Source organism: Pseudomonas sp. GM30, assembly GCF_000282275.2.
Taxonomy (GTDB): Bacteria; Pseudomonadota; Gammaproteobacteria; order Pseudomonadales; family Pseudomonadaceae; genus Aquipseudomonas.
Genome location: NZ_AKJP02000027.1, coordinates 343,748 through 400,734 on the forward strand (window position 1 = coordinate 343,748; position 56,987 = coordinate 400,734).

The window sequence follows — 56,987 nt, forward strand, 5'->3', positions numbered from 1 at the left end:
TCGGAGCCGGCTCCCTGAATGTGTTTGATCTGGCTTTCGATCTGCACCAACGTCGGTGGCAGGTTCAGGTGTTCCGGGAGGATTTCGTCGCCGGTGCTGACCAGCAGCGCGAAGTGAATGACGTTTTCCAGCTCACGGGTGTTGCCCGGCCAGCTGTGGCGCTCCAGCAGGTGTTGCGCCGCTTCGCTGATCAACGGCACCGGCAGGTCGAGGCGCTGGCTGTAGATGCCGAGAAAATATTCGGCCAGCGACAGGATGTCGCCGATCCGCTCGCGCAGCGCCGGCAGTTCCAGCTGCCCTTCGCTGAGGTAGTGATAGAGCCGTTGGTGAAACTTCCCCGCGTCCACCGCTTGCGCCAGGTCGATGCTGGTCGCCGCCACCAGCCGCACATCCACCGGGCTTGGCTGATGCGCGCCGACGCGGGTGACTTCGTGATTTTCCAGGGCGGCGAGCAGTTTGATCTGGATCGGCAACGGCAGATCGCCGATTTCGTCGAGATACAAAGTGCCGCCATTGGCCGAACCGAACCAGCCGGCACGACTGCTGGCCGAACCGGTGTAACTGCCGGCGGCATAACCGAACAGCTCGGCATCGGCGTAAGTAGGACTGATCGCACCGCAATTGACCGAGACGAACAGGCCGCTGCGATCACTGGCCCGATGGATATGGCGCGCGAGCAGCTCTTTACCGGTGCCGGTCTCGCCGCGGATCAACACCGAGATCGAACGCGGTGCCAGGTGCTCCAGTTCCTCGCGCAACTGGCGGGAACGGGGATCGACGAACACCAGCGCCTTGGCGCGAATGCTCAGGGGACTTTTTTCCGCATCGGGAAAGGTCAGCAACGGCTGACCGAACGTTTCGAAACTCATGGCAGACTCCCGCCCAGAACCGCCGGCAGACGGGGGCGTTCAAAAAAGAAAAAGGTTCAAGCGCGACGCCGGGCGTGGTGTTCCATACGGTTTTGCAGGCGATACAGATAAGCGAAGCCCTGCTCCCAGCGCTGATGCCCGGACTTGACGTTGATGTGCCCGGCCCCGGCAAGAATTCCCGCCTCGGCGCCCCAGTTGCGCGCCAGCTCCAGCGCGCGCGGGGCGCTGACGGCGGCGTCGTTGTCGGAGGCCACGACCTGGCTGGGGAACGGCAGCAGATCGGTCGGGATCGGCGCGAAATTGCGCAGCGCCGGCGCGCAGGCCGGACGCTCGACGTCGGCCGGTGCGACCAGCAACGCCCCGCGCACTTGCCGCAGGTATTGCACGGGCGCGGTGGCAGCCCAATGCGCAACGGTGACGCAACCCAGGCTGTGAGCGATCAGGATCACTGGCGTGCTGTCGACAGCAATCGCCTCGGCCAGCGCCGCGACCCAGTCTTCACGGCGCGGCGTCAGCCAGTCGGCCTGCTCCACCCGGGCGCTGTTGGGCAGGCTGTTTTGCCAGTGGGTTTGCCAATGATCTTCTGGCGATCCTTGCCAGCCCGGCACAATCAGATAGCGGATTGATTCGTTGCGCATGGGGGAGCTCTCCTGCGTCGTGTCTGTTCCTGATCGAGTATAGGGACGGGATTTATATTCGTTAAGGAATAAGAAGCTATTTATTAAGACCCAAAAGAAATATGTCTGGCTTTGTGTAGGAGCTGCCGAAGGCTGCGATCTTTTGCTCTTGTTCTTAAAATCAAAATCAAAAGATCGCAGCCTTCGGCAGCTCCTACAGGGGGTAGTTTTTGCGGGATAAAAAAAAGGGCCGCACCCTGCCAAGGAGACGGCCCTGGAAAAACGTAAATCCTGTTACCGCGCAGTGATCACCGACAACTTGGTAATCCCCGCCCGCTCGATCGAAGCCATGGCCCGCGCCACCTCGCCGTAGTTCACCCCGTCGTCGGCCTGCAATTGCACGCGCACTTCCGGGTCCTTGGCCTTGGCCGACTTGAGGTTGAATTCCAGCAAGTCCGGCTGGATTTCATCCTTGTTGATAAACAGTTTGCCGGCGCCGTCGATGCTCACCACCAGCGGATCTTTCTGCTCGACCGGTGCTACCGCTTCGGTCTTCGGCAGGTTGATCGGGATCGCGTTGGTCAGCAGCGGCGCGGTGACGATGAACACCACCAGCAGCACCAGCATCACGTCCACCAGCGGCGTCACGTTGATCTCGCTCAGCACCTCGTCGCTGTCTTGCGTGGAGAAGGCCATATCAGGACGCCTCCTTCACTTTTGTTGCGCTGCCCGGCGCCGCTACCTTGTTCGCGGTCGGGTGGATCAGCACGCGGAACGAGCTCTTCTGCGCCAGGCTGTAGAAGTCGTGGGCGAAGTCATCGAGATCCGCCGCCGTCAGTTTCAGACGACGCAGAAAGTAGTTGTAAACCAGCACCGCCGGCACCGCGACGGCGATCCCCACACCGGTGGCAACCAGTGCCGCACCGATGGGACCGGCGACGGTTTCCAGGCTCGCCGAGCCTGCCGCGCTGATGCCTTTGAGCGCTTCCATGATTCCCCACACCGTGCCGAACAGGCCAATGAACGGCGAGGTGCTGCCAATACTCGCAACCACTGCCAGACCGGTTTCCAGCGAACGGCGTTCGCGAACGATCTGCTGACGCAAGGCCCGTTCCAGGCGATCCTGATGGTTGATCGCCTGGCTCAGGTCATTGGCCTGCGGCGCCTCACCCACCTGGATCGCCGCGTAACCGGCCTGTGCTACCCGGGCGGCAGCACCGGGCTGGGTTTCACTCAATTCCGCGGCGGAGTCGAGACTCGATGCCGCCCAGAAACGTTTATGAAACTTGCGATCCTGCGCCTTCAGACGACCGAACTGCACAGCCTTGAGCAGCGCCAGTCCCCAGGTGGCAACGGAAAAAACCACCAGCAGCCAGATCACCGCACTTTCGATGGATTCCAGTGGAGAGGCCAGTAACGTCATGATGTGTTCCCTCGTGTAAACATCTAGCGCGAATAGGTTTCGGTTTAATGAATCTTGAAATCGATGGGCACGCTGACCCAGCCGTCCTGGGCGACATCACCCTGCTTGGCCGGCACGAAGCTCCACTGCTTGACGGCATTGAGTGCCGCATCGTCGAGTTGCTGCCGACCACTGCTTTTCTGAATCTGAATTTCACCGGGCTTGCCATTGGCCAATACGTGCACCCTTAGCATCACCGTGCCTTCCCAGCCGCGACGCTGGGCCAGCGATGGATATTCCGGCGCCGGATTCTTCAAATACGCGGCGTTGGCCGAGGCCGGCGTTACCGGAGCCGGAGCCGGTGGTGCAGGTGGCGCCGGCGCTGCGACTGGGGCTGCCGGTTGCGCCGGCGCAGGTGGTTGTTCAACGGCTTTGGGTGCCGGTTTCGGCACCGGTTTGGCCACCGGTTTCGGCTTGGGCTTGGGAATCGGTTTGGGTGGCGGCGGCTTCACCGCCAACTCGTCTTCAACCGGCGGCGGTGGCTCAACGACCGGTGCCGGTGGCGGCGGTTCGACCACTGGTGGCGCGGGTGGCGCCGGCCGCGAAAACTCGATGGTCATCGGTGGAATTTCCGGCGGCACGATCGGCAATGCCGGCGTCGGATGCTGGTTGATCCAGTAGATCACCGCGCCATGCACCAGCAGCGCCAGCACGCCGAGCAGAATGGTTTCACGGCGGCTCAGAATGCCCTTGGGCACACGCTGCAACCGCAGCTGCCCCAGCGGCACACGATGGGGCCGGCCGAGATCGACCAATTCGCCACTCGGTGCCTGGCGCCACAGCACCTCCTGTGCACTGGCGGCGGTCTGGACATTGCCCATTGATTCACTCCCTGCGGTCTCTTTGCGAAGTACCCGACGGGTCGCCGCAAACATCCCCCGGGCGACCGGTCGTTGGGTGAATCATTGGAGTAATGGCTTATCTCCGAAAGTAACTTTTATCGATGTGCTTAGAATTTTTATGAATATAAATTTTTGCTGATCGCTCCGAAGCCACGCCCTGCAAGGGCTGGCGCCGAGGTCAAAATTTACAATGCTTTTCAAGCATGAAAAATATTCGGCGAAGGCATGCGAAAAGCCTTCAATCCGGGCTTTTTCAGGGTTTTTGTCGGATGAATTCAAGGCCTGTCAGCGCGACATCGCCGCTCAGATCGGCAGCGCTGCCCAGTGCCCGCAAGCGTGTGTAGGCTTGATCGGGTGAGAACATCACCCAGGCTTGCGCCGTGCCATCTGCCGTCAGCGTATTGAAAGAGATGGCGACCGGGCCTGTTGAAAAACCATGCCTGAAGTGAAAATTGCCAAATGCGATCGGATAATCGGTGCCGGACTCGGACAACGTGCCGGTGAAACTGCCGGTGCGGTCATCGCCCTCGACGAGGGTCAAGGTTGTATCTGAAGGTTCATGACGATAAACGCCGTTGATCGTGGACATGTGCAGCATCCTTGCTTGATGTTTTGAGAGAAAAATCCGGCGCTGGCTGCGCCTCATGCATGGCGAACGAAGTCGCCCGGCAGGCTGCTGACCACGCCGTCATAAGTAACGCGCACGCAGTGCCCCTGCAGTTCATGAGTGCCGCGACTTGGCGAGAACAGGGTCAGGGCGAAATAACCGTGATCCTGGTTATTGGCAATCAGCGTGACCACGGTTGGCGGCTGGTAGCCGTTGAGGCTGGCGTAACGGCCACTGACGATGCCGTAGTTGATGCCTTGGTGATGCAACGTGCCGCCGAAGACCCCGGTGCGGTCATCGGAATCGACAATCGTCAGAGAGGGCCCATCGAGGGTGTTGGAATAAAGCGCGTTTTGCATGTAAGCGTCCTGCTCGAATGATTAAGTTCACTTCGAGCTTAGAATCAGATGCCAGCAAACGCTGTCATCCACAGGAAGCACAAACACCATGAAAATGACTTATTTCATGTAAGAAAAAAGCCGCCAGGCTTGAATAGCATGGCGGCTTTTTTCTGCAACATTTAATTACTGTTTAATAAACTCTCCAGCCACACCCACAACATCACCATCAAAGTTGGTACGCGAACCCACCGCACGAACTTTCGAATAGTTGTGATCCGGCGAGAACAGCGTCCAGGACTGATAGCCCGAGCCGTCATTCAGAGCCGCGAAAGTGATGATCGTAGGCTGCCCGGTGCTGTTCTGGAAATGGTAATGCCCGTAAGCGATGTCGTAGTTCACGCCGTTCTGGCTGAACTTGCCGCTGAAGGTGCCGTTGGAGTCATTGCCATCGGTAATCGTCAGTTTGGCGCCAGCGTTAGCGTTTACATAATTGCCATTAATGCTCGACATAACGAGATTTCCTTTATCGTTGGATAAGTGTCTTCCGCTGAGAGCAAGTTCCCTCCTGGAAACTCACGACACTCAGGATGGTTGGCCATTCACTTATTGTCCACGCGACTTTTCAACGAAATTGCAATAAGCAGTATTCAAACCGCACATAACTTATCGCCATTCATTCGAGCATTAATTCCTTTTCAACTAACGACTGGCACTGGTCTGCTGCACTGCCGATGTCGGGGCAATCACGGCGGTCTCGGAGCGCGGCGTACCCTTCGGCACCCAGTCGTAACTCACGGGCAACGCCCGATAGACCCAGTTACTGATCGCGTCGCTGCCCGGCGCTTTGCCCAGATACGGGCTGACGTATTCCCAGACGTTTTCACCGCTGGCCGTGACCTGGAAAAACCGTCCGTTCATGCCTTCGTCGATCAGCGTATTGCCGTTGGGCAAACGTCGCGCGCTGCTGATGAACGAGCTATAGAACGCCCACCCCGGCTGCTTCGAATTCGCCGCGCTGTATTGCCAGACGATCTCATTTTTCAGCGGATCGATTTCCAGCACCCGCGAACCGGAAATCAGCCCGAGGGTGACGTTCGGATACCCTGCCGAACCCTGGTTGTCGAACACCAGCAGGTTGCCTGCGCCGGGCAACCCAGCCGGGATGATGTGCGCGTCATGCTGGCCGACGAATTGATCCACCGGTCGCGGCAGTTTCTGCGCGGTTTTCGGGTTGATCAGCGGCAGGTTCGGGCCGAGGCGCCAGACCACCTTGCCGCTGTGTTTGTCGATGATCGCGATGAAGTTGGCGTTGCGTGAATCGAGCAGCAGGTTGTCCGGATTGAAGCGTTTGTCCCCGGCATCGAACCACTTGTTCGGCCCGACCACGCTGAGGTTGTTGATGTGCAGATAATCCGGGTTGTCGCTGGCGCGTACCAGTTTCAGTTGCTCCGGGGTGAAGCCGAATTCGTTCAGGTGTTCCGAGGCCAGCCACTGCCATTTCACCTGCCCGTCGGGGCTGACTTCATAGATCGCATCGTCGATCACCTCGGGTACCTTGAAGCCTTTGACCTGGTGCACCTTGTTCGCCAGCACCACGGTGTTGCCGTTGCTTAACCGGCGCTGATCATGATGCTGTTGCGCCGCACCGCCGGGCGCCTTGTCACCCCACTGCCAGACCACTTTGCCGTTCCAGTCCAGTTCGCCGACGCTCTGGTTGCCCAGACCGTTGCCGGCCGAACCGAGCTTGCCCGGTTCCTTGTCACTGAGTTGCAGCAGCACATGCCCGCGCTCACCACCGACCAGTTGCGGGTCGATGATCGCCGACGGGAAACCCGCCTGCGGCCAGGTCTTCACTGCATTGCCATTCATGTCGATCAGGTGCGTCTGCTTGTCGGCGCCACTGAAGATCACGTACTGGTTAAAGGCCTTGTTCGGGTCATAGCGGGTAACGCCGGTGGGGTACACGCTGGGCGCGGCGAACGCCGTGCTACTGAGTACCACGCTGGACAACAGCAGCGCTGAAGCGGTTTTGCCTGGCAACATGATGCAGCTCCTTGAATGACGGATCAGAAGTCGTAGCGACCGGTAACGCCGAGGGTGCGCGGCGTACCGAGCAGGCCTTCATAACCGCCGTTGCCGCCGGTCCACAGGGTCGTGTAGTAGGTCTTGTCGAAGGCGTTTTTCAGCCACAGCGAAACGTCCCACTGGCCCTGATTGAAATCGCCGCGCAGACCGGTGGACAGGTTGACCACCGCATAACTCGGGATCTGCCCGTAGTCGGAATCCTCAACCGTGCCCACCGCTTTCGAGCGGAACGCGTAGCTGGCGGTGACGTAAGGTTCGAAGCCGTTGGCCAGATTCCATTTGTATTCACCGTTGGCGTTGCCGATCCATTTCGACGCGCCGACCACCTGGTGCCCGCTGAGGTCGCAAGAGGCTGGCGCGCCCGGTGCCTGGCTGATTTCCGGCGGGCACGGCGCATCCTTGTACGAGAGATAGCTGACGTCGTTGTACGAGCCGTTGAAGTTCAGGGTCAGGCCACGCAACGGAATTACCGTGCTTTCAAATTCGACGCCGCGCGAGCGTACGGAGCCGGCGTTAGTCAGGTATTGCACGCGGTTGACGTCGTCGTAAGCGTTGGTCTGGTAGGCATTGACCTGAGTCCAGAAAACGTTGGCGTTGAGCTGCAGACGCCGATCCCACAGGGTGCTTTTGAAACCGAGTTCGGCGTTGTTCGCACGTTCGGTGCCAATCAGCAGCGAGTCAGCGCCAGCGGTTGGAGCAGACCCCACCGCGAGGTTCACCCCACCGGATTTTTCCCCGTGGGACAGCGTGGCATAGCCGAGCAGATCATCGGTGATGCGATAGCTGAGGTTGAGCAATCCGGACGGGCTGGAGCTGTACTGATTGAGATCGCCGGAGTCGTAGGCGCCAGTGCGTCCGCGTCGTGCGGTGGCCGCAGCACCGGTGACATTGGCGCCACCGACCGGCGCATCGCGGGTGACCCAGGCGTTCTTCTCTTCATAAGTGCCGCGCACGCCGGCGGTGAAATCCAGGCGCTCGGTAAGGTGCCAGGTGCCTTGGGCGAACAGGGCGAAACTGTCGGTCTTGATGTGGCCGTTGCCGACGCTGCCGACGTTGGCCAGCGCACCGCGTGGCGTGCCGTTCCAGATGTCGGCCTGCGGGCCGTAATAGGCGAAGGATTTGTTATCCAGATCCGAGCCGAAGTAGTACGCGCCCACCACGTAATCGAAGAACTCGCCCTTGGGCGAGGCCAGACGAAATTCCTGCGAGTACTGTTTGTCCTCTACCGAAACCCCGGCGTTGTAAGTCGCCGCAACGTTGAGACCATCGTCGTTGGCCGGGGTGAAATTCCAGAAGCGATAGGAGCTGATCGAGGTCAGGGTGAAATCACTTGGCAACGTCCAGTTGGCCTCCACCGACGTGCCGCCCTGATGCACGGTGACGTGCTGATCGTTGTCCAGATTGACCTTGCGGTGCGAGCCGTTGACCAGCGTCGCGCCGGCCGCATTGGCCCGCGATTGGTAGAGGTTGATGCCATTGATGGTCGGCCCGGTGTTGTACAGCACGCGGGTGCCGGCGCTGGAATCCTCTTCGTTGTAGTCGCCGATCCAGCGCAGGTTGAAGTCTTCGTTGGGCTTGAACAGCAACTGCGCACGGAAGCCATCGCGCGAGCCACCGTTCAGGTCATGGCCGTTGTATTCGTTCTTGATGTCGCCGTCGCTGCGGGTGCGATAGGCCGAGAAACGTCCGGCCAGTTGATCGTTGAGCGGCCCGGAAATCGTGCCCTTGGTCTGGAAGTAGCCGTCCTCGCCGAACGAGGTTTCGATGCTGCGCTCAGGGGTGAAGGTCGGCGCGCGGGTGCTGATGTTGATCACCCCGGCGGTGGTGTTTTTGCCGAACAACGTGCCCTGCGGCCCGCGCAGGACTTCGAGCTGCTCGATGTCCATCAGGTCGAACACCGCCATCCCCGGACGGCCCAGGTACACGTTATCGATGTACAGGCCGACACTGCCTTCCAGGCCGTCGCTGGCCGGGTTGTTGCCCAGGCCGCGAATCGACACGCTGGACTGGCGTGCGTGCATGTAGGCGACGTTGACGCTTGGCACCAGTTGCTGCAAATCCTGAATCCGGTAGACCCTCTGCGTCTCCAGCGTCTGGCCGCTGACCACGCTCATCGGCGTCGGCACATCTTGCGAACTTTCTTCGCGACGGCGGGTGGTGACGGTCACGGTCTCCAGCTGCGAGCTGTTGGCCGCAGGCTTGCCGGCGGGGACTGGCGCCGGGGTTTCGGCGTCGGCGGCGTAGCTGTGAGTCCAGCTGGCACTCCCCGCCAGCAACAGGGCCAGAGGCAGGCGTTTGAGCCGTCGTGGCGTTAAGGGTGACGCAAGGTTCAACGGACTCATGGCGCGGCTCCTGGTCAAAAAACACACAGACATCTTCAGCGCTGCATATTCTTTTAAGTTATTTATTTATGGATTTACAAATATTTACTGCATAAGAGATTGCCTTTATAAGGAGTCGACCTAATGCATATCCAATGCATTTCCCGGATATTTTTTATGTGAAAAATGCATATCGACTTGCGCCAACTTCGACACTTCATCGCCCTCGCCGAACAACGCAGTTTCGTCGCCGGCGCGCAGGCGGTGAACCTGTCGCAGTCGGCGTTCAGCCGCAGCATTCAGGCGCTGGAACACAGCGTTGGCTGCCAGTTGATCGATCGCGGACGCAAGGAACTGCCACCGACCAAGCAAGGCCAGGTGCTGCTCGAACATGCCCGGCGACTGGTCAGCGGCGCGCAGCAGATGGCCAACGAGATCAGCCAGTTCAATGGTCTGGAAGCGGGCGAGCTGCGCTTCGGTTGCGGCCCGGCGCCGGCAGCCGGATTGATCCCGCGCGCGATCGGCGCGTTCATCGGCCGTTACCCGAAAGCGCGGGTGCAATTTCAGGTCGATGACTGGCAGAGCCTGAGCAAACGCCTGCTCAGTGAGGAGTTCGAATTCTTCGTCGCCGACACCCGGCACTTCGAGGCCGATCCGGATTACCTGACCCATCGATTGCGTCCGCGCAAATGGCATTTCTGCTGCCGCGCCGGGCATCCCTTAACGGCATTTGAACGGGTCTCGGCCGAACAATTGATGAGTTATCCACTGGCGGTGAGCATTCGCCCGCCGAACCTGCGCAAGGTCATCGTCGACCTCAGCGGCCGCCCGGATTTCACGCCGAATGTGGAATGCGAAAACAGCTCAAGCCTGCTCAGCGTGGTGCTGCGTTCGGATGCGATCGGCATTGTCGGGGCGTATTCCGATGCGCTGCATCAGGCCAAGGGTGAGCTGGTGTGTTTGCGGATCGAAGGGTTGGCCGATGATCTGGAAGAGCTGTACACCCGCTACGGGATTGTCAGTCGGGCGGGGTATCGGTTGTCGCCGCTGGCCGAGGCGATGATTGAGCAGATCAAGGCGATTGATGCGGTGGGTGAGGAGGTTTGTTCACTCGAAAATTTAGCTGTCTGAGCTGCCGCTATCGCTGGCAAGCCAGCTCCCACAAAGTCCGGGTGTTCACATCATTTGTGCCCGGCGCAAATCCTGTGGGAGCTGGCTTGCCAGCGAAGGCGTCGCCAAAGGCACCGATGCATCCCCTGCATAAAACCCATTCCCCAAATGCACTTGCCGAACACCCCCGCCGAAAGCGACAACCCCCACCTGTCTTTCTGACCGGTGAACCCCATGTCCAACCCGCAAAACCCCGTGCGCAACGTGCTGTACATCATGTGCGATCAGCTGCGCCGCGATTACCTGTCCTGCTACGGCCATCCGCATCTGCACACGCCGAACATCGATCGCCTGGCCGCCGCCGGCGTGCGCTTCAGCCGCGCCTACACCCAGGGCACGATTTGCGGGCCGTCGCGGATGTCGGCCTACACCGGGCGCTACGTCAGCAGCCATCAGGTGGCGTGGAACGCCGTGCCGTTGCCGCTGGAAGAACTGACGATCGGTGATTACCTGCGCCCCCACGGCATCCGCACCGCGCTGGTCGGAAAGACCCACGCCACGGCAAATGTCGACGCCCTGCAGCGTCTGGCGATCAACCCGGACAGCGCGCAGGCCGAAGTGCTCAACGAGGTCGGTTTCGAACCGTACTTTCGCCACGACGGAATCTTCCCCGACGACCCGCTGTTCGACGACAAGCGCGAATCCGCGCCCTACACCCATTACCTGCGCGAGCAGGGCTTCGACGGGCGCAATCCCTGGCACGACTGGGCCAACGCCGCCGAAGGCGAGAGCGGTGAAATCCTCAGCGGCTGGCAGATGCGTCATGCGCATTTGCCAGCGCGAATTCCCGAGCAGTTCTCAGAGACTGTCTACACTACAAATCGAGCCATCGACTTCATCACCGAGCAAGGTGAGAAATCCTGGTGTTTACACCTCTCCTACATCAAACCGCACTGGCCCTATATCGTACCGGCGCCATACCACGCCTTGTACAGTACGAAATCGATTCTCGAAGCGGTCCGCGCGACGCCCTCCGAAGCCAGCAAACACCCCGTATACACGGCGTTTCGTCAACATGAGGAAAGCCTCAACTTCTCCCGTGATTCAGTACGATTGAATGTAATCCCCACCTACATGGGCCTGATCAAGCAGGTGGATGATCAACTCGGGCGGCTGTTCGATTTTCTGCAGAGCAACGGTCGCTGGGATGACACGCTGATCGTGTTCACCAGCGATCATGGCGACTTTCTTGGCGATCACTGGCTGGGCGAAAAGGAGTTTTTGCTGGAGCAAGCGGTAGGCGTGCCATTGATCGTGCGCGACCCGCGCGCCGCGGCGGACATCACCCGGGGTACGGTGGATGAGCGGTTGGCGGAAACCATTGATGCGTTACCGACGTTTCTCCAGGCACTGGGCTTGCCGGGCGCCGAGCATCGGCTGGAAGGACGCTCGCTGATCCCGCTTTTACACGGAGAAAATCCCGACTGGCGCCGCTACGCCATCAGCGAATACGACTACGCCTTCCAGGCCCCGGCACGCGAGCGACTTGGCCAGCCGATCGACCGTTGCCGCATGACCATGGTGCGCAGCGAGCGGTGGAAATACCTGGCGTACGACGGCTTCCGGCCGCAGTTGTTTGACCTGTTGAATGACCCGCAGGAGCTGCGCGATTTGGGTGAGGATCCGGCGTACGCGGCGGTGCGCGAGGAGCATGCGGGGTATCTGTTCGAGTGGGTGCGCGGATTGAAGCGGCGGACCACGATCAGTCATCAGGAGATTGATGTGCGTGGACAGCGGTTTCGCTATGGAGAGCCAGAGGTCGAGAAAGTCGTGCAGATCGGTGTGTGGTAGTTAAAAGCATCGCTGGCAAGCCAGCTCCCACAGGTTTTGCGTGTTCACATCCTTTGTGTCCGACACAAATCTCTGTGGGAGCTGGCTTGCCAGCGATGGGGCCTTATCAAACGCCGACGATATCCGCGCCTTTAATGGTCTGACTACGCTGCCCCGAAGCCCCAACCGGCACCTCCCCCTTGAGCGTCACCCGCCGCACGATGCGATCCTGAGTGCCGTAATCATCAATCGCGTAATGCTGAGTCGAACGGTTATCCCAGATCGCCACATCACCGGCCTTCCAGCGCCAGCGCACGGTGTTTTCCTGACGGATCACATGGCTCTGCAACAGGCCGAACAAGTGCGCCGAATCGGCTTGCGAATAACCCTTGATACGTTTGACGAAGTGCCCCAGCAACAAGCTCTTCTCGCCGCTGATCGGGTGCACGCGGACCACCGGATGCTCGGTCTCGTAGACGGTCGAGGTGAAGATCTTGCGATAGCGTTCAAGCTTCTCTGCCGAGACGTCCGGCTTGGCCCCGGCGTAGTCGTATTCGTTGCTGTGCACGGCGACCAGTTTGTCCGCCAGTTCGCGCAGCTCCGTAGGCAGTTCGTTGTAGGCGGTCGCGGTGTTGGCCCACAGGGTGTCGCCACCAAAGGCCGGGGCCACTACCGAGCGCAGGATCGAGGCTTTCGGGTAGGCGTCGACGAAGGTCACGTCGGTGTGCCAGGAGTTGGCGCGCTGGCCCTCGGCACCGTCCAGCTCCAGCAGATATCGGGTGCCCTCGCGCACCGGCACGGTGGGATGCGCCACCGGCTCGCCGAGCAGATGGGCGAAGGCTTCCTGGCGCTGATCGTCGAGCTGGGTCTGCTCGCGGAAGAACACCACCTTGTACTGGATCAGCGCCTGCTGAATGGCTTCGACCGTGGCGGCGTCCAGTTCACCGGACAGGTGCACGCCACGAATCTCGGCGCCGATACGGCCGGCCACCGGGTGAATTTCCAGCGCGTGGACAGCGGGTTTTACAGCGAGTGCGGCATTGCTCATGGGTAGACCCTCATCGACTGCTTGCGGTTGGGCGGCAGCGAAGCATCGCTCTATCTATATTCCATTTACATCTAATAGATATTCACATGCTTCGTTGACGGAATAAGAGCTTGCATTTAAAACCTCAAGCAACCCTCGTCGCAAATGCCTTCGAGCTATTTTTAGGATGCCGGAAAAGCATATGGATCTTCGCCAGTTGCGCTACTTCATCGCCCTCAACGAACACCGCAGTTTTGTCCGCGCGGCAGACGCGATGGGCATCACTCAACCGGCGTTCAGCCGCAGCATTCAAGGGCTGGAGCAAGAGTTCGGCTGCGTGCTGGTGGATCGCGGCAACAAGGATCTGCGCCCGACGCCAGAAGGCCAGGTGGTGCTGCAACACGCGCTGACCCTGGTGCAAGGCGCGGCGCTGCTCAGCGCGGAAGTGACGCAGATGACCAAGCTCGATGCCGGTGAACTGCACTTCGGCTGCGGCCCGGCACCGGCAGTGAAACTGGTGCCGGACGCGGTGGCGCAATTCATCAACGCGCACCCGAAAGTGCGCACCTGTTTTCAGGTGGATAACTGGGAAAAACTCAGCCGCGCACTGAGCCGCGAAGAGATCGAATTCTTCATCGCCGACATCCGCCATTTTGAGGCCGATCCGAACTTCCAGACCCAGGCCCTGACACCCAAGCGCGGGGTGTTTTTCTGCCGCCCCGGGCATCCGTTGCTGGCCAAGGAAAGTCTGTCGACCAACGACATGTTCGACTATCCGCTGGCGACCACGCTGATCCCGCCGGGGATCCGCAAACTGCTGGCGAACCTCAGCGGCCGGATCGATTTTTCGCCGACCATCGAGACCGAGCATTTCCCGGCGCTGGTGAAAGTGGTGCTGCAATCCAACGCGATTGGCGTGGGCACGGAGGAGGCATTCGTCGAGGACATTGCCCAGGGTTCGCTGGCGCTGCTGCACTGGCGCAACCTGCCGCAGAATCTGGAGAGCATGAATGCGCGCTGCGGGATCGTCAGCCGTACCGGGTTTCGCTTGTCGCCGGCAGCAAGAGCGATGATCGAGACGTTGGTGGCGGTGGATAAGCAGACAATCAGCGTCGCTGTTTGAAGATCAAAAGATCGCAGCCTTCGGCAGCTCCTACAGGGGAATGGGTTCTCCTGCAGGAACTGCCGAAGGCTGCGATCTTGTGCTGTTAAAGCTTGGCCGCCGCCAGTTCAGGCGCCACCCAATCGCTGACCTTGAACGGCTTGCGAATCAGCTTCTGCTGCGCCGCCAGATCCACTGAATCCTGCAATTTGCCGAGGAACACCGGGTCCAGCGTCGATGGGAACACTTCGCTGAGTTTCTGATCCTGCAGGTCCTGGGTCAGGATCACCGGTGGATAACTCGCCAGCCCCGACACCAATTGCACGTAAGCGTCTTTGTTGCTGTCCTGGGTCAGCCACTCCACGGCTTGCTGCTGCGCCTTGAGCAGTTTCGCCACCACTTCCGGATGCCCGTCGACAAACTTGCCGGTGCCGACCAGCACTGACTGCACACTGCCGGCGCCGCCCAGATCCTTGGTGTTGAGTGGCAACTCCGCCAGCCCTTTGGCTTGCAGCGCCGTCAGCCCTGAGCTGCCCCACGACGCGTCGATCTGCTTGGCCGCCAATGCCGCGACCGCGCCGCTGAAGTCGAGGTTGATCACTTTCAGATCCTTCTCGCTCAAGCCTTGACTGGCCAGCGCCGCATCAAACGACAGCTGCGTGGCGGTGCCACGGAAGATCGCCACGCGCTTGCCTTTCAGATCCTGCAGGGTCTTGATCCCCGACCCCGGCACCACGCCCAGATATTGCTTCACCCCACGCGCACTGGCGCTGAGTAGCCGCGTGTCGAGGCCATTGGACTTACCGATGATCGCCGCGAGGTCGCCCAGATACGCCAGATCGACCTGACCGTTGGCAAACGCCTCGTTGATCACCGGGCCGGCGCCTTTGAAGAAGCTCCACTGAATCTTGACGCCCTGATCGGCGAAGGCTTTTTCGAAGATCTGCTGGTCACGCAGCACGTCCACCACACCGCCGCCGCTGTGCTGGGTGCCGGCGCTCAGGTCGGGGACGGCGATCCTGATTTCCTTGAGTTCATCGGCCTGCGCGGTAAAGGCCAGCAGCCCCGCCAGCGCCGGGATGGCAAACAGGTTGAAGACTCGTTTGAAGGGAAGGTTCATGGGTGCGGCTCCTTGATCACGACGGGCGTTGAGGAACCGAAAGTAGGCCGAAGCACGACCTTCGCTTAAATACTATAAATGCACATTTTTATAGCTTTTCACGCTAAGCGAGAAGCCACGCGGCTTGCAGCGGCGTATGCATTAACAGCATCGAAAATATTCTTCGAATGCATTGGATGCGCGATGCGCTGGAAGCCTTAAATGGCGCTGCTTATCTCCAAATTCAATATTTTAGATATCGCTTATAACAATTTGTTTATAGCTAATACCGCTAGAGATCGCAGCCTTCGGCAGCTCCTACAGGGGCGAATTCACGGATGCGTCCCCCTGTAGGAGCTGCCGAAGGCTGCGATCTTTTGATCCTGCTCCCGATCCAACCCGACAACGGAGGTCACCCATGGCCCGTGATTCCCTGCTCAGCCTGCCGCTGCCCGCGCCGCCCCTGAAAAGTCGGCGGCAGTGGCCCAGCCTGAATCAACGCCTGTTGCCCTGGTTGCTGCCAGTCAGCCTGTTCGTGCTGTGGTGGCTGGCCGCGCGCAATCAGTGGATGAGCGAACAGATCCTGCCAGCGCCATCGCTGGTGTGGAACAGCGCCATCGAATTGGCCCATGGCGAGCTGTGGAGTCATTTGTGGATCAGCCTGCAACGCCTGCTCTGGGGCCTGCTCGCCGGGATTTCGGCGGGGGCGGTGCTCGGCGCGGCTCTGGGATTCAGTCGGCGTCTGGAACGTTTGATTTTCCCGACGTTCGCCGGTTTGGCACAGGTGCCGACACTGGCGTGGATTCCGCTGTTCATGGTGTTTTTCGGCATTGGCGAAGTGTTGAAACTGGTGGTGCTGATCAAGGCCATCGTGGTCCCGGTGACGCTGCACACCCTGGTCGGCGTTCGTGATGCGCAACCGAAACTGCGTGAAGCCGCCGCCGTGTTGCGCCTGCCGCCCTACCTGTTGATCCGACGTCTGGTGTTGCCCGCCGCACTGCCGGCGTTCATGGCCGGCGTGCGTCTGGCCCTGGCCGCTGGCTGGACTTCCTTGCTGGCGGTGGAGCTGCTGGCGTCCAGCGAAGGCATCGGCTACCTGATGGTCTGGGCGCGGCAATTGTTCATGCTCGACATCGTGTTCGTGTGCATCGCCGTCATCGGCCTGCTCGGCGTGGCGATGGATCGCGGTATCGGTTGGCTCGACCGCAAACTGGTGCACTGGCCGCACCCGGCGACTGCGGAAATCCGCCGTGGCCCGCGATATGAAGGCTGGCAGCGAGTGCAACCGTGGCTGGTGCCGCTGGGCGTGATCGGTTTGTGGCAGGTGGCGAGCGATCAGCAATGGATCGACGCCAATATCCTGGTCAGCCCGCTGGCAGTCTTGCAAACGGCAAAAAACGGTCTGCTCGATGGCACGCTGATCAGCGGCATGGCCCTGAGCCTCGGCCGCACCCTTGGCGGTCTGTTACTGGGTGGCGGCTTCGGTTTCACCCTTGGCTTGCTGCTGGGTCTGTCGAAGATCAGCGAACGGCTGCTCGGCCCGACCCTCGCCGCCATTCGCCAGATTGCGATTTTCGCCTGGGTGCCACTGCTCACCGCGTGGTTCGGTCTGGGTGAATTATCGAAGTGGGTATTCGTCGCCCTCGCCGCGTTCTTTCCGTTGTTCATCGCCACTCAGCGCAGCGTCGCCAACCTCTCGCCACAACTCAACGAAGCCGCGCAGGTGCTGCGCCTGAGCCTCGGTCAGCGCCTGCGCCGTCTGGTGCTGCCGGGTGCGGCGCCGGGGATTTTCGCCGGGCTCAGGCTGAGCCTGATCTACGCCTGGCTCGGCACCATCGGCGCCGAATATTTCATGCCGTCCAACGGCGGCATCGGCAGTCAGATGATCGGCGCCCAACAACTGCTGCGCATGGACCTGATCATGGCCGGGATGCTGCTGGTCGGCCTCACCGGCGCCCTGCTCAACCTCATCGGCCAACGCCTGGAAATTCGCGCCACTCGCTGGAGACACGCATGAACGCACCGATTGTCAGCTTCACCCACGTAGGCAAATCCTTCGACGTCGACGGTTTCGAACTGGAGGCGATTCGCGAATTCAACCTCGACATCGCCGAGGGCGAATTTGTCGCCATCGTCGGGTCTAGCGGTTGCGGCAAATCCACCTTGCTGCGTTTGCTGGTGGGTCTGGATACGCAGTTTCGCGGGCAGATCAGCGTCGATGGCAAAGCCGTCAGCGGCATCGGCGGCGAGCGTGGCATCGTGTTTCAGGAGCATCGTCTGTTTCCGTGGCTGACCGTGGCCGACAACATCGGTCTGGGCCTGGTCAACGAGCCGCTGAGCAATGCCGAAAAGCAGCAGCGCATCAACGATTTCATCGATCTGGTCGGCCTGCGCGATTTCACCCGCGCCTATCCGCATCAGCTCTCCGGTGGCATGGCCCAGCGCGTGGCGATTGCTCGCGGACTGGTCGCCAGTCCACGGATTCTGCTGCTCGACGAACCGTTCGGCGCGCTCGATGCACTGACCCGCCAGCAGATGCAGGACGAGCTGCTGGCGATCCGTGACCGGGCAAAAATCACCACGATCCTCGTCACCCATGACGTCGAAGAAGCGATCTTCCTCGCCGATCGCGTGGTGGTGATGGAGCCGCGTCCGGGACGGATCAAGCAAGTGGTCGACATCGCCTTGCCACACCCGCGTCAGCGCAGCAGTTTCGACTTCCATCAACTGCGCGAAGAGCTGCTGCACGAACTGACCAGTGACGACCATTATCAACCGAGCCTGCCGGTGCAGATCCGCGATCTGCCGCTGTCGTTCATTGCCTATTGAGAGGAGCTTTATCGATGCCGCAACGCCCCAACTTTCTGGTGATTCTGGCCGACGATCTCGGCTTCTCCGACCTCGGCGCCTTCGGTGGCGAAATTGCCACACCGAACCTGGATGCTCTGGCCAGCAACGGCCTGCGCCTGACCGATTTCCACACCGCACCGACCTGCTCGCCAACCCGTTCGATGCTGCTGACCGGCACCGATCACCACATCGCCGGCATCGGCACCATGGCCGAAGCGCTGACTCCGGAACTGATTGGCAAACCGGGTTACGAGGGTTATCTCAACGACCGCGTTGTGGCCCTGCCCGAGCTGCTGCGCGAGGCCGGTTACCAGACGTTGATGAGCGGCAAATGGCACCTCGGCCTGACGGCTGAACTGGCGCCGCAGGCCCGCGGTTTCGAGCGTTCGTTCTCGTTGCTGCCGGGTGCGGCCAACCACTATGGTTTCGAGCCGACTTACGATGAACACACCCCTGGCCTGCTGAAATCGACTCCGGCGCTGTACATCGAAGACGACACCTTTATCGATGAGCTGCCCAAGGATTTCTACTCGTCGGATGCCTTCGGCGACAAGCTGCTGCAGTATCTCAAGGAGCGCGATCAGAGCCGGCCATTCTTCGCTTATCTGCCGTTCTCCGCACCGCACTGGCCGTTGCAGGCACCGGCCGACATCGTCGAAAAATACCGTGGCCGTTACGACGCCGGTCCCGAAGTCTTGCGTCTCGAACGCCTGGAGAAACTCAAGACGCTGGGCCTGATCGAGCCGGATGTCGAGCCGCATCCACTGATTCAACTGAATGCGCAATGGACTGCGCTGCGCGCTGAGCAACGGCAGATTTCCGCGCGGGCGATGGAGGTCTACGCGGCGATGGTCGAGCGCATGGACTGGAACATCGGCCGGGTGGTCGATTACCTGCGCCAGCAGGGGCAGCTCGATAACACCTTCATCCTGTTCATGTCCGACAACGGCGCCGAGGGCGCGCTGCTGGAGGCGTTTCCCAAGTTCGGCCCGGAACTGCTGACCTACCTGAATCAGCATTACGACAACAGCCTCGACAACATCGGCCGCGCCAATTCCTACGTCTGGTACGGGCCGAGCTGGGCGCAGGTGGCGACCGCGCCGTCACGACTGTTCAAGGCGTTTACCACCGAAGGCGGGATCCGTGTGCCGGCGTTGCTGCACTACCCGCAACTGCCAATCAAAGGGCAGATCAGCCATGGCTTCGGCACGGTGATGGACATCACCCCGACCATTCTCGATCTGGCGGGTGTGCGCCATCCGGGCAAACAGTGGCACGGCAAACCGGTGGCGCCGCTGCGCGGTAAATCATGGCTGGGTTTTTTGTCTGGCGAGACGGCGCAGGTGCATGACGAGCACACCGTTACTGGCTGGGAATTGTTCGGGCGCCGGGCAATTCGTCAGGGGTCGTGGAAAGCAGTGTGGATCCCCGGGCCGGTGGGTCCGGCGACGTGGCAGCTTTATGACTTGAGCAGTGATCCGGGGGAAATTCATGATCTGGCGGCGAGTCAGCCGGACAAGCTCAGCGCGTTGATCGGGCATTGGCAGCAGTATGTGGAGGAGACCGGGGTGATTTTGAGTGCTTCGCCGTTTCAGCCGGACTGAGGTCGTCTGATAAACCGCTATCGCTGGCAAGCCAGCTCCCACAAGGTTCAATGTCGTTCACAAACCCTTCGAATGACACAAAACCTGTGGGAGCTGGCTTGCCAGCGAAGAGGCCCTCAAACCACCCATCAAGCCCGGGCAGTGCGCACCTCTTCCTGCACCAATTCATCCTTGCGAACAAACCGGTTCGCCCGCCCAAACGTGCCGAAATCATTGAACCGCACGCCCATCTCGCGCATCACCTTGTGCGCCACCGGCACGGTCAGCTGGCGAATGTAAAACGGTTCCTTCACCACAAAATGATGAATCCCGTGACTGCTGCCGAAGTTGAAGCAGAACGCCTGCAGCGGCCACAACCACCACGGATTGAGCACTTGGCATTGCTGCAGCACGTTGCCCGCCTCGATGTCGCCGTAGTAATGCATGTTCGAGCTGATGAAGTGCAGGCAAAAGGTGCGCAGCACGTTCGGGCCAATGATCACCACCGCCGCGATATCGATCACCTGCATCACCGACAGCGTGGTCGCCGACCATTCAATCGGCGAACCCATGAGGTAGGCGATGCCATTCGCCGCATGAAAACCGAGAAACACATACCACGCGCCCCAATGTACCAGCGCCAGCGGCGCATAGACCTTCAGCGTGCGCTTGATGATGCTGAACTTGTGCGCCCAGGTCTTGGCTCGCAGCATGCGGATGAACGCCGACATCACGTTGTCGCCGACCATCAGCAAGCGCGCGAAACCCCAAGGCTCGCCGTTGGTGATCGCGCGTTCTTCCATGTCGGTTTCGGTGCCGGAGACCTTGTGGTGATTGAGGTGCAGATGACGACGGATCCACGGATTGATCGTGCTCGGCCGCGCCAGCCACACCAGGCCCATCATCAGGTTATGCGGCACGCGTTGTTTGCGGAAATACATGCTGTGGATCAGGTCGTGTTCCAGCTCATGGGTCAAGGAGGCGAAAAACGCATTCAGCAGCAGGCACACCCACCATGCCATGTGGCCCGTGATGTACAGCGCCGCCGAGCCGATCATCCCGGCCAAAGCAAAGGCCAGAATGCCCGCACCGAGGGCGTCCTGGTGCTGCAGGATCGGGTAGCGTTCGCGCAGCTCGACGCCTTTGGCCAGCACCACTTCGCGAATATGCGCTGATCGCTGGGCAGCATTGTGTCGCTGGGGACTTGCAGAAGTACGGTCCATGCTTCCATCCTCTGTTTATTGATGTTCGCATCCTGCCTTGCGAAAGCTTTATTGATGGTAGCCGTGAACGCCAACCTGTTGACCGGAAGCGCCAATCAGCATGAAGGAACCGACCTCGCTCGCCAGCTGGACCCGTGCCTTGCGCAAGCAACTCGATGCGCTGGGGCTGGACAGTCTCGGCCTGTGCCAACAGGCCGGGCTCGATCCGCAGTTGATGGACGACCCGAACGCGCGTTATCCGTTGTCCGGCACCACGCGCCTGTGGCAACTGGCGGTGCAGTTCAGCGGCGATCCGGCGATCGGCCTGCGGGTCTCGCGCTTCGTCAGCCCGACCACGTTCCATGCGCTCGGTTACGCGCTGGTGGCCAGCGGCAGCCTGCGCGAGGTGTTCGAGCGCATCGTGCGTTATCACCCGGTGGTCAGCGATGCGCTGGAACTGGAGCTGAGCCGCAGCGATGACCGCTATCTGTTTCGTCTGAAAATTCCGTCAGGCAATCCGGCGCCGGCCTTCGAAGCCATTGACGCGTTTGCCGCGATCTACGTACGTACCTGCCGCAATCGCCTGGGTCGCGATTACGCGCCGCTGGCGGTGTACCTGCGCCGCCCGGAACCGTCCGATGCGCATCAATGGCACAAGGTGTTCCGCGCCCCGGTGCATTTCTCCTGCGCCGAAGATCGCCTGGAATTCGCCCTCGCCGACTTCGACAGCCACCTCGACGACGCCAACCCGGAACTGGCCGAACACAACGAAGCGGTGCTCAAACGCACGATGGCCCAACTCCAACCGCTGACCTGGGAGCGCAAGGTGCGCGACGCCATCGAAGAACAACTGCCCGAAGGCGAACCCAGCGCCGAACGCATCGCCCAGGCCTTGCACCTGAGCCTGCGCAGCCTGCAACGGCATCTGGCGGATGAGGGCTGTCGCTTCGACACGCTGCTCAACGAGAGCCGCGAAAACCTCGCGCTGCTGCACCTGCGCGATCCGCAGTGTTCGTTGAGTGAAGTCAGTTACCTGCTGGGATTTGCCGACACCAGCAGCTTCAGCCGCGCGTTCAAGCGCTGGACCGGAATGACGCCGGGGCAGTTTCGCGATCAGCTGCGCTGAACATCAGCCCTTGATCAAGCTGCGTTGCAGGCCGGAAGTCCACTGTTCGATCATCGCCTCGCCCATTTCGGCAAACTCGGGACGCTTGCGACTGTATTCGGCCATTTCCTTCATCGCCATCTGCATGCCGTGAGCCACTTGTTGCAGTAATTCGTTGCAACGCGCCTCGGTCAGGTTGCATGCCGTACGACCGAACCGCACCAGCATCTTGTACTTGGGCCAGGCTTTTGAACCGCCCAGCAGCAGCGCCATGCTGTCGCTCTTGATATAAACCGACGTTGTGATGATGTCGTACGCCGGCGCGAGCCTGACGGATGACTGCTCTGCACAATCTTCGTAAAGCACGCCGAAGTTCTTCAGATGCGCATCACCGTTTTTCAGCCCCGCGGACAACGCGACAATCTTGAAAAACGCTTCCAGGGCAGAGCCCAGCAACTGCGGCGAAACGAATGCCTTGATCTGCCGCGCGGCACCTTCATAGGAACCGTCGTATTTGGCCTTCGACGGCCACCCGTTCAGTACACAGAAATCTTCGAAACCGAGGTACCCCGAATCGCTCAGGTCAAAACGCTCGACCACCAGAAATTTACCGCGCTCGCTGAGCTCGAATGTTGGCACTTCGAGGCCGCAGTGCTGCGCCGCCCGCATACAGAAATATTCGTTGGTTGCCAGCTGCGGATACTCTTCGGCGCGAAAGGCTTTGACCAGATGAGTCGCGCCCCGATGAGTCAGGCGATCAATCGCCGCAGCGCTGTCACGCACCAGCACTTTGGGCTGCACGCCAGACACTCCGGAATACTGACCGTAGGTCTGTAACAGATCTTCGAACAGCCCCTGAGCACCATCGTGCACCAGCAGATCGCTGAGGGATGTTGCCGGAGGCTGATCAGTCGCCGGTGCGCTGGCAATTGCCAGACGGCCGAGCTGATGAGGCCCGACGATAGCCAACAAAGCAAAATCATCGAAGCCACGCACGGCTTTACTGAAGCGTCGCATCAACTCCTCACGCAGCGCGCCTTCGGGCAGGTTCATCTCGAAGACGGGGTGAATGCCATGTTCCCAGCCATAGCTGTCCAGGCGAGTGGGCATCGTCAGCGATACCGCGTTGTCGGCGCTGGCATCTTCGCGATAACTGAACACACTGTCGTCGCGAACCTGCCCGCGCCCCAGCGTCCCGACCATCTGTTCACCCACACGGATGTGCAACCTGTCCGGCGTTTCAGTCATGGAAATTCACTTTTTGCAGAGTGTCGAGGGTTGGGCGATTGGACTTGCGGGGAACGGCAACCAGCTCGTAACCGAAGCCGTTGAGTATCGCCTCAACCTTGCGCAGGCCGATTTCAGAGACCGTGTTGTTTTCGATCCCCGAGATGGTGGCGCGGCTCATGCCGTATTGTTGAGCCAGTGCCTGCTGAGAGAGTTTGCGCGCCTTGCGCAAGCTTCTGATCACTTCGCCGATCTGTTCCATTGCGCAAACCTGCACTGTTTACGATGCATTTATAGATAAGTAAATGAAATGCATCACATGCGATGCACTAGTCACCAAACTCTAGCTGAGTTTCAGAATACTTGCACGGCGCATCATTGGCTCAGGACAAAACCCAACTCAAACACTGTGCCACTCGCATTACTGCTCACCCTGACCTGCCCGCCATGCAACAGCAGGATCGACTGCACAATCGCCAGCCCCAGCCCACCGGAATCCCCAGGCTGCGTCCGTGAAGGGTCGACGCGATAGAAGCGGTCGAACAGTTTGCCCAAATGTTCAGGCGCGATCACCGGGCCGTGGTTGTGTACCTGTAACCAGCACACGCCCGGCTCATCGTGGCGGCGCAGGCTGATCAGCGTGCCTTCATCGGCGTGGCGCACCGCGTTGGCCAACAGATTACCGAGGGCGCGTTGCAGCAGTTGCTGGTCGGCCAGCAGTTCGCCGTGCAGCGCATTTTCCAGACGGACATTGCGGTCGTCCGCCAGCGCTTCGAAGTAATCGCACAATTCATTGCCGACCTCGTGCAATTCCAGCGTGCGCAAGTCGAGCGCGCGCTCCGCCTGTTCGGCGCGGGCAAGGAACATCAGGTTCTCGGCCATGCGTTTGAGGCGTTCGAACTCTTCCATATTCGAGGCCAGCAATTCCTGATACTCCGCCGTGCTGCGCGGGTGATTCAGCGCCTGGCCGTTGCTGGCGAGCAAGGTGTGCAGCGGGGTGCGGATCTCGTGCGCCAGATCGGCAGAAAACTGCGACAGCCGCTGCACGCTGTCGTCCAGCCGCGCGAGCATGCCGTTGAGCGCCTGCACCGGTTCGAGCAGTTCGGCGGGGGTGCCGCTGGCGGGCAGACGCTGGTCGAGGCTGCGCAGATCAATACCGCGCACCGCCGCGCTTAACTGGCGCAGCGGTTGCAGCCCCCGGCGCAGCAGAACCCGGCCCAGCGCGAACGCCAGCAACGCTCCAAGCCCGACGGCCAGATACAGGCGCAAGCGATAACTGGCGAGCATCTGATCACGTTCGATCAGCACCTTGCCGGCGATCACCGTCAGCGGTTCGCCGTTCGGCCCTTGGGCTTCACCGGCCAGCAGCGCCAGCTCGGCACCGTCCGGCGCTGGCCAGGTCAGTACATCGCGGCGCTGTGGCATTTGCTCGTGTGCGATTGCGTTCAATGGCGGCAGCTCACGCTGATGCGGATTGATCGCGATCACATTCGAGCCATCGGCGCGGCGCACCAGCAGCAGGCTGTCGAGATTGCCGAGCATGTTCTGGTACAGGCGTGGACGCGCCTGCAAGGCGTCGAGGCTGTCGCTGTCAGCAAGTAACGCGCGCACCTGCTCGAGTCGACCGAGCAGGGCCAGGTCATCGCGGTAAGCGATCTCCGATGCCAGCGACCGATAAAGGAACACGCCAATCGCACTGAGCACCAACGCGCAGACCACGGCGAACGCCAGCGCCAGACGCCAGGCGATCGACCTAGACCGCATTGTCGGGCGCCTCCAGTTGATAACCGACCCCGCGCACGGTGTGGATCAGTTTCGGCATGTACGGATCATCGACCTTGGCCCGCAGGCGGCGCACCGCGACTTCAACCATATTGGTATCGCTGTCGAAATTGAGGTTCCACACCTGCGAGGCGATCAGCGTGCGCGACAGCACTTCGCCCTGACGGCTGGCGAGCAATTGCAGCAGGGCAAATTCCTTGTTGGTCAGGGCAATGCGCTGACCGCCGCGACTGACCCGACGCCGCAGCACGTCGATTTCCAGGTCGGCGATGCTGTAGGACTCGGCCTCGCGCAGCGGCCCACGCCGCAGCAACGTGCGCACCCGCGCGAGCAGTTCGGCGAAGGCGAAGGGTTTGAGCAGATAGTCGTCGGCACCGAGTTCGAGGCCGCGCACGCGGTCTTCGATGGCATCCTTGGCGGTGAGGAACAGCACCGGCGTGGCGCCGCGCTGGCGAATCAGTTGCAGCAGTTGCCAGCCATTGAGGCCCGGCAGCATCACGTCGAGGATGATCAGGTCGTAGGCCTGCTGCTCGATGAAATAGCGCCCATCGAGGCCATTGAGTGCCACGTCCACGGCGAAACCCGATTCGCCCAGGCCCTTGGCCAGGAAATTCGCGGTTTTGGCTTCATCTTCTACGACCAGCAAACGCATGGCACACCTCGATTGATCAGGCACACAGGCTAGGCGCCTTCGGCCCGGTTGCCCATTACAAACTTGTAATCCGGCTGACGGGGTTCTGACGAAGAGCGGCGGCTAAGGTGATGTCCTTCGCTTTCGGAGCCTGTCCATGACCGTCAAATACCTTGCAGCCAGCCTCGCCCTCGGCCTCAGCGCCAGCGTCTTCGCCAGCGCCGAGCTTCCACGCCACGCTGACCTCGATCTGAAAACCGCACGCCTGCTGGCCGACACGGCGCTGAGCAATTGCACCGCCACGGTCTCGGTGCTCGACCGTGGCGGCAACTTGCTGGTGACCCTGCGCGGCGATGGCATCGGCCCGCACAACACCGCTGCCAGCCAGCGCAAGGCCTACACCGCGCTGTCGACGAAAACCCCGACCCGGCTGTTCGCCGAGCGCGCCCGCAGTAATCCGGAAACCGCCAACCTCAACACCCTCGATGAGCTGCTGTTGCTCGGCGGCGGCATCCCTTTGTTCGCCGCTGATGAACTGGTCGGCGCCATGGGTGTGGCCGGATCCGGCGGCGGCGAGCAGGACGAAAACTGTGCCATCAAAGCCGCCGAAAAGGCCGGCCTGACCTTCACCCGTTCCCAATAAGGAGACTGACCATGACCACCCTGCGCATGACCTTCGCCGCACTCGGCCTGAGTGCCATTTCCAGCCTGGCGCTGGCCGCCGGCAACCCGCTGAGCGTGCACGTGCTCAACCTGGAAAACGGCCTGCCGTCCGCCGGAATCAACGTGACCCTGGAAAAACACGTCGGCCAGAACTGGCAGCCACTGGCCCAAGGCACCACCAACGAACAGGGGCGCATCGCCGAACTGTTCCCGGCCAAACAGCCTTTCGAGGCAGGTGAATACCGGGTGGTGTTCAAGACCGGCGAGTATTTCGAGAAGAACAAGCGCGAGACGTTTTTCCCGGAGATTCCGGTGATTTTCCAGGTGAAGCAGACGGACCAGCACTACCACATCCCGCTGCTGCTCAGCCCTTATGGGTTCTCGACCTATCGCGGTTCGTAAGCCGCACATATGTCCCTTGTAGAAGTGAGCCCTGTGGTGAGGGGATTTATCCCCGATCGACTGCGTAGCAGTCGCCGGACTTCATCACAGGTTGGGGGCGGCTGCGCCCCCCATCGGGGATAAATCCCCTCACCACAGAGGCCCACTCCAGCAATGGATCGGTGTGAAATTTTAAAGTGTGGCGAGGGCGCGCAAACGCTCGGCATCGAGAATCTCGATCTCGCCATACCCAAGCCCGATAATCCCCTGACCTTGCAGATCCTTGAGGATCTGGTTGGTGGTCTGGCGTGACAGCGACAGCATCGACGCCAACTGCTCCTGCGGCAGTTGCAGCACACGGCGCGGCGGGTCGAGTTCGCCGTAGCCTTCGGCGATCATCAACAAACGATGGGCCAGACGCGCCGGGGCCGGTAGCAGACTGAGCTGTTCGAGGTTGATGAAGGTCAGGCGCAATTTCTGGCTCATCAGCAATGCCAGATGCCGCCAGTACACCGGCTGTTCATCGAGGATTTTCAGCAGCATGGCCTGCGGGATATTCAGCAGGGTGCACGGCCCGACCGCATAAGCATCGTGAGTGCGTGGCTGGCCGTCGAACAGGCAGATTTCGCCGAACCAGTGCGGCGCTTCGACCAGGCTCAGCAACGCCTCCTTGCCCTGCTCGCTCACCGCCCCGATCCGGATCGCCCCATCGAGCACCGCGTACAACCCGCACGGCGCATCGCCACGCTGAAACAACCGCTGCCCCGCCGTCAGACGCCGCTCCCGGGCCGCCGCCAACAGACTATCCTGAAAGGATGCTGGCAGATGACTGAACCATTGCCCGGTCAGCAGCTGTGAACGCTTATCCATGATCACTCCCAATTGTCGCCTGCCTGACAGAGCGAACGCCGAACCCGGGGCATGCTGCTCTCACCCTACAGGAGGAACAACAATGAAAAGCCTCGTCGATCATTTGAGTCAATACGCCGCCTACCACCGCGACCCGCGCAACATCGCCAGCCACTTTATCGGCATTCCGCTGATTGTGGTGGCGGTGGCGGTTTTGTTGTCGCGGCCAGAATGGACGCTGGGCGGCGTGTGGCTATCGCCGGCGGTGCTGCTGGCGCTGGCCTCGGCGTGGTTCTACCTGCGCCTGGAACTGAAGCTCGGCGTGCTGATGACGGTGCTGATGGGCCTGTCGGTCTGGGCCGGGCATGCGCTGGCGCAGCAGAGCACCATGGTCTGGCTCAGCAGCGGGCTGGCGATGTTCGTGATCGGCTGGGTGATCCAGTTTGTCGGGCACCACTACGAGGGGCGCAAACCGGCGTTTGTCGATGATGTCAGCGGGTTGATCGTCGGGCCGCTGTTTGTGGTGGCCGAAGTGGTGTTCCTGCTCGGCATGCGTCATGAGTTGAAAGCGCAGATCGAGGCGCGGGCGGGGGTGGTGCGGGTCAATCCGAATCGTGCGGCTGTGTAGATCGCATTCGCGAGCACGCTCGCTCCCACATTTGGAATGTATTTCCCTGTGGGAGCGAGCCTGCTCGCGAAGCTTTTTATCTTAAAGACTGGCAACTTTCTGCCAGACTTTCGGCTTGAAGAACAGGGTTTCACCCTTGGCCAGCCCGATCAGGCTGTCGTGATCCTTCACCACTTCGGCTTCGATCAGATCCGTCTGCCCTTCCACCTTCAACGTCACTCGCGTGGTCGCGCCCAACGGGCGGATATCGCGCACTTCAGCGGCGTGGTGATCTTCCAGCTCATGCTTGGACAACGACACTTCGTGCGGACGGAACAGCACGTGGTTGTCGTCGCTGAGCAGCAAGCGGTTCGAGTCGCCGAGGAAGTGATAAACGAAATCGCTGGCCGGGTTTTCGTAGACGTCGCCCGGCGAGCCGATCTGCTCGATCACGCCCTTGTTCATCACCACGATGCGGTCGGCGACTTCCATCGCTTCTTCCTGGTCGTGGGTCACGAACACCGAAGTCAGGTTGATGTCTTCGTGCAGCCGCGCGAGCCAGCGGCGCAGCTCTTTACGCACCTTGGCGTCGAGAGCGCCGAACGGCTCGTCGAGCAGCAGCACCTTCGGTTCCACCGCCAACGCGCGCGCGAGAGCGATACGCTGACGCTGACCGCCGGAGAGTTGCTCCGGGTAGCGATCCGACAACCAGTCCAGTTGCACCATGTTCAGCAGCTCGTGGACCTTGGTCGCGATCTGGCTTTCGCTCGGGCGCTGGTTTTTCGGTTTCATGCGCAGGCCGAACGCGACGTTGTCGAACACCGTCATATGGCGGAACAAGGCGTAGTGCTGGAACACGAAACCGACGTTGCGATCACGCACGTCGTGGCCGGACACGTCTTCGCCGTGGAACACGATATTGCCGTTATCCGGGGTTTCCAGACCGGCAATAATGCGCAGCAAGGTGGTCTTGCCGCAGCCGGACGGGCCGAGCAGCGCCACCAGTTCACCGCTGTGGATGTCCAGGCTGATGTTGTCCAGCGCCTTGAACGCATTGAAATTCTTGCTGACGTTACGCACTTCGATCGACATGAATTATTCCTCCGCGGCGCTGGCGCGCAGGCGGTTGATACGGTTTTCGCTCCACTGCTTGAGCAGCAGGATGAAGAGCGCCAGGATCAGCAACAGGCTCGCCACGGCGAACGCGGCCACGTGGTTGTATTCGTTGTAGAGGATCTCGACGTGCAGCGGCAAGGTGTTGGTCACCCCGCGAATGTGCCCGGAGACCACCGACACCGCACCGAACTCACCCATGGCCCGCGCAGTACACAGCACCACGCCATAGATCAGGCCCCATTTGATGTTGGGCACGGTGACATGCCAGAACATCTGCCAGCCGTTGGCGCCGAGCAGCCGCGCGGCTTCCTCTTCCTGCGTGCCTTGTTCCTGCATCAGCGGAATCAGTTCGCGGGCCACGAACGGCACGGTGACGAAGATCGTCGCCAGCACGATGCCCGGCAGGGCGAAGACGATCTGGATGTCGTGATCCTGCAGCCACGGGCCGAACAGGCCCTGAGCGCCGAACATCAGCACGTAGACCAGACCGGCGATCACCGGCGACACCGAGAACGGCAGGTCGATCAGCGTCACCAGCATGCTCTTGCCACGGAACGAATATTTGCTCACGCACCATGCGGCGCTGACGCCGAACACCAGGTTCAACGGCACCGAAATCAGCACGGCGATCACCGTAAGTTTTAGCGCCGACAAGGCGTCCGGTTCAAAGATCGCCGTGAAGAATGCACCGAGGCCATTTTTCAGCCCCTGCGACACCACGATGAACAACGGCAACACCAGAAACAGGAAAAAGATCAGCCAGCCGAGACCGATCAGGATTCTGCGCGAAGTAGCACTGCCACGCCGCGCAGCGTTGGCCGAGGACGCGGCCGCAATAGACGATTGGGACATGTTCGCGCCTCCTTATGGGGTTTCGATGCGCCGCTGCAACAGGTTGATCAGCAGCAACAGGACGAAGGAAACCACCAGCATCAGCACGCCGATGGAAGTGGCGCCGGTGTAATCGTACTGGTCGAGTTTGACCATGATCAGCAGCGGCAGGATCTCGGTTTTCATTGGCATGTTGCCGGCGATGAAAATCACCGAGCCGTACTCGCCGACGCCGCGGGCGAACGCCAGGGCAAAACCGGTCAGCCAAGCCGGCAACAGCGCTGGCAGGAGGATATGGCGGAACACCTGCAACGGTTTCGCGCCAAGGCAGGCGGCGGCTTCTTCGACTTCACGCGGGATGTCAGCCAGTACCGGCTGCACCGTGCGCACCACGAACGGCAGGGTGACGAAAGTCAGCGCCAGGGTGATGCCCAACGGGGTGTAGGCGATCTTGAAACCGAGGTCGGCGGCGAACTGGCCGACCAGGCCGGTCGGGGTGTACAGCGCGGTCAGGGCGATACCGGCCACCGCCGTCGGCAGGGCGAACGGAAGGTCGATCATCGCGTCGATGACCTTGCGCCCGGGGAAGGTGTAGCGCACCAGCACCCAGGCCAGCAGCGTGCCGATGATGCCGTTGATGATCGCGGCACACAGCGCGGTGCCGAAGCTCAGCTTCAGCGCGGCCAGCACTCGCGGTGCGGAAATGATCGTCCAGAACTGATCCCAGGTGAGTTGGGCGGCGTGGACGAACATCGCCGCCAGCGGGATAAGCACAATCAGGCTGAGGTACACCAAGGTGTAACCCAGCGTCAGCCCGAAGCCGGGTATGACGGGGGAGATACGACGCGACATAAAAGTCCTTGGTTAAAAGCATTCCGCTGAACGCATCAATGTGGAAGTGAGCCCTGTGGTGAGGGGATTTATCCCCTCACCACAAAAGCTCACTCCCACATCTCAAGTGCCTGAACTTCAGGCTCATTGTGGAGCAGATTACTGCGCCTGATAGATCTGGTCGAACACGCCACCGTCGTTGAAGAATTTCGGCTGCGCGGTTTTCCAGCCGCCGAAGTCCTTGTCGATGGTCACCAGTTCCAGTTTCGGGAACTGCTGGGCGTACTTCGCCGCCACGTCCTTGTCACGCGGGCGGTAGAAGTTCTTCGCGGCGATCTCCTGACCGGCCGGGCTGTACAGGTGCTTCAAGTAAGCTTCGGCGATCTGCTCGTTGCCCTTCTTCTCGGCGTTCTTGTCGACCACCGCCACCGGTGGTTCGGCAAGGATCGACAGCGAAGGCACGACGATGTCGAACTTGTCGGCGCCGCCGTCTTCTTTCAACGCCAGGAACGCTTCGTTTTCCCAGGCCAGCAACACATCACCCTGACCGTTGTTGACGAAGGTGATGGTCGAACCACGAGCGCCGGTGTCCAGTACCGGAACGTGCTTGAACAGGGTCTGCACGTACTCTTTGGCTTTTTCTTCGCTGCCGCCGTTGGCTTTCAGGCCGTAGGCCCACGCGGCGAGGAAGTTCCAGCGCGCACCGCCGGAGGTTTTCGGGTTCGGGGTGATCACCGAAACGTCGTTCTTCACCAGATCGCCCCAGTCCTTGATGCCTTTCGGGTTGCCCTTGCGCACCAGGAACACGATGGTCGAGGTGTACGGGGTGCTGGCGTCCGGCAGACGCTTCTGCCAGTCGGCCGGCAGGGTCTTGCCGAGCTTGGCGATTTCGTCGATGTCGCCGGCCAGCGCCAGGGTCACGACGTCGGCGCGCAGACCGTCGATCACCGCGCGGCCCTGCTTGCCCGAACCGCCGTGGGATTGCTGGATTTTCACGGTGTCGCCGGCATGATCCTTCTGCCAGAACTTGATGAATTCGGCGTTGTAGTCCTGATACAGCTCGCGCGTCGGGTCGTACGACACGTTGAGCAGTTCGTAATCCTTGGCAACCGCGGAACCGGCAAACACAGCGCTGGCCAGCGCGGCCAAAGCGTAACGGCGAATCGACGACATGGTGAAAGCTCCTGGAATTCTTGGTGGTGGCTTTTTCTTATGTGTTGCTGGAATCGGGTTGCTCATTCAAAGATCGCCGCCTGCGCCAGCGCTTGCGCACAGCCCCCTGCAAAAGCTGGCGCAGGCGGCGATCTTTTTCAGCTCGGCTTGTTACCCGGCTGCTGCAAACGGAATTTCTCTTTGCGTTCGATCTGCACGACCTGGGCGTTGTGCACAGTGATCTCCACCGCGCCGAAACGCAGATCGCGCAGGGCGCTCTGGATTTCACGCAAGATGGTGGTTTCGTCCTGACCGTCAACGCTGCGAAGGGATGCGCTCATGGTGCTGCTCCTTTGAATGGGATATGCCTGGCAGTGGGCGGCACTGCGTTCGGCGTGGGAGCAATATAAGAGAGGCGCAGATATTCTTAAAAAGACTATTTAAGAATGTTTATATAACTGGAAAACATTATGTGGCGGGGCAAGGGTTTGCGCGGTGTTCCCGCGACGAAAGAACACCGCAACCCCTGTGGCGAGGGAGCTTGCTCCCGCTCGAGTGCGAAGCGCTCGCCGTTTTTTTGGCCTGCTACGCAGTCCAGCGGGAGCAAGCTCCCTCGCCACAGAATCGGATTCAACCGATAAACGGTGCGCGCGCCCAATCAATCTCCCCCGCCGGCACCGGCCGCCCAAACCAGTAGCCCTGCCCCAGATCGCACTCCTGCTCCAGCAGAAATGCCGCCTGCTCGGCCTGCTCGATCCCTTCGGCATGCACCTGCATGCCCATGCTGCGAGCCAGTGCGATGATTACCCGGACAATCGCCGCGTCGTCCTCGTCCCACGGCAGGCCGGCGACAAAACCCTGATCGATCTTGAGCTTCTGCACCGGCAGGCGCTTGAGTCGCAGCAGCGACGAATAGCCGGTGCCGAAATCGTCGATGGCCAGGCGAATACCCAGCTCGCGCAACCGGTGCATTTGTTCCAGCGCCACTTCCGGATCATCCATCACCGCGCTTTCGGTGACTTCCAGCTCCAGATACGCCGGATCCAGCCCGGTCTCGTGCAGCACCTGCGCCACCTGCTGATACAGCTCTCGCCGGGCAAACAAGCGCGACGACACGTTCACCGCGACAAACGACAGCACAATCCCGGCCTGCTGCCACTGACACATCTGCGAACACGCCTGACGCATCACCCACGCATCGATTTCGGCGATCAGCCCGGTGCGCTCGGCAATCGGGATGAACTCCGCCGGCGACACCAGCCCCCGCTGCGGATGTTGCCAGCGCACCAGCGCTTCGACGCCGATCAGGCGACTGCTGTGCAAATCGTGCACCGGTTGGTAATAGACCCGCAGTTCCTGTTGCTCCAGCGCGCGGCGCAGTTCGAAGGCGATCTCGACTCGTTGCTGCGCGTGGGCGGTCAGCTCTTCGGTGTACAACGCATAACCGTTGCGGCCGCTGCTCTTGGCCTTGAACAGCGCGGCGTCGGCATTGCGCAGAAGTTGGTCGGCACTCAACGCATCACTGGGGAACAGGCTGATACCGATACTCGCGTTGATGAACAGCTCATGCGCATCGATGCAGAATGGCTCCTTCAGCGCATCGAGAATGCGCTGAGCCAGCGCCGCCGCCTGCACCAGCTGTGGACAACTTTCCGCCAGCACCGCGAACTCGTCACCGCCAAGCCGCGCCAGAGTAATTCCGGGGCCGAACAGTTCCTGCAGGCGTGCCGCCACCGCTTTGAGCAAGCGGTCACCGACGTTGTGGCCGAGGCTGTCGTTGATCATCTTGAAGTGATCCAGATCGATCATCAGCAACGCGCAGCCGCGCTTGTGGATCTGCGCCGACGCCAGCGCCTGCTCGGCGCGGTCACTGAACAGCAGACGGTTGGGCAGATCGGTCAGTGGATCGTGGTGGGCCAGGTGCTTGAGTTCGTGTTCGGAATCCTTGATCGCGCTGATGTCGGAGAACACCGCCACGTAGTGGCTGAGGCGGCCCTGATCGTCGTGAATCACGCGGATGGTCTGCCACTGTGGATAAATCTCGCCGCTCTTGCGCCGGTTCCAGATCTCCCCGCTCCACTCGCCCTCGCTCTCCAGCGTGGCGAACATTGCCTGATAGAAGCCCGGCGGATGGTGGCCGGACTTGAACAGGCTTGGCTGATGCCCGAGGACTTCTTCGCGCTGATAGCCGGTGATCTCCATGAACGCGCGATTGACGTGCACGATCAACCCCTGACGGTCGGTGACCAGCACCCCTTCACGGGTGCAATCGAACACCGCGGCCGCCTGGCGCAGGCGTTCGCGGTCGGACTGACGCTCGCGTAACCGCGCACCGATGCCGAGAAATTCGCACAATCTGGCCCGTGCCAGGAAAATCAGGCCAGCACTGACGGTAGCCCAGACGTAACCGTTGATCAGTTGCCATCGCTGCAGATCGACAGACTCATCAAAGAAACTGTTCAATAAGTAACCAGTGCCCTGCAGCCAGACGACAGCAAGCACCAGGTAAAGCAGCGCTGCACGCAAGGCATCGCGGTAAGTGGCAGGCATTCGGCTGTCCATGTCCCTACAAAAAAGGTTGGAATTATAGGTCAAGAAACATCCAGCGACTCTTATCTGAAAGGGCGACTGGTTTTATCTGTGTGCTTGGTGATAATGCAACGGCTGTTTTTATCTTTATCGAGGGCCCTATAGCCTATGTGGTACGAAGGTTTTCTTGGCTTGTCGGCCTGGTCTCTGGTCGCGGTCACCCTGCTGATGACCCACGTGACAATTGTCGCCGTCACGGTCTATCTGCACCGTTATTCGGCCCACCGTTCGCTTGAACTGAACGCTGGCCTGAAACACTTTTTCCGCTTCTGGCTGTGGCTGACCACGGCGCAGAACACCCGCGAGTGGACTGCCATCCACCGCAAACACCACGCCAAATGCGAAACCGAAGATGATCCGCACAGCCCGGTGATCAAAGGTCTGTCCACCGTGCTGCGCAAAGGCGCCGAGCTGTATCGCGCCGAAGCCGAGAACCCGGAGACCCTGCGCATCTACGGCAAAAACTGCCCGGAAGACTGGATCGAGCGCAACCTCTACAGCCGCTATCCGCTGCTGGGCGTGGCGATCATGGGCGTCATCGACCTGCTGCTGTTCGGCACCATCGGCATCACCATCTGGGCGATCCAGATGATGTGGATCCCGGTCTGGGCTGCCGGCGTGGTCAACGGTCTGGGTCACGCCATCGGCTACCGCAACTTCGAATGCCGCGACGCCGCGACCAATCTGGTGCCGTGGGGCATCCTGATCGGCGGCGAAGAACTGCATAACAACCATCACACCTACCCCAACTCGGCCAAGCTGTCGGTGAAAAAGTGGGAGTTCGACCTCGGCTGGGCGTGGATCAAGGTCTTCAGCTTCCTCGGTCTAGCCAAGGTGCAGCGTGTGGCGCCGATCGCCCACCGCGTCGAAGGCAAGGGCAGTCTGGACATGGACACCGCCATGGCGATCCTCAACAACCGCTTCCAGATCATGGCCCAGTACCGCAAGTTGGTCATCGGCCCGCTGGTCAAGCAGGAGCTGGACAAGGTCGATCATTCGGTACGCCATCAATTCCATCGGGCCAAACGTCTGCTGTCGCGGGAAACCAGCCTGCTGGAAGACCGCCATCACTTGCGCATCCAGAACATGCTCGAGCACAGCCAGGCGCTGAAGGTAATTTACGAAAAACGCCTGGCCCTGCAGCAGATCTGGGTCAAGACCAGCGCCAATGGTCATGACATGCTCGCCGCCATCAAGGAATGGGTGCACGAGGCCGAGGCCAGCGGTATCCAGTCGCTGCGTGAATTCGCCGACCAGCTGAAAACCTACTCGCTGCGCCCCGCCGCAGCCTGACCGCCATGAACGAATCCCCTGTGGCGAGGGGATTCATCCCCGATCGGTAGCGCAGCTACCGCAAATTTGTCGACGCGTTCTCATTGCTGAAACGCGTCATATCTACCGCCCGGCGGGAGCAAGCTCCCTCGCCACAAAAGCGCGGAACTTAGCACCGAAAGCCCTATCTCAAAGACACTTCGCCACCCCGGCGGGCTGTACTGTGGCAGTTGTCGAAATCGCGGCACGCCCTTTGAGATAAGTGCCGATGGTCAACAACAATCAAAAAGACTCATCCCCTGCGCAGTGGCCCGAGGCCGCGCAAACCCTGATGGCGCTGATGCACGCCCAAGGCGAAGTCGCCCGGCTGAGCGAGCGCGAACAGCTGTTCAGCTCACTGCTGGTGAGCGTCAACGCGGTGCTTTGGGCGTTCAACTGGGAAACCCGTCAGGTGCTGTACGTCAGCCCTGCGTATGAGCGGATTTTCGGTCGCTCCGCAGGCCTGCTGCTGGCCGACTACAACCAGTGGCGCGACAGCATCTACCCCGACGACCTGGATTACGCCGAACGCAGCCTTGCCGAAGTCCTGCACACAGGCGCAGTGGAAGACCGCGAATACCGGATCATCGCCGCTGACGGACAGGTTCGCTGGCTCAGCGACAAATGCTTCATCAACCGTCAGGACGAGCCCGGGCAACCGGTGATCATTGTCGGCATCGCCGAAGACATCACCGACAAGAAGCACATGGAAACCGAGCTGCATCGCCTGGCGACCACTGACGTGCTGACCCAGAGCAGCAACCGCCGACATTTCTTCGAATGCGCCAACCGCGAGTTCGAAGAGGCGCGCCTGCAAGGTGCACCTCTAGCCTTTCTGCTGTTGGACATCGATGACTTCAAGCAGATCAACGATAGCTACGGCCACCCGGAAGGTGACAACGTGCTGCAGCGCATCGCCGAATGCGGGCGCGGCTCCTTGCGCCGTGGCGATCTGTTCGGACGCATTGGTGGCGAGGAATTCGCCGCCGTGTTCCCGGGTTGCGCGCCGGACATGGCGATGCAAGTGGCCGAGCGGCTCCAGCAGGAGATTCAGCGGTTGAGCTTCAACGTGGACGGCCAGACGTTCGGCATCACCGTCAGCCAGGGATTGACCAGCCTTCACGATGACGACGAAAACCTCGACAGCCTGTTCGCCCGGGCGGACGCGGCGATGTACGAGGCCAAGCGTCAGGGCAAGAACCGGATTATCTCAAGCTGAAACCCACCATCCGATTCACCTCCCCAGTAGGAGCTGCGGCACGCTGCGATCTTTTGATTTTGTTTTAAAAGACAAGATCAAAAGATCGCAGCGTGCCGCAGCTCCTGCAGGGGGATGCTCGTGAGTCCGGTTACTTGCGCATCCGCATCAATTCCGGCAGCCCGATCTTCAACAACCGCGCCGTGCGACTCTTCGCCAGCTCTTCGACGCCCTCATGCTCGGTCAGACGGGCCATTTGCGCCGCCATGTTCATCACCAGCGCCTCACGGGAGTAAACCCCGCCTCCGAGCTGGTAGACCGACGCAATCAACTCACGCAGCTCCAGCGGCAAGCGCCAGCGTGTACGCAACGCCGAACCGTAAGCCGCGCCGAACTCCGCCAGCGCGTCGCCGACTTCCTCCAGCTCATCCAGCTCGCCGCCGGCCTGCTTCCACTCCTGCAAACAACGCAGCAACGCCAGGTCACCGAGACGATGCAACATACCGGCGCAGTAGCAGCGCTCCTGATCCAGATCGAGCAGGCGCGCCAGCGTGCGGGCATATTCGGCCGTGTGCAGCGACAACCCCCAATAGCGCTCGGCGTAGTCCGCCAGGCATGGATCGCTGAGTTTGGCGCTGCGCTTGAGCGCCAGGCCGAGAATCAGGTTCATGCTCTGCCCGGTGCCGAGGCGATGCAGCGCCTGACCCAGGGTCTGCACCGCCGCGCCATGATGCTGCGCCGCGCTGTTGGCGGCGGCGATCAGCACGGCGGTGATCTGCGGATCGGTGCGGATTTCTTCTTCCAGCAGTTTCAGGTCGAGGCCATTGGGGTTGAGACTGCGTTTGACCGCCACTTGCACATCGGTCATCAACGGCGCGCCATCCGCCTGCTCGCGACGCCGCTCAAGGAACACCGACAAGGTCATGCCCGGCGCCAGCGTCGGCACTTCACAGAAAACCTCTTCGCCTGCATCCAGCAGCAACCCCTGCAAGCGCTCGGTCAGGTTTTCCATGTTCAGCGGTTTGGTCAGGTAGGCCGTGGGCGCCAACGGAATGGCTTCACGCACGCTGGCGCTGTCGTTGCGGCTGCTCATCAGGATGAACGGCAGCGGCGGATTGCGTTTGCGCTGCCGCACGCTGCGCAGCACGCTCAAGCCGTCGATACCCGGCAACTCCCAATCGACAATGGCCAGGTCATAGGGCACTTCGCTGAGTAAAGACAGGGCTTGCTGGCCGTCGGCACACAGGTCCAGCCGCGCATCGCAGCGCACATTGAGCAACACTTGTTTAAGCAGGTCCCGGGACCATGGATCAGCCTCGGCAATCAGCACTCGGGGTACGGCGGGTAAATCAACGGCAGTCATGCGCGCTCTCCCTTGCAATGCCTGAACCTTAGCCAATGCTGGCCTTTCGATACAGCGCAAAAGCGCCGGATGTGTTTCAAGGGGCGTAAAAAAACCCGCCGAAGCGGGTTTTTTGTCGAACCGATCACACGGAGTCGGGGCTTACAGCTCCGAGAAGCACTCTTCGATGATCGCCAGGCCTTTGTCCAGTTGCTCGTCCGGCGAGGTCAGCGGTACGAGGACGCGCAGCACGTTGCCGTAAGTGCCGCAGGACAGCAGGATCAGGCCCTTGTCGCGCGCCTTGGCTACCACAGCCGCGACAGCGGTCGGGTTCGGCTTGTGGCTGTCGCCGTTTTCGAACAGCTCGACCGCGATCATCGCGCCCAGCGCACGCACTTCACCGATCACCGGGTACTTGGCCTGGATGGCCTTCAGACCGGTTACCAGACGCTCGCCGACAGCCTTGCAGCGGTCCAGCAACTTCTCTTCTTCGAACACTTCCATCACGGCCAGAGCCGCAGCGCAAGCGATCGGGCTACCGGCGTAGGTGCCGCCCAGGCCGCCTGGAGCGATGGCGTCCATGTATTCGGCCTTGCCGCAGACACCGGCCAGCGGGAAGCCGCCAGCGATGGATTTGGCGAAGGTGGTCAGGTCGGCAGCAACGCCCATCTGTTCCATGGCGAAGAAGGTGCCGGTACGGCCAGCGCCGGTCTGCACTTCGTCAGCGATCAGCAGGATGCCGTGCTGGTCGCACAGGGCACGCAGACGCTTCATGAATTCTTTCGGCGCGACGTAGAAACCACCTTCGCCCTGCACAGGCTCGATGATGATCGCGGCGATGTCTTTCGGCTCGGCGTCGTTCTTGAAGATGCGCTCGATGGACGCGATCGAATCGTCGATGCTCACGCCGTGCAGCTCGTTCGGGTACAGCGCGCGGAAAATGCCGCCTGGCATCAGGCCCATGCCGGCCGAGTAAGGCACGACCTTACCGGTCAGGCCCAGGGTCATCATGGTGCGACCGTGGTAAGCGCCGGTGAAGGCGATCACGCCGGCACGGCCAGTGGCGGCGCGGGCGATTTTCACGGCGTTTTCCACGGCTTCGGAACCGGTGGTCACCAGCAGGGTTTTCTTGGCGAAATCACCTGGCACCTTGGCGTTGATCTTTTCGCACAGCTCAACGTACGGCTCGTAGGCCAATACCTGGAAGCAGGTGTGGGTCAGCTTGTTCAGCTGTTCGGTCACGGCGGCGATGATTTTCGGGTGCACGTGGCCGGTGTTCAGCACGGCGATACCGCCGGCGAAGTCGATGAACTCACGACCTTCAACGTCAGTCACGGTAGCGTTCTTCGCCGATTCGGCGAAGATCGGGTGAATCTGGCCAACACCACGTGGAACAGCAGCGGTACGGCGGGCCATCAGATCAGCGTTAGTCTTGCTCATTACAGTCCTCATTCACCGCTCATCGGGCGGCGTGGTTCAAGGATTAAGCGGGAGAAATCGGCGGTGGCAGCATGCGATGATCGACTGCCACGGCGTTCCTGGCCGCAGAGAAAATTCCGGTTTTGAAACGACGCAAAGGGACAGCGCTCTCGTGCCCTTTGCGTTTGCAGCGATCCCTTTCCCGGCTTAGATGCCCAGGCAGAGGTATTTGATTTCCAGGTAATCCTCGATGCCGTACTTGGAGCCTTCACGGCCCAGGCCCGACGCCTTGATGCCGCCGAATGGCGCGACTTCGTTGGAGATCAACCCGGTGTTGACGCCGACCATGCCGTATTCCAGGGCTTCAGCCACACGGAACACACGGCCCAGATCGCGAGCGTAGAAGTAGGAGGCCAGACCGAACTCGGTGTCGTTGGACATCGCGATCACTTCGGCTTCGTCTTTGAAGCGGAACAGCGGCGCCAGCGGGCCGAAGGTTTCCTCCTTGGCGACGGCAGCGTCTTTCGGCACGTTGGTCAGGATGGTCGGCTCGAAGAAGTTGCCTTCCATCGGCTTGCCTCCGGCCAGTACGGTGGCGCCTTTGGCCACGGCGTCAGCGATGTGCTCTTGCACCTTGGCCACGGCTTTCTCGTCGATCAGCGGGCCAGTGGTGGTGCCTTCTTCCAGACCGTTGCCGATCTTCAGCTTGGCCACCGCCACTTTCAGCTTCTCGGCGAACGCGTCGTAAACCGAATCCTGAATGTACAGACGGTTGGCGCAGACGCAGGTCTGGCCGTTGTTGCGGTATTTGGAAATGATCGCGCCTTCCACGGCCTTATCCAGATCCGCGTCGTCGAACACGATGAACGGCGCGTTGCCGCCCAGTTCCAGCGAGACTTTCTTGATGTCCTTGGCGCATTCCGACATCAGCTGACGACCGATTTCGGTCGAACCGGTGAAGGACAGTTTGCGCACGATCGGGTTGCTGGTCAGCTCGCTGCCGATGTCGCCGGCGCTGCCGGAAACCACGCTGAACACACCTTTAGGGATGCCGGCGCGCTGGGCCAGTTCAGCCAGAGCGAAGGCGGAGAATGGAGTTTGCGAAGCCGGCTTGAGCACCATGGTGCAACCGGCGGCCAGCGCAGGGCCGGCTTTACGGGTGATCATCGCCGCCGGGAAGTTCCACGGGGTGATCGCGGCGGTCACGCCGATCGGCTGTTTGATCACGATCAGGCGCTTGTCCGGCTGGTGGCCCGGAATCACGTCACCGTAGATGCGCTTGGCTTCTTCGGCGAACCACTCGATGAACGAAGCGGCGTAAACGATTTCGCCCTTGGCTTCGGCCAGCGGCTTGCCCTGCTCGAGGGTCATCAGGCGTGCGAGGTCATCCTGGTTCTCGATCATCAGTTCGAACCAGCGACGCAGCTTGCCGGCACGCTCTTTGGCGGTCAGTGCACGCCAGGCCGGCAGCGCCTTGTCGGCGGCTTCGATGGCACGGCGGGTTTCCGCAGCGCCCATCTTCGGCACGGTACCGAGGATTTCGCCGGTGGCCGGGTTGTTGACCTTGATCGTCTGACCGTTGTCCGCATCGACCCAAGCGCCATCAATGAAGGCTTGCTGGCGGAACAACTGGGTGTCTTTAAGCTGCATGTCGGCTTTCCTTAACAGCACCGCGGCCTGCGCGGAGCAAAATTATGATTGTAGAAAGGCGCCTCGCAAGGCTGCCGTCAGGGAAATCATCGACCGGGTGAGGCGCAGTGATCGTGCGTTATTCTCAGCACCTGCGCTTCAACACCCGATCAAAGAGCGTTTGAAATCTCAAACGGATCGTAGGAGCAAAGGGGTTAAAGGACAATAGGTCGTTCGAAAAAAAGAACAAAAACCCTGTGTTTGCTGGTTTTTTCAGATCAACGCGCAAAAAGCCCCGGCCGCAGCCAAACCATAGAACAGCCAGGAAAAAGCGCCAAGCGAGGGTTTTGCAGGACGTTACAGCTTTAAGGAATGCAGCGTTTCACACCGACACGCGCACTGACAAAACCCGCCAAAACCCGGCATGGACGCCCCGAGCCGACCTAGGTATGATGTCGCCCGCTGCACCAGTAGCTCAGCTGGATAGAGTACTGCCCTCCGAAGGCAGGGGTCGTGGGTTCGAATCCCGCCTGGTGCGCCATGAATTGAAACGAGAAAGCCCCGGACTGTGATGGTCCGGGGCTTTTTTGTGGACGCGGTGTTTCATGCAACGACGCTCACTCCGTCGTCCAGTCAAACTCGTCGTAATCGTCGTCTTCCTCTTCTTCCCCAACCTCCTCGAAAACCTCGTCTTCTTCCACGACGTCTTCTTCCGACTGGTTCAGCAGAAACTCCTTGCGCGCCTCGGTAATCGCGCGCCGCATCTCCTCGCCCTTCTGCGGGCAGTTGAGGAGTTGGGCGATGCGGTCGATTTTTGCTGCCACTTTGTTCTCCAGCGCTTCAGCCATGGCCCGATAGTGCGCGTTTTTGCCGGGCAATGCCAAATGGCTGGGCGAACAAGCGGTCAGTTCTGGCGGATTTTTTCGAGTCGCCGGTCGAGGTCCACGTTGGGGTAGCGTTTGTGCAGATTGTTGTACAGCGCATCAGCGGCTTGCGACTGGCCGGAGTCGCGCAGGCGCAGGACTTCGTGCAGTTGCGTGTCGAGGCCGTTGGCCGGGGCGGTGGCGCGTTTGCCGAGTTTGGCCTCGTCGGCGCTGATCGCGTCGCTTTGCATCGGCTCGGCCATTTCCATCATCGGTGCCGGCGCGGACAGGGCGGCAGCGGGCGGAGCGGGCAATGATTGCGCTTCGAGAGCTTGCTTGCGCGCCAGTGGCGCGGCCGGTTTGGCGGCCGGGGCGAAGTCGAATTGCCGTTGTGGCTCCGGTGCACGTTGCACCAGCGACAAAATCAGCGCCACACCGACCAGACTGGCGAAGGCGACCTGCCAACGCGGTTTCTGACAGGCCTGCAGCCAGCGTTGCCACAGGCCTGGCTTGGGCACCGGGGTTTCGCGGTGGGCAGCTTTGAGGATGAGCGCATCAAGGTGCGCCGGCGGTTCAGCGTTGCGCTGTTCGCGCACATGGTTGATCACAGGATCTTCGGGTGTCTGGCGGGCGTCAGTCATGTCAGTACCTCCTCGGCCAGCAGCCGACGCAGTTTTTGCTGGGCGTAACGCAAGCGGCTCTTGACGGTTTCCAGCGGTGTTTCGGTGAGGCTGGCGATTTGCGCCAGGTCGAGGTCGCCATGGGCGCGCAGCAGGAACACTTCACGCTGATCAGCAGGCAAGGTTTGCAGAGCGCTTTCCAGGCGCTGGTTGTCGCGGCTGAGGTTCAGCAGTTGTTCGGGATCGTGGGTCTCGTCGCCAATCGCATGCAGCTGTTCGTCGTAGCTGTCGTGCAGCGGCTGATGCACGCCGTGTTTGCGCCAGTGATCGATCAGCCGATTGCGCGCAATCTGGAACAGCCATGTACGAAACGTCGCCCGTCCCTGTGGCTGACTGGTGCTGCGGATCAGGCTCAGCCAGGTGTCCTGAAACACCTCGTCAGCCAGTTCCGGTTTGCCGCTCAACCCGAGCAGGAACCGATACAAACCCTGGCGATGGCGGGCGTACAGAATCTCGAACGCCGCACCGTCGCCCTCGCGGTAACGCGCCAGCAGCGTTTCATCGCTGCTAGCGACCGGGCTGTCTGGCGCAGCAAACAGCTGACTGACGAAGCCTTTGAATCGGCTCACTATTCAATCCGTCGCTCAGTGGGCATCGCATTCGATGCGGTTGAGGTGCGCAGGCTTTGCGCCAGCTCCACCAGTTGCACGAACTCGTTGCGCAAGCCGAAACGGTCGTCGCCGCGAGCGCCACGGGCCAGTGCCTCGGTGTCCTTGAGGCTGAAGTCGCCGGTGTAGCGGGCGTCCTTGAGCTGCTCGGAAAACGCTGCCACTGCCGCCGCGAAACGCAGGTCCTCGCTGGCTGGTGCGAGCTGATTGGTAATCGGCCGCTCGATCAGCAGACTTTTCCCACCTTCAGGCTGTTGATAACGCACACGCAGCATTGCCAATTCCCCGCTATTCCCGGAAACAGCTGCATCCGATTTACCGTAGCGCAACGGTTCCAGCCAGCCCTTCTCACCTGCCGGGACAATTTCATACAGCGCGGTCACCGTGTGTCCTGCGCCGACTTCACCGGCATCGACCTTGTCGTTGCTGAAATCTTCACGCTTCAAGGCGCGGTTTTCGTAGCCGAGCAGGCGATATTCACTGACCTGCGCCGGGTTGAATTCCACCTGCAATTTGACGTTTTTCGCCAGCACCGCCAGGGTCGAACCGAGTTGATCTACCAGCACCTTGCGCGCCTCGCGCAGGTTGTCGATGTAGGCGTAGTTGCCGTCGCCGGCGTCGGCCAGTTGTTCCATCAAGTGTTCATTGTAGTTATCCACACCGAAACCCAGGGTGGTCAGGGAAATCCCGGTTTTGCGTTTATCCACAGCCATTTGCTTGAGGCTGTCGAAGTCACTGATGCCGACGTTGAAGTCACCGTCAGTGGCCAACAGGATGCGGTTGATACCTTTGGGGATGAACGCCTGTTGCGCCATTTGATAGGCCAGTTCGATGCCCGACGCACCAGCGGTTGAACCGCCTGCGGTCAATTGCTCGATGGATGTGCGAATTTTCGCTTTATCCCGGCCAGACGTTGGCTCCAGCACCACGCGGGACTCGCCGGAGTACACTACCAGCGACACCCGATCCTGTTCGCGCAACTGATCGACCAGCAGTTTTAGCGTGCTTTTGACCAGCGGCAGCCCTTCGCGGCGATCCATCGAACCGGACACGTCCACCAGAAACACCAGATTCGCCGGGGCCAGTTCCGCCACGGCACGGTCGGAGGCCTTGATGCCGATACGCAGCAGGCGGGTGTGGGGATTCCACGGGGTGGCGGCCAGTTCGGTGGTTATGCCGAACGGCGAGCCATCGGTCGGCAGCGCGTAGTCATAGGGAAAATAATTGACCATCTCCTCAAGCCGCACCGCGCCTTCCGGCGGCAGACGTCCCTGATTGAGCAGACGCCGGACGTTGGCGTAGGCCCCCGTATCGACGTCAGCGCTGAAGGTCGAGACCGGAGACTCGGCGACGCTGTGAATCGGGTTGTCGGCCAGCGCCTGATACTGCTCGCGCTGCTCGTCGCGATAGCCTTGTGGATAACTTTCCGGTGCCGGCATCGCCGCGAAACTGGCAATGGGCGCCGGACTTGCTCTGCGCTTGACCATCACACTGTCAGCGGCGAGCGCTTCATGCTGAATCGACGTCTGCGGCTGGGCCGGCGTCGGGATGGCAGCCGATTCGGGATTGGAAGACACGCCGCAACCGGCGGCGGTCAACAACACACCGACGGCAACGGGTCGCAGAAAAGGCAGGGAGCGGGACATGGGGGCTGGCCTCGGGATGAAAGTGATCCATTCATCCACTGAGACGGGCAGCCCCTTCAGATCGGGTTAAACGCCGCTGAAAATATTTTCAGCGGTGATAACGCCGAACCACGCTGCTGTTACGCAGTACGTGACCTTTGATCTTGTCCATCAGCTCGGCGCGGGTCAGGCCGGCGGGCAAAGCGTCCGGGGCCAGATCCAGCGCGTAGATCTGAATGATGTAGTGGTGGGCGCTGTCGCCAACCGGTGGGCACGGCCCGATGTAATGGGTGGTGCCTTTGCTGTTGGTACCGCCCATGCCTTCGAGACTGGATTTGGCGCCGACCCCGGCCGGAATCTGCCGGGTGGTGGCCTTGATGCCGTAGTGAATCCAGTGATCGACGCCCGCACCTTTCTGGCCGTCCGGGTCGTGCATGACGATCGCGTAGCTCAGGGTACCGGCAGGGCCCGCATTCCACGCCAGCGCCGGCGACTGGTTCTTGCCGCCACAGCCAGCCGCATCGCTCGCTGCGGCCGAGGTGAACAGGCGATTGTCCGAGACACCGGGGATGTCGAGGGTAAAGCGCTCGGCCGCCTGCGCCGGAAACTGCACGCAAAGGGCGACGGCGACGGCCGCCAGCCAAGGGTTGAGAGAGGTCAATCGGGTCATTCCGGGAGTACCTTGTGCAGTTGGGCCTTCGTCGGCCTGCAAACTATAGCTGTACCGTTCGTACCTTGGCAGTGGCAATTGGCTGAACCTCGCACTGCGGCGCAAACTCGTAAGAGAAATGCCTGTCAGGAGCACGAACATGAGCCTGCACCGTGTCGCCCGTGTCGCCGATGTCCCCGAAGACCGTGGCCTGCAAGTCGAAATCGGCGACTGCAAGATTGTCCTGCTACGCGCAAACGGCCAGCTACGGGCATTTCAGGGAGAATGCCCACATGCCGGCGCGCCCTTGGCTGACGGTGCGTTGTGTCACGGACGTCTGATTTGCCCTTGGCACAAGGCTGCGTTTCGCGCCGAAGACGGCGCGTTGTGCGAGCCGCCGGCCCTCGACAGTCTCAAGCGTTATCCGCTGGAATTACGCGGCGAGGATGTCTGGGTCGATGATCAGCCGTTGATCGATGCGCACACACCACCAGAGGATGACCCGCGCACTTTCGTGATTGTCGGCGCAGGTGCAGCCGGCACGGCGTGCGCGGCCGCATTGCGGGAGAAAGGTTTTGGCGGCCGGATCATCATGATCGATCGTGAGCCGGACGCCGGATACGACCGCACGGTGCTGAGCAAATTTGTCCTCGCGGGCGAGATGTCGGCGCAGGAAACTCCGCCTCTGCGCGACGAAGATTTTTATAAAGAGCAACGCATCGAACGCCGGCAAAGCGCAATCACTGCCCTGGACGCTTCAGCGAAAACCCTGCATCTGAGCGACGGCCAATCCCTGTCCTACGACGCCGCAGTGCTCGCCACCGGCGGCGAGCCCAACCCGCTGCAACTGCCCGGCGCCGACCTGCCGCAGGTGTTTGTGCTGCGTTCGAAAGCCCAGACCGAACAGATCATGCGCGAGGCCAAACCTGACCAGCGCGCCGTGATCATCGGCGACAGCTTCATCGCCCTCGAATGCGCCTCGGCCCTGCGTCAGCACGGCCTCGACGTCACGGTCATCGCCCGCCACGCCATTCCGTTCGCCGCGCAGTTCGGCGAAGCTGTGGGCAAGGCGATCCGTGCGCTTCACGAACAACACGGGGTGAAATTCATCACCGATCACGAAGCCCGGGAAATCACCGGTGATGGCAAGGTCGAGGCGGTGTTGCTGGACAACGGCTTGCGCCTGTCGGCGGATCTGGTCCTGGCGGGGGTTGGCGTACACCCGGCCACCGAGGCTTTCACGTCGCTACCGAAGGAGAAGGACCAGTCACTTCGCGTCGATGCCGGCCTGCGTGTTTGCGACGGTCTCTGGGCAATCGGCGATATCGCCACCTTCCCCCTGAACGGCCAGCCACAACGCATCGAACACTGGCGCCTGGCCCAGCAGCATGCCCGAATCGCTGCAGCCAACATGCTCGGCGCTGACGAGCATTATCTGGATGTGCCGTTTTTCTGGACCTGGCACTTCGGCAGGAACTATGACTATCTGGGTCACGCGAGTCAGTGGGATGAAATCGAGTTCAAGGGCGAACCCGGGCATCCGCCCTTCATCGGCCTGTTCGGACAAAACGGCGTGGTGGTTGCCGCTGTGGCATGCGAGGAAGAACGGGCCATGGCGATGCTCGCCGAACGGATGAAACAGCCGCTGACGATGGAAGACGCGTGGAAGCTGATCCGCGGCTGAATGCTGAACAATGTAGGAGCTGCCGAAGGCTGCGATCTTTTGATCTTTCAAATCAGAATCAAAAGATCGCAGCCTTCGGCAGCTCCTACAGGGGGGGCGCCGTTCAGGTGGGGCGATTTATCGGGTCGCGATTATCGTCGTCCTCGGCGTGCAGGAAGATCACCCGGGGATGTTCCAGCGGCGCCAGCGGTGGCGGCAGCTCGGCAGGCTCCAGCGGACGAAAGTTCAGCACCACGTGGCTGATGTCACCGTCCTGATCGTTGTGGATGGTCATCACCCCGGGGGTGCGCAGCTTCTGCAAGCGCTCGTCGCACAGGCGAAAGCTCTTGGTCAGCCCTTCATCATCGACCACCGGTGCCGGCAATCGACGCTGAGCGAAACTTCTGCTTTTGCGCTGCTGATAACGCGCCCAACCAATCAGGATCACTGCGTTGACCAGCGCCACCCACAGGTAGATCTGCAACGTACCCAGGGCCTCGAACGCCGAGTTGTCGATGCGTGGCCCACCGGCGTGGGTCTCGATCAACGGCCACAGTCCGCGAATCAGCAGAAACAGCAGGCCGACCCAGGCCAGCACGGTGAGGACCACATCGACCACCACCAGGAAGGGCCGCTGCCGGGTCCGGATGATTTTCATTTGATGACCTCCTCTTCGTCGTCGCCGACCGGTTTGATGCCGCGGTCAGGGCTGACCCAACGCGCACGCTTCTGGTGTTGACCAAACAGCACTTTGGGGAAACTGACCAGGGTGGTGAGCAGGCTTACCAGCCAGAACGCGATCGGGTACCAGACCACCCAGAACATGGTTCGGCCCAACCCCGGTTCGTAGCGCCGGTCGATAATGATGCTGACCGCGAATTGCACCAGGCAGACGAACGCCAGTAACAGGCCGGTGAACGCCGGGGGCATCAGGTGATGCACGGCAATCGATTCCGGCATGACCACGAACTTGCCAACACCCCAGAAAATCACCGACAGCAGGAAGGTGAAGGCCCAACCGGTTGACAGGCAGTATTCGAACAGCAGCGGCCACAGGTAACGATGGCGGTATTGCCAGATGCCGCGAATGTTCTTGAACAGCACCTCGGCACCGCCCTGCGCCCAGCGCAGGCGCTGCTTCCACAGGCCGCGCAGGGTTTCCGGCATCAGGATCCAGCACAGGGCGCGCGGCTCGTAGAAGATGCTCCAGTGATCGAGTTGCAGCTTCCAGCTGATGTCGATGTCTTCGGTGATCATGTCCGGGCTCCAGTAGCCGACCCGGTTCAACGCGGTACGACGGAACGCGACGATCACCCCGGACACGGTGAAGATCCGCCCGAACACCCGTTGCGTACGCTTGATCAGACCGATGATCGACGAGAACTCGCCGACCTGCACCCGCCCGACCAAGGTCGAACGTGTGCGGATGCGCGGGTTGCCGGTCACTGCGCCCAACCGCGCGTTATCGAGCATCGGCGCCACCAGATAGGCCGCCGTGTTCGGCGCCAACAGCGCGTCGCCGTCGATGCACACCAGATATTCGCTGCGCGCAGCAATGGCGCCCATGCGCAGGGCCACGGCCTTGCCCTGGTTTTCCGCCAGATGCAGCACGCGCAGGCGCGGGTCTTCCTGGGCGAGCCGGTCGAGCACTTCGGCGGTGTTGTCCTTGGAGCCGTCGTTGATCGCGATGACTTCGATGTTCGGATAGTGCTGGGCCAGCGCTGCGTGAATGGTGTCGGCAGCGTTTTCGCCTTCGTTGTAGCAAGGGATCAGGATCGAAATCAGTGGTTCGCCTTCCAGTGGCGGCGGCAGGGTGTCGTCCTTCCACGGCCAGTGGCGTTCCCAGTGCAGCCAGAAATACAGGCCACCGGCGATCCACAGCCCGGACATGAACAACGGGTAGAAGAACACGAAGTCCATCAGGAACTGCCCGGTGACCAGGAAGATCAATCCCAGCGGCACGCCGAGGACGAGCGCCAGAACAAGCAGGGCTAACAGTCTATCCAGCATGTCATGGGTTCCATTTGTTGGAGAGCGCAGGCCTTACGGTTTTCAGGTCCGGCAGGTTGTCGAGGAAATTGTCCGGGTAGTAACCGAAACTGGTCGCCCCCTGACGCTTGAGCCGGCCCATCCAGTCGGCCAGTTGGGCGCCATCGATGTCGGCCTGATCCTTTTTCGTCCAGTCGCGGGCCTGCAGTTCGAACACCGTTCGATCCAGCGCGCCGGGGCGTTGCTTGATCTTTGCCACCAGTTCTTCGAGCCACGGGCCGGATTGCGCCTGGGTCTGTTTTTCCATCAACGGCATGGCCATCGGCGCCGTCCAGTCGTAGGTCACGAGGAAGTCGTCGAGGTTCTGCGCAAACCAGGCTTCGCTCTCAGGATTGAGCACCGGCTCGGCGAAGATGTTGCGTGCGGTCAGCACTTGCGGGCCACGGATCGCACGCACCTTCGCGGTCAATTCATTGGTGAAGTCGATCAGGTATTTGCTCTTGAACCGCGTCCAGCGCTGCATGGCTGCCGGATCATCGCGAAGCGCCGCAATGGACCCCGGCAAGCCGTGCGCGGCATAGGCCTTCAGGGCCTCGGGGCTGGCGTCTTCGAAGTCCGACAGCACCGCGTCGTCGTGATAGAGAATGCCGTCGACCGAGGTCAGGCGCGCCACGTCTTCGTAGATCTCACCGATGATCTGCCGTACTTGCGGATCGAACGGCGACAGGCGTTGATACTGGCCCGGATCGACCGAGGTGCTGCCGGTCTTCGGATCCCAGCGCGTGACACGCGGCAGCTTCGAATCGAGGCCAAAACTCAGGACCGGCATCCACGCGAACACTTTCACGTGCGCCCGAGTCCGCAGTTGCCAGGCAACGCGGTCGAAGATGTCGGCGCGCACCGGCAGATGCCGGTTAGGGAAGTACAGCGAGTGCACCAATCCGTCGCCCTTCGGATCGGCGAAGGCCTGCAGGAACACAGTGTTGGCGCCCATGTCGGCCATGCGCTGGATCAGCTTGCCGAGGTTGATCTCCTGCTGCGCCGGATCCGGGTCATAAACGTTGTCGAGATCGACATGGACCACACGCATGGTGAAATCCGACTGCGCCGCGACGATGCTGTTGGCGAAATGCTCGCCATCAGGATCGGAGGCGACCAAAAAGCGCGGGCTGCTCATCAGGTTGTCGAGGGCGTCGAGACCGTCGTCCAGGGTCAGGGCCATTTCGTAGCCCTGCTCGCCGACCACGGTCAGCGAAGTACCGTCCGCCGTGCCGTAGGGCCACACCCAGACTCGCGGTTTCTTGCCGGTGACCTTGCGGATCTTCTCCGAAATGGTGGCGACGTCGTTGCGGATTCGCGCCTGGAAATCGGCCTCGGATTCGTAGCGTTTGGTCACCGGGTCGTAACGCCGCGTGGCCGCCGCCGGCTGCATGTTGCCTTGCGGGTTGGCGAGGATGCCTTTGTGGCTGGCGTCGGTGTGGGCGGCGATTTCCACCAGCCCCGATTGCGAGATTTCCCGCACCTGGTCCCAGGTGAGGAAGTCCGAGCGTGCTCGCGGCGCACCGGCAAAATCCACCGGTTGATTGAGCGGCGTATCGATCCAGGTGCCGACCGGCGCCAGCAACGCGTGCCAGTTGTAGGCGCGCAGCACCGGCAGCACGCGGGTATAGAAGCTTGAGTAACCGTCGTCGAAACTGAGCAGGATTGCTTTGGCCGGCAATTCCGGGCCGCCCTTGCGCGCGGCCATGATCTGATCGACGGTGACCGGCTGGTAGCCGTTCTCGCGCAGCCAGGCCAACTGTTCGATCATGCGCTCGGTGCGCACCGCTACCACGGCCTGATCGGGGTCGCGGTCTTCGATATCGTGATAGGCGATGCCCAGCACGTGGTTTTTCGGCCACGGTTTTTCACTGGCCGCCAGCGGACGTTGCGACGGCGGCGCGAAGGCCGGGGCTTGCTGGGCGCAGGCGCTGATCAGCAGCACTCCCAGCAGAAGGATGAAACGCGTCATCAAAGGCATCTTCAAACTCTTCTAGAAGCGGAAAGTGAGGTCGACGAGCAGACGCAGATCGGTCTCCCGATCACCGTCGTAGGGCCGGTTGATCACACTGAACAAACCGCCCACCTCGAACACGTCGTTCCAGGCATAACGTTGGCCATAACCGAGCATCGCCATGCCGCCGGTGCCGTGGTCACGCTGGCTGTAGGTCCCCGCACCGGCCTGGAATTGCTGGCTCCAGGAGGTTTCGTAGCGGTGGTAGAGCACATGGTTGACGTTGACCGTCGGCATCACGCTGAAGTCCGACTTCGGGTTGAAGTACGGCACATCCTCGGAGTTGGAGTTGTGGCTGGTGCCGACTTCCAGACCGGCATCGACCTGCACGTTCGGCGCGCTGTAAACGCCCTCGCGTCCGGTGAGCAAGGCTTCGACACGGTTGTTGCCGTCGCTGAAGTGCGACGGGCTGACCGACAGTTTCCACTCCCGGCTCTCGTTGGCGCGCCAGCGGATGAACGCGTTGCCGCCATTGGCCTTGATGTCGCTGTTGAGGGCGCGCAATGGCGTCTCGGCCGACAGATAAGCGAAGCTGCCGCCGTACTGCCAGTTGTCGTTGATGTCCCGGGCGATCGCGATGCGTGCGCCCTGTTTGGCGCCGTAACCGTAATCGTGATTGGAAACTTCGGCTTCCAGGCTCATGTCGCGAGTACGCCGTTCCAGGCCGACGCGCTGGAAGCGGTCGGTGCCGGTGCCCTCGGCAAAGTCGCCGGTGGCATAACCGGCGCCGACGAACACCCGCCAGTCCTCATCGATCGGCGGGCTGTACAAGGTGCTCTGGATGCCGAAATCGCGGCTGCCACTGACCGCGCCCGCACCACCGCTGCCGCCGCCTCCGTTGGCCTTGCCGCCGTAGGCTTCGACGCGAAGTTCAGACATGTCATGTACTTCGCGCTCACGGGCCGCGCGCTGAACCTGACGGTTATCGGGGAAACGCTCGACCACGTCATCGGTCAGCGCATCCATTTGCCGCCACTCCTGCAGGGTCATCGCGGTGCGCGCCTGAGCGAGTTCCAGACCCATGTCGCGGGGCACCATGCTCTCGGTTTCCTTGAGCTGGTTTTCGGCGCGGCGTGGCCATTGGCGGGCCAGGTACAGATCAGCCTGGGCCAGACGCAGGCCGACGTTGCCCGGCGCCTGATCGACCAGGGCCTGCAGGCGCTCCTCGCCATGCGGCAAGTCGGAGCCGTAGGTGCCGGCCTGCGCCGCGAGCTGCTGGGCGTCCATCCATTCGTCGTTGGGGTTGCCGATGGGCAGGCCCTTGAGTTCGATCCGCGGCTTCTGGCTCTTGGCCAGATCCTCGGCGACTTTGCGCGCTTCATCGGCGCGGTCGCTTTCCAGCAGCGAGTAATACAACGCGGTGGTGTCTTCGAGGCGATCACCGGCATCGGCATCCGGTGCCGACAGCACCTGGCGATACAGATCGGTGGAGATTTCCGGCTGGCGCTGATCCAGGTAGGACGCCGCCACCCAGCGCAGGGCGTAGGTCGGAATCTTCACCCCTTCAGCCTGCAGCTTTTGATATTCGCTGAGGACCTCGGCAGTACGCGCCCGGGCCTTGAGCGCGCCCATGCGGTCGATGCGCCAGCGCACCACGTCATCGTGGGCGCTGGCGTCGGGGGTCCAGGTGGCGAGCAGTTTGTCGTAATCGGCCAACGCGCGGTCGGCGATCACGTAGCGTTCTTTTTCACTGCGGGTGGCAAATTCGGCGAGACGCACACGCTCGGCAGCCAGATCGCCTTCGAGGCGGCGCAGGGTGACCGGGTCGATCAGCCCCGGACGTTGATTGGCCAGACGCAGTGCCGGTTCCGGCAGCCGCGCCTTTTGCAAGGCGACCACGTATTCACGGGCGACATCCGGCTTGCTGCCAGCACGGATGAACGCCTGATCGTATTCGAACAGCGCGTCGTACTGCTTGCCGGCACGGGTCAGGGCGTAGCCCAGTGCGAGGCGGCGCGAAGGGTCATCCGGTTTGGCGGCGACCAGCGCCTTGGCGCGGGTCACGGCTTCGTCGGGTTTGCCCGAGTCCGCCTGGGTCAGGGCCAAGCCCAGTTGCATGTCGGCGTTGTCCGGCTCCAGCGCCAGGGCCTTGTTGTAGACCTGGATCGCCTGATCCCAACGCTTGAGGTTGCGATAGGCGCGTGCGGTGGCTGTCAGTGCCTGCACCGGCAGCACCCGGTCACGGCCCTGGGTTTCATAGACCTGCACCACCTCCGCGTCGAGGCCCGCCCAACTGGCGATCTGCAGGTGATCGCTGATCTGCCCGGTGGTGGACTGCCCGGGCGGCACCTGGCGCAGCACGTTCAGCGCCGGCGTGGTCTGCCCGGCCCGGGCATCACGCACCATCTGATCATAGGGCGTATCGGCAAACGCCAGTGCCGGCCAGAGCAACTGGCTGCACAGCGCTACACGAAACAACGGGCGTAAACCACGATGTAAAACTGGAACATCAATACGCGGCATTCGTCAGCATCCTTACATGGCCAGCCGGGTCGCAATGCCCCCCTTGCCCATTCGTAACGGAGACCGAGTCAAAAAAGACCCAGCCAAGCTTAGTCAGGCAGTCTTGCATGCAAGCGTAGTCGAATATCCAGAACGCAATAATTGTTCAGAATCGCGGCGCCGGCTCAGACGAAAACCCGAACACCAGACAGCAAAACGCCCGGCGTCCGTGGATCAGAGGCCGGGCGTTGCTATTAAAAGCGCAGGATTACTGCACTTGCGTGACGCCAGCGAACTTGCTCATCAGGAAGCCGACGAACTGCTCGACGGTCATCTTCTGGCCGTTGAACTCCACCTGATTGGCGGCGTAATGCAGCTTGGTCACGACATTGGTGCCATCGACGGTCGCCAACTGCGAACCGACTGCCATGCCGGAGAACATGTCGGCACCGGCGCTGGCCTGATCAACGATGGCTTTGGCGTCAGTCTGGCCGTCGAGCTGCGCCTGCACACTGAGCAGGTCGATCAGCATCGGCTTGGACACCTGAATATTCAGATCCAGTAGAGCGACCAACTGTTTGCCCAGTTGATCCGGCGGCAGATCCATCGACTGCGGCTTGGTCAGGTCAATCACCAGGCTGGCGCGGCTTTCACCGTTGGCGGTTTTCAGCGACAGGTTTTCCAAGGCGATCTGTGGACTGGCGGCCAGCAGTTTCTGCAGGTCAGCCTTGACCTGTGCCGACTCGGCTTCGGTCAGGTTCAGCTCCGGTGCCGGCAGGCCGGCTTCGGCAGCGGCGGCAGCTTCTTTCTCGTACGGCTGCAATTTGGTCTGGTAGATCTGCATCAGCGACATTGTCGACGGGATGTCGAGGTTCTTCAGGCTCATCGCCATGCTGGCCGAACCGATTTTCTTGTCGTTGAGGGTGACCTCGCCGACCTTGTAGTCAGCGCGGCCCGAGGCATTGCTGCCGCTCTCTTCGGTGAGGTTCTTCATTTCGAAGTTCTTCACGCCGAGCACCGACTGCTTGGGACCGAAGGTGGTTTTGCTGTTGGTCAGCTCCAGGGTGTTTTCCCCGGTGTAGTAGCCGTAGCTGCTCTTGGCGAGGTTGCTGGCCAGGGTCAGACCGTTGAGTTCGACCTGCACCGGCGCCTGATCCTGCGACACGGTAACCAGTTTCAGGCTGTCCATGTAGCCGTCAGCCTTGACCTTCTGCGCCTGGGCACTGGCGGAGATGTTCATGGTCAGGCCGGAGAATTTCAGGCTCGATTGCTCGTCCAGCGCGGTTTCCAGCGGCAGCAACTCGAGGCTGCTGGTGGTGGATTCGTCGTAGCCGATGTTGGTCACGCCCTTGAGCGGCGCGGCGCCCTTGGTGGCGGCAAACCATTTTTCGGTGGCCGGGCTCTTTTCCAGTTCGTAATTGCTGGTGGCCATGACCGGCAGCCATTTCAGCGATACCAGACGCGAGAACGGCAGCGGGCCGTGCTCGATGTGGTCGACAAACAGCAGCTCGACCGGTTGGTCGCCGAATATCTCGCCCTCACCCTTGAGGCGGTAGTGCGCGGTGCTGGTGAAGGTGTGGCGTTCCAGCGACACCAGTTCCAGTGACGCAGTGCCATTGGAGCCGGCCATCGCGGTCTGCAGCTCTTTGTTGGCGTTGCTGACGGCGTTGTTCAGCACGCCTTCGATCTTGGTCCCGGTGTACCAGGCCCCGCCAGCGCTGATCGCACCGATGGCAACAACAATCCCGAGAAGCACGCCTGCTGATTTATTCATGAATGACCTGATCAATGTCCGTGGCTGAAAGGTGGTCGTCTTCCCTGAACCCGTGACCGGGTCGCGGCTCGACTCCGCTGAAAGTGGTGAAAGGTTAGCACTCGCTCCCCCTGAGGGGTCGCTTTTTAATATCCCGAAAATAGCTTCGCTGTCACACCGAAGCCTACGTCGATGCTCCCCCCAAAAGCTGCCGCAAGTCCTTCATGCTGTTCTGGATCATCACTGATGCAGACTCTCCGTCATAACGGATGCTCGATTCGTAAAAGCTATAATCGCTCAAAGGCTGACGTACCGAAGATAACCAGTTGAAAGAACCCACGGCCAGCCAAGCGTCGTCCACCAAAAGCAATTTTGCATGCACGCTGCGGACCTTGGTATTGCAGAATTTCGCTCCGGCCTCTTTAAACAACCGAACACATTCGTCGAAAACGTCCTTCTTTTTCTGATCGGCGCTACACAACTCACGGCTGCTGATGACCACGACACTGACTCCACGGGCGCAAGCCTCGCGGATCAGGGTCAGCACGTCATCCTGTTTGATCGCATCTTTGGTGAGATAGGGCGACACGACTATCAGACGCTCCCGAGCAGTCTGGAATGCCGATCGCAGGGTTTTCCTGTGACCCTCAAGGTCGCTGATTTGCTCCGTAAAATGAGGGTCGTATGCCGGTACCAACCATTGCAGGGGAATCCCCTTGAGTTCGTTTCGCTCGTCCTTGAACAGGTGTTTACCCAGGATCGCAGAGGGGTTCTTGCCGACGGGATTGAATAGGTTCATGTTGCCGAACACCAAAAAGGCGTCCTGCGCCCGGGAGATAGCCACGTTCAAAAGCGAACCAGCGTCCTTGTCGAAAAATGGCGAACCTGGCTCGGTGTCCAGACCATAAGTCGGGGAAAAAATAATCACCCTGCGTTCGGCACCCTGCAGACTGTGGACAGTGCCTACCGTAATGCCGTGATCCGTACCGAGGCTGCGATCCAGCGCCTGACGGATTGCCGAAGTTTGCGCCGCGAAAGGCGTCACCACCGCC

51 protein-coding genes and 1 tRNA gene (2 of these 52 running past the window's edge) are annotated in these 56,987 nt (G+C 61.1%); 14 read left to right on the forward strand and 38 right to left on the reverse strand.

All coding sequences use genetic code 11. The features are described from left to right. The 10 genes from PMI25_RS19385 to PMI25_RS19430 form a co-directional block, all read right to left on the reverse strand. Positions 1-869, reverse strand: the 5' portion of a protein-coding gene (locus tag PMI25_RS19385) for a sigma 54-interacting transcriptional regulator (protein ID WP_007964758.1). The gene continues 52 nt to the left of window position 1, outside the view; 869 of the gene's 921 nt are visible here — the first part of the coding sequence; the start codon lies at positions 867-869; the stop codon falls past the left edge of the window. Positions 870-925: 56 nt separating this feature from the next. After that, a complete protein-coding gene (locus PMI25_RS19390) occupies positions 926-1,507 on the reverse strand; it encodes an alpha/beta hydrolase (protein ID WP_007964759.1) in 582 nt (193 codons plus the stop codon). Positions 1,508-1,780: 273 nt separating this feature from the next. Next, complete coding sequence (locus tag PMI25_RS19395; RefSeq protein ID WP_003220570.1) at positions 1,781-2,182, reverse strand: ExbD/TolR family protein; 402 nt, start codon at positions 2,180-2,182, stop codon at positions 1,781-1,783. Position 2,183: 1 nt separating this feature from the next. Then, positions 2,184-2,909, reverse strand: coding sequence for a MotA/TolQ/ExbB proton channel family protein (locus PMI25_RS19400; protein ID WP_007963447.1), 726 nt, complete (start codon positions 2,907-2,909; stop codon positions 2,184-2,186). 44 nt (positions 2,910-2,953) lie between these two features. Then, positions 2,954-3,769 (reverse strand): energy transducer TonB, encoded by an 816-nt coding sequence (locus PMI25_RS19405; RefSeq protein WP_007963448.1) that lies wholly within the window; start codon positions 3,767-3,769, stop codon positions 2,954-2,956. A gap of 274 nt (positions 3,770-4,043) precedes the next feature. After that, complete coding sequence (locus PMI25_RS19410; protein WP_007963449.1) at positions 4,044-4,379, reverse strand: hypothetical protein; 336 nt, start codon at positions 4,377-4,379, stop codon at positions 4,044-4,046. A 53-nt stretch (positions 4,380-4,432) separates the two neighbouring features. Further along, positions 4,433-4,756, reverse strand: coding sequence for a hypothetical protein (locus PMI25_RS19415; protein ID WP_007963450.1), 324 nt, complete (start codon positions 4,754-4,756; stop codon positions 4,433-4,435). A gap of 165 nt (positions 4,757-4,921) precedes the next feature. Next, positions 4,922-5,248, reverse strand: coding sequence for a hypothetical protein (locus tag PMI25_RS19420; RefSeq protein WP_007963451.1), 327 nt, complete (start codon positions 5,246-5,248; stop codon positions 4,922-4,924). 189 nt (positions 5,249-5,437) lie between these two features. Beyond that, positions 5,438-6,781 carry an aryl-sulfate sulfotransferase gene (locus PMI25_RS19425; RefSeq protein ID WP_007963452.1) on the reverse strand — a complete coding sequence of 448 codons (1,344 nt, stop codon included), beginning with the start codon at positions 6,779-6,781 and terminating at the stop codon, positions 5,438-5,440. 23 nt (positions 6,782-6,804) lie between these two features. Next, positions 6,805-9,165 carry a TonB-dependent receptor gene (locus PMI25_RS19430; protein WP_007963454.1) on the reverse strand — a complete coding sequence of 787 codons (2,361 nt, stop codon included), beginning with the start codon at positions 9,163-9,165 and terminating at the stop codon, positions 6,805-6,807. 165 nt (positions 9,166-9,330) lie between these two features. Between PMI25_RS19430 and PMI25_RS19435 the strand changes: the two genes are divergently transcribed. Together PMI25_RS19435 and PMI25_RS19440 are read left to right on the forward strand one after the other, a co-directional pair. After that, on the forward strand, positions 9,331-10,275 hold the full coding sequence (locus tag PMI25_RS19435; protein ID WP_007963456.1) for a LysR family transcriptional regulator: 945 nt from the start codon (positions 9,331-9,333) through the stop codon (positions 10,273-10,275). A gap of 213 nt (positions 10,276-10,488) precedes the next feature. Further along, positions 10,489-12,105, forward strand: coding sequence for an alkaline phosphatase family protein (locus PMI25_RS19440; protein WP_007963457.1), 1,617 nt, complete (start codon positions 10,489-10,491; stop codon positions 12,103-12,105). 106 nt (positions 12,106-12,211) lie between these two features. Here the strand turns inward: PMI25_RS19440 and PMI25_RS19445 are convergent, their stop codons facing one another. Beyond that, on the reverse strand, positions 12,212-13,132 hold the full coding sequence (locus PMI25_RS19445; protein ID WP_007963459.1) for a TauD/TfdA dioxygenase family protein: 921 nt from the start codon (positions 13,130-13,132) through the stop codon (positions 12,212-12,214). Positions 13,133-13,313: 181 nt separating this feature from the next. Between PMI25_RS19445 and PMI25_RS19450 the strand changes: the two genes are divergently transcribed. Then, positions 13,314-14,234 carry a LysR family transcriptional regulator gene (locus tag PMI25_RS19450; RefSeq protein WP_007963461.1) on the forward strand — a complete coding sequence of 307 codons (921 nt, stop codon included), beginning with the start codon at positions 13,314-13,316 and terminating at the stop codon, positions 14,232-14,234. A gap of 85 nt (positions 14,235-14,319) precedes the next feature. On the opposite strand, the gene PMI25_RS19455 is transcribed toward PMI25_RS19450, so the two are convergent. Next, complete coding sequence (locus PMI25_RS19455) at positions 14,320-15,333, reverse strand: ABC transporter substrate-binding protein (protein WP_007963463.1); 1,014 nt, start codon at positions 15,331-15,333, stop codon at positions 14,320-14,322. Between the two features lie 397 nt (positions 15,334-15,730). Between PMI25_RS19455 and PMI25_RS19460 the strand changes: the two genes are divergently transcribed. From PMI25_RS19460 to PMI25_RS19470, 3 genes are read left to right on the forward strand one after another with little or no spacing between them, the layout of a single operon-like run. Further along, entirely contained in the window at positions 15,731-17,329 is a 1,599-nt protein-coding gene (locus PMI25_RS19460; protein ID WP_007963465.1) for an ABC transporter permease, read from the forward strand. Then, entirely contained in the window at positions 17,326-18,141 is an 816-nt protein-coding gene (locus PMI25_RS19465; RefSeq protein WP_007963466.1) for an ABC transporter ATP-binding protein, read from the forward strand. The genes PMI25_RS19460 and PMI25_RS19465 overlap by 4 nt, the downstream gene beginning before the upstream one ends. Positions 18,142-18,155: 14 nt before the next feature. Continuing rightward, positions 18,156-19,766, forward strand: coding sequence for an arylsulfatase (locus tag PMI25_RS19470; protein ID WP_007963468.1), 1,611 nt, complete (start codon positions 18,156-18,158; stop codon positions 19,764-19,766). 128 nt (positions 19,767-19,894) lie between these two features. On the opposite strand, the gene PMI25_RS19475 is transcribed toward PMI25_RS19470, so the two are convergent. Beyond that, positions 19,895-20,968 carry a fatty acid desaturase gene (locus PMI25_RS19475; RefSeq protein ID WP_007963470.1) on the reverse strand — a complete coding sequence of 358 codons (1,074 nt, stop codon included), beginning with the start codon at positions 20,966-20,968 and terminating at the stop codon, positions 19,895-19,897. A gap of 100 nt (positions 20,969-21,068) precedes the next feature. Here PMI25_RS19475 and PMI25_RS19480 point away from each other — a divergent pair, with 100 nt between their 5' ends. Further along, complete coding sequence (locus PMI25_RS19480; protein ID WP_007963478.1) at positions 21,069-22,073, forward strand: AraC family transcriptional regulator; 1,005 nt, start codon at positions 21,069-21,071, stop codon at positions 22,071-22,073. Positions 22,074-22,076: 3 nt separating this feature from the next. On the opposite strand, the gene PMI25_RS19485 is transcribed toward PMI25_RS19480, so the two are convergent. The 4 genes from PMI25_RS19485 to PMI25_RS19500 form a co-directional block, all read right to left on the reverse strand. Further along, positions 22,077-23,300: a type II toxin-antitoxin system HipA family toxin gene (locus tag PMI25_RS19485; RefSeq protein ID WP_007963481.1), complete on the reverse strand. Its 1,224-nt coding sequence runs from the start codon at positions 23,298-23,300 to the stop codon at positions 22,077-22,079. After that, the gene (locus PMI25_RS19490; RefSeq protein WP_007963482.1) at positions 23,293-23,541 is read right to left on the reverse strand and encodes a helix-turn-helix domain-containing protein; all 249 of its coding nucleotides are present in this window, start codon (positions 23,539-23,541) and stop codon (positions 23,293-23,295) included. The genes PMI25_RS19485 and PMI25_RS19490 overlap by 8 nt, the downstream gene beginning before the upstream one ends. 113 nt (positions 23,542-23,654) lie before the next feature. Next, a complete protein-coding gene (locus PMI25_RS19495; RefSeq protein ID WP_007963483.1) occupies positions 23,655-25,043 on the reverse strand; it encodes a heavy metal sensor histidine kinase in 1,389 nt (462 codons plus the stop codon). After that, entirely contained in the window at positions 25,033-25,713 is a 681-nt protein-coding gene (locus PMI25_RS19500) for a heavy metal response regulator transcription factor (protein WP_007963484.1), read from the reverse strand. Before PMI25_RS19500 ends, PMI25_RS19495 begins: the two co-directional genes overlap by 11 nt. Before the next feature lie 136 nt (positions 25,714-25,849). On the opposite strand from PMI25_RS19500, the gene PMI25_RS19505 reads away from it, so the two are divergent. Further along, positions 25,850-26,335 carry a GlcG/HbpS family heme-binding protein gene (locus PMI25_RS19505; protein ID WP_007963485.1) on the forward strand — a complete coding sequence of 162 codons (486 nt, stop codon included), beginning with the start codon at positions 25,850-25,852 and terminating at the stop codon, positions 26,333-26,335. Positions 26,336-26,346: 11 nt separating this feature from the next. After that, a complete protein-coding gene (gene uraH / locus PMI25_RS19510) occupies positions 26,347-26,757 on the forward strand; it encodes a hydroxyisourate hydrolase (RefSeq protein ID WP_007963486.1) in 411 nt (136 codons plus the stop codon). Positions 26,758-26,928: 171 nt separating this feature from the next. Here the strand turns inward: uraH and PMI25_RS19515 are convergent, their stop codons facing one another. Then, positions 26,929-27,606, reverse strand: coding sequence for a Crp/Fnr family transcriptional regulator (locus PMI25_RS19515; protein WP_007963487.1), 678 nt, complete (start codon positions 27,604-27,606; stop codon positions 26,929-26,931). Positions 27,607-27,688: 82 nt separating this feature from the next. On the opposite strand from PMI25_RS19515, the gene PMI25_RS19520 reads away from it, so the two are divergent. Further along, positions 27,689-28,213, forward strand: a complete 525-nt coding sequence (locus PMI25_RS19520; protein ID WP_007963488.1) for an Mpo1 family 2-hydroxy fatty acid dioxygenase — start codon at positions 27,689-27,691, stop codon at positions 28,211-28,213. Between the two features lie 81 nt (positions 28,214-28,294). Here the strand turns inward: PMI25_RS19520 and PMI25_RS19525 are convergent, their stop codons facing one another. From PMI25_RS19525 to dibA, 6 genes are all read right to left on the reverse strand, one after another. Next, on the reverse strand, positions 28,295-29,284 hold the full coding sequence (locus PMI25_RS19525) for a sulfate/molybdate ABC transporter ATP-binding protein (protein WP_007963490.1): 990 nt from the start codon (positions 29,282-29,284) through the stop codon (positions 28,295-28,297). A 3-nt stretch (positions 29,285-29,287) separates the two neighbouring features. Continuing rightward, a complete protein-coding gene (cysW, locus tag PMI25_RS19530; RefSeq protein ID WP_007952817.1) occupies positions 29,288-30,160 on the reverse strand; it encodes a sulfate ABC transporter permease subunit CysW in 873 nt (290 codons plus the stop codon). 12 nt (positions 30,161-30,172) lie between these two features. Further along, a complete protein-coding gene (gene cysT / locus PMI25_RS19535) occupies positions 30,173-30,991 on the reverse strand; it encodes a sulfate ABC transporter permease subunit CysT (RefSeq protein WP_007952818.1) in 819 nt (272 codons plus the stop codon). A gap of 138 nt (positions 30,992-31,129) precedes the next feature. Next, positions 31,130-32,143, reverse strand: a complete 1,014-nt coding sequence (locus PMI25_RS19540) for a sulfate ABC transporter substrate-binding protein (protein WP_003220509.1) — start codon at positions 32,141-32,143, stop codon at positions 31,130-31,132. 137 nt (positions 32,144-32,280) lie between these two features. After that, positions 32,281-32,463 (reverse strand): sulfur starvation response protein OscA, encoded by a 183-nt coding sequence (gene oscA / locus PMI25_RS19545; RefSeq protein WP_003220508.1) that lies wholly within the window; start codon positions 32,461-32,463, stop codon positions 32,281-32,283. A 289-nt stretch (positions 32,464-32,752) separates the two neighbouring features. Continuing rightward, on the reverse strand, positions 32,753-34,672 hold the full coding sequence (gene dibA / locus PMI25_RS19550) for a phosphodiesterase DibA (protein ID WP_007963493.1): 1,920 nt from the start codon (positions 34,670-34,672) through the stop codon (positions 32,753-32,755). 147 nt (positions 34,673-34,819) lie between these two features. Here dibA and desA point away from each other — a divergent pair, with 147 nt between their 5' ends. Continuing rightward, positions 34,820-36,004 carry a delta-9 fatty acid desaturase DesA gene (gene desA / locus PMI25_RS19555; RefSeq protein ID WP_007963495.1) on the forward strand — a complete coding sequence of 395 codons (1,185 nt, stop codon included), beginning with the start codon at positions 34,820-34,822 and terminating at the stop codon, positions 36,002-36,004. A 247-nt stretch (positions 36,005-36,251) separates the two neighbouring features. Next, positions 36,252-37,241 (forward strand): GGDEF domain-containing protein, encoded by a 990-nt coding sequence (locus PMI25_RS19560; RefSeq protein ID WP_007963496.1) that lies wholly within the window; start codon positions 36,252-36,254, stop codon positions 37,239-37,241. Between the two features lie 130 nt (positions 37,242-37,371). Here PMI25_RS19560 and PMI25_RS19565 read toward each other — a convergent pair whose 3' ends face one another. The 3 genes from PMI25_RS19565 to gabD all read right to left on the reverse strand — a co-directional run bounded on the left by PMI25_RS19565 (position 37,372) and on the right by gabD (position 41,631). After that, positions 37,372-38,583, reverse strand: coding sequence for a response regulator (locus PMI25_RS19565; protein WP_007963497.1), 1,212 nt, complete (start codon positions 38,581-38,583; stop codon positions 37,372-37,374). 141 nt (positions 38,584-38,724) lie between these two features. Beyond that, positions 38,725-40,002, reverse strand: a complete 1,278-nt coding sequence (gene gabT, locus PMI25_RS19570; RefSeq protein ID WP_007963500.1) for a 4-aminobutyrate--2-oxoglutarate transaminase — start codon at positions 40,000-40,002, stop codon at positions 38,725-38,727. 186 nt (positions 40,003-40,188) lie between these two features. Further along, a complete protein-coding gene (gene gabD / locus PMI25_RS19575; protein WP_007963502.1) occupies positions 40,189-41,631 on the reverse strand; it encodes an NADP-dependent succinate-semialdehyde dehydrogenase in 1,443 nt (480 codons plus the stop codon). A 443-nt stretch (positions 41,632-42,074) separates the two neighbouring features. Here gabD and PMI25_RS19580 point away from each other — a divergent pair. Continuing rightward, positions 42,075-42,151: transfer RNA gene (locus PMI25_RS19580), tRNA-Arg, on the forward strand. A 76-nt stretch (positions 42,152-42,227) separates the two neighbouring features. Here PMI25_RS19580 and PMI25_RS19585 read toward each other — a convergent pair. From PMI25_RS19585 to PMI25_RS19605, 5 genes are all read right to left on the reverse strand, one after another. Further along, entirely contained in the window at positions 42,228-42,458 is a 231-nt protein-coding gene (locus PMI25_RS19585; protein WP_007963505.1) for a hypothetical protein, read from the reverse strand. A gap of 56 nt (positions 42,459-42,514) precedes the next feature. Beyond that, the gene (locus tag PMI25_RS19590; RefSeq protein WP_007963507.1) at positions 42,515-43,114 is read right to left on the reverse strand and encodes a hypothetical protein; all 600 of its coding nucleotides are present in this window, start codon (positions 43,112-43,114) and stop codon (positions 42,515-42,517) included. Then, positions 43,111-43,692: an RNA polymerase sigma factor gene (locus PMI25_RS19595; protein WP_177325729.1), complete on the reverse strand. Its 582-nt coding sequence runs from the start codon at positions 43,690-43,692 to the stop codon at positions 43,111-43,113. The genes PMI25_RS19590 and PMI25_RS19595 overlap by 4 nt, the downstream gene beginning before the upstream one ends. 29 nt (positions 43,693-43,721) lie before the next feature. Next, positions 43,722-45,407 carry a vWA domain-containing protein gene (locus PMI25_RS19600; RefSeq protein ID WP_007963511.1) on the reverse strand — a complete coding sequence of 562 codons (1,686 nt, stop codon included), beginning with the start codon at positions 45,405-45,407 and terminating at the stop codon, positions 43,722-43,724. A gap of 88 nt (positions 45,408-45,495) precedes the next feature. Continuing rightward, the gene (locus PMI25_RS19605; RefSeq protein WP_007963512.1) at positions 45,496-46,056 is read right to left on the reverse strand and encodes a YbhB/YbcL family Raf kinase inhibitor-like protein; all 561 of its coding nucleotides are present in this window, start codon (positions 46,054-46,056) and stop codon (positions 45,496-45,498) included. A gap of 139 nt (positions 46,057-46,195) precedes the next feature. Between PMI25_RS19605 and PMI25_RS19610 the strand changes: the two genes are divergently transcribed. After that, on the forward strand, positions 46,196-47,719 hold the full coding sequence (locus PMI25_RS19610; RefSeq protein WP_007963514.1) for an FAD-dependent oxidoreductase: 1,524 nt from the start codon (positions 46,196-46,198) through the stop codon (positions 47,717-47,719). A 103-nt stretch (positions 47,720-47,822) separates the two neighbouring features. Here the strand turns inward: PMI25_RS19610 and pgaD are convergent, their stop codons facing one another. The 6 genes from pgaD to PMI25_RS19640 form a co-directional block, all read right to left on the reverse strand. Next, positions 47,823-48,356, reverse strand: a complete 534-nt coding sequence (pgaD, locus tag PMI25_RS19615; RefSeq protein ID WP_007961452.1) for a poly-beta-1,6-N-acetyl-D-glucosamine biosynthesis protein PgaD — start codon at positions 48,354-48,356, stop codon at positions 47,823-47,825. Next, the gene (gene pgaC, locus PMI25_RS19620; RefSeq protein ID WP_007961454.1) at positions 48,353-49,708 is read right to left on the reverse strand and encodes a poly-beta-1,6-N-acetyl-D-glucosamine synthase; all 1,356 of its coding nucleotides are present in this window, start codon (positions 49,706-49,708) and stop codon (positions 48,353-48,355) included. The genes pgaD and pgaC overlap by 4 nt, the downstream gene beginning before the upstream one ends. Before the next feature lies 1 nt (position 49,709). After that, complete coding sequence (gene pgaB, locus PMI25_RS19625; RefSeq protein WP_007961456.1) at positions 49,710-51,707, reverse strand: poly-beta-1,6-N-acetyl-D-glucosamine N-deacetylase PgaB; 1,998 nt, start codon at positions 51,705-51,707, stop codon at positions 49,710-49,712. Positions 51,708-51,719: 12 nt separating this feature from the next. Then, a complete protein-coding gene (gene pgaA / locus PMI25_RS19630; protein ID WP_007961458.1) occupies positions 51,720-54,203 on the reverse strand; it encodes a poly-beta-1,6 N-acetyl-D-glucosamine export porin PgaA in 2,484 nt (827 codons plus the stop codon). A gap of 247 nt (positions 54,204-54,450) precedes the next feature. Then, on the reverse strand, positions 54,451-55,956 hold the full coding sequence (locus tag PMI25_RS19635) for a YdgA family protein (RefSeq protein WP_007961460.1): 1,506 nt from the start codon (positions 55,954-55,956) through the stop codon (positions 54,451-54,453). Positions 55,957-56,119: 163 nt separating this feature from the next. Continuing rightward, positions 56,120-56,987 carry the end of an AAA domain-containing protein gene (locus PMI25_RS19640; protein ID WP_160165324.1) on the reverse strand. It continues 2,591 nt past the right edge of the window, so only the last 868 of its 3,459 coding nucleotides appear in the window; its start codon lies beyond the right edge, outside the window; the stop codon is at positions 56,120-56,122.

Bases quoted from the DNA above. Each gene is read 5' to 3' on its own strand.
- PMI25_RS19470 (WP_007963468.1), top strand. From the start codon at position 18,156: ATGCCGCAACGCCCCAACTTTCTGGTGATTCTGGCCGACGATCTCGGC.
- PMI25_RS19475 (WP_007963470.1), bottom strand. From the start codon at position 20,968: ATGGACCGTACTTCTGCAAGTCCCCAGCGACACAATGCTGCCCAGCGA.
- PMI25_RS19465 (WP_007963466.1), top strand. From the start codon at position 17,326: ATGAACGCACCGATTGTCAGCTTCACCCACGTAGGCAAATCCTTCGAC.
- PMI25_RS19560 (WP_007963496.1), top strand. From the start codon at position 36,252: ATGGTCAACAACAATCAAAAAGACTCATCCCCTGCGCAGTGGCCCGAG.
- PMI25_RS19405 (WP_007963448.1), bottom strand. From the start codon at position 3,769: ATGGGCAATGTCCAGACCGCCGCCAGTGCACAGGAGGTGCTGTGGCGC.
- PMI25_RS19395 (WP_003220570.1), bottom strand. From the start codon at position 2,182: ATGGCCTTCTCCACGCAAGACAGCGACGAGGTGCTGAGCGAGATCAAC.
- PMI25_RS19460 (WP_007963465.1), top strand. From the start codon at position 15,731: ATGGCCCGTGATTCCCTGCTCAGCCTGCCGCTGCCCGCGCCGCCCCTG.
- dibA (WP_007963493.1), bottom strand. From the start codon at position 34,672: ATGCCTGCCACTTACCGCGATGCCTTGCGTGCAGCGCTGCTTTACCTG.
- PMI25_RS19590 (WP_007963507.1), bottom strand. From the start codon at position 43,114: ATGACTGACGCCCGCCAGACACCCGAAGATCCTGTGATCAACCATGTG.
- PMI25_RS19430 (WP_007963454.1), bottom strand. From the start codon at position 9,165: ATGAGTCCGTTGAACCTTGCGTCACCCTTAACGCCACGACGGCTCAAA.
- PMI25_RS19425 (WP_007963452.1), bottom strand. From the start codon at position 6,781: ATGTTGCCAGGCAAAACCGCTTCAGCGCTGCTGTTGTCCAGCGTGGTA.
- PMI25_RS19480 (WP_007963478.1), top strand. From the start codon at position 21,069: ATGAAGGAACCGACCTCGCTCGCCAGCTGGACCCGTGCCTTGCGCAAG.
- desA (WP_007963495.1), top strand. From the start codon at position 34,820: ATGTGGTACGAAGGTTTTCTTGGCTTGTCGGCCTGGTCTCTGGTCGCG.
- cysT (WP_007952818.1), bottom strand. From the start codon at position 30,991: ATGTCGCGTCGTATCTCCCCCGTCATACCCGGCTTCGGGCTGACGCTG.
- PMI25_RS19420 (WP_007963451.1), bottom strand. From the start codon at position 5,248: ATGTCGAGCATTAATGGCAATTATGTAAACGCTAACGCTGGCGCCAAA.
- PMI25_RS19440 (WP_007963457.1), top strand. From the start codon at position 10,489: ATGTCCAACCCGCAAAACCCCGTGCGCAACGTGCTGTACATCATGTGC.
- PMI25_RS19495 (WP_007963483.1), bottom strand. From the start codon at position 25,043: ATGCGGTCTAGGTCGATCGCCTGGCGTCTGGCGCTGGCGTTCGCCGTG.
- PMI25_RS19490 (WP_007963482.1), bottom strand. From the start codon at position 23,541: ATGGAACAGATCGGCGAAGTGATCAGAAGCTTGCGCAAGGCGCGCAAA.
- pgaA (WP_007961458.1), bottom strand. From the start codon at position 54,203: ATGCCGCGTATTGATGTTCCAGTTTTACATCGTGGTTTACGCCCGTTG.
- PMI25_RS19450 (WP_007963461.1), top strand. From the start codon at position 13,314: ATGGATCTTCGCCAGTTGCGCTACTTCATCGCCCTCAACGAACACCGC.
- PMI25_RS19435 (WP_007963456.1), top strand. From the start codon at position 9,331: ATGCATATCGACTTGCGCCAACTTCGACACTTCATCGCCCTCGCCGAA.
- PMI25_RS19410 (WP_007963449.1), bottom strand. From the start codon at position 4,379: ATGTCCACGATCAACGGCGTTTATCGTCATGAACCTTCAGATACAACC.
- oscA (WP_003220508.1), bottom strand. From the start codon at position 32,463: ATGAGCGCATCCCTTCGCAGCGTTGACGGTCAGGACGAAACCACCATC.
- PMI25_RS19605 (WP_007963512.1), bottom strand. From the start codon at position 46,056: ATGACCCGATTGACCTCTCTCAACCCTTGGCTGGCGGCCGTCGCCGTC.
- PMI25_RS19610 (WP_007963514.1), top strand. From the start codon at position 46,196: ATGAGCCTGCACCGTGTCGCCCGTGTCGCCGATGTCCCCGAAGACCGT.
- PMI25_RS19500 (WP_007963484.1), bottom strand. From the start codon at position 25,713: ATGCGTTTGCTGGTCGTAGAAGATGAAGCCAAAACCGCGAATTTCCTG.
- PMI25_RS19585 (WP_007963505.1), bottom strand. From the start codon at position 42,458: ATGGCTGAAGCGCTGGAGAACAAAGTGGCAGCAAAAATCGACCGCATC.
- pgaC (WP_007961454.1), bottom strand. From the start codon at position 49,708: ATGCTGGATAGACTGTTAGCCCTGCTTGTTCTGGCGCTCGTCCTCGGC.
- PMI25_RS19520 (WP_007963488.1), top strand. From the start codon at position 27,689: ATGAAAAGCCTCGTCGATCATTTGAGTCAATACGCCGCCTACCACCGC.
- PMI25_RS19485 (WP_007963481.1), bottom strand. From the start codon at position 23,300: ATGACTGAAACGCCGGACAGGTTGCACATCCGTGTGGGTGAACAGATG.
- PMI25_RS19515 (WP_007963487.1), bottom strand. From the start codon at position 27,606: ATGGATAAGCGTTCACAGCTGCTGACCGGGCAATGGTTCAGTCATCTG.
- PMI25_RS19540 (WP_003220509.1), bottom strand. From the start codon at position 32,143: ATGTCGTCGATTCGCCGTTACGCTTTGGCCGCGCTGGCCAGCGCTGTG.
- gabD (WP_007963502.1), bottom strand. From the start codon at position 41,631: ATGCAGCTTAAAGACACCCAGTTGTTCCGCCAGCAAGCCTTCATTGAT.
- PMI25_RS19415 (WP_007963450.1), bottom strand. From the start codon at position 4,756: ATGCAAAACGCGCTTTATTCCAACACCCTCGATGGGCCCTCTCTGACG.
- gabT (WP_007963500.1), bottom strand. From the start codon at position 40,002: ATGAGCAAGACTAACGCTGATCTGATGGCCCGCCGTACCGCTGCTGTT.
- PMI25_RS19455 (WP_007963463.1), bottom strand. From the start codon at position 15,333: ATGAACCTTCCCTTCAAACGAGTCTTCAACCTGTTTGCCATCCCGGCG.
- uraH (WP_007963486.1), top strand. From the start codon at position 26,347: ATGACCACCCTGCGCATGACCTTCGCCGCACTCGGCCTGAGTGCCATT.
- PMI25_RS19525 (WP_007963490.1), bottom strand. From the start codon at position 29,284: ATGTCGATCGAAGTGCGTAACGTCAGCAAGAATTTCAATGCGTTCAAG.
- cysW (WP_007952817.1), bottom strand. From the start codon at position 30,160: ATGTCCCAATCGTCTATTGCGGCCGCGTCCTCGGCCAACGCTGCGCGG.
- PMI25_RS19400 (WP_007963447.1), bottom strand. From the start codon at position 2,909: ATGACGTTACTGGCCTCTCCACTGGAATCCATCGAAAGTGCGGTGATC.
- PMI25_RS19390 (WP_007964759.1), bottom strand. From the start codon at position 1,507: ATGCGCAACGAATCAATCCGCTATCTGATTGTGCCGGGCTGGCAAGGA.
- pgaB (WP_007961456.1), bottom strand. From the start codon at position 51,707: ATGCCTTTGATGACGCGTTTCATCCTTCTGCTGGGAGTGCTGCTGATC.
- PMI25_RS19505 (WP_007963485.1), top strand. From the start codon at position 25,850: ATGACCGTCAAATACCTTGCAGCCAGCCTCGCCCTCGGCCTCAGCGCC.
- PMI25_RS19445 (WP_007963459.1), bottom strand. From the start codon at position 13,132: ATGAGCAATGCCGCACTCGCTGTAAAACCCGCTGTCCACGCGCTGGAA.
- pgaD (WP_007961452.1), bottom strand. From the start codon at position 48,356: ATGAAAATCATCCGGACCCGGCAGCGGCCCTTCCTGGTGGTGGTCGAT.
- PMI25_RS19600 (WP_007963511.1), bottom strand. From the start codon at position 45,407: ATGTCCCGCTCCCTGCCTTTTCTGCGACCCGTTGCCGTCGGTGTGTTG.
- PMI25_RS19565 (WP_007963497.1), bottom strand. From the start codon at position 38,583: ATGACTGCCGTTGATTTACCCGCCGTACCCCGAGTGCTGATTGCCGAG.
- PMI25_RS19635 (WP_007961460.1), bottom strand. From the start codon at position 55,956: ATGAATAAATCAGCAGGCGTGCTTCTCGGGATTGTTGTTGCCATCGGT.